The sequence below is a fragment of the Streptomyces sp. CNB091 genome (assembly GCF_000377965.1).
In genome coordinates, this window is sequence record NZ_KB899008.1 from 57,672 (window position 1) to 114,802 (window position 57,131).

Sequence of the window (57,131 nt, forward strand, 5' to 3'; positions counted from 1 at the left end):
GCGCGGACGGCCTCGGGGCCGGCGCAGATGGGGACGAGGTTGGCGCCGGAGTAGCACAGGGAGCGGAGCATCCCGTCGGCGTACCAACCCCACATCTCGCCGCCGAGGCGCCAGGGGTCGAGTCCCGCGACCTGCACGCGGGACGTCACGAAGGCGTTGGCCACGGGCGCGCTCTCCAGGATGGCGAGCGCTGCTTGGAGGTCGCTGGGTTCGAGGACCCGGGTGGTGGTCTGCGTCAACACGAGGGGGCCTCACCATGCGGTCTGCTGATTTCCGCACTTTAACCGACGAGCCTGTCGAACGCCGCTCGAGTCCGGAAGACGGTCTCCGGGCAGGGCGGTGGGGCGGGCGGGGCCGATCCCCGGACGCACCGCCGCCCCACAGGGCGCGGGGCCCGGCGGGGCGGTGATGGCGTGGAAGGGCGCGGGTCAGGCGCCGATGGAGACCTGGGGTTCGCCGGACGCGATGCCGTCCTTCTCCATCTGTTCGGCGATCTTCATGGCCTCTTCGATGAGGGTCTCGACGATCTTCGACTCGGGGACGGTCTTGATGACCTCGCCCTTCACGAAGATCTGGCCCTTGCCGTTGCCGGAGGCGACGCCGAGGTCGGCCTCGCGGGCCTCGCCGGGGCCGTTGACGACGCAGCCCATGACGGCGACGCGGAGCGGGACCTCCATGCCCTCCAGGCCGGCGCTGACCTGGTCGGCGAGCTTGTAGACGTCGACCTGCGCGCGGCCGCAGGACGGGCAGGAGACGATCTCCAGGCGGCGCTGCTTGAGGTTGAGCGCCTCAAGGATCTGGAGGCCGACCTTGACCTCCTCGGCCGGCGGGGCCGAGAGGGAGACGCGGATGGTGTCGCCGATGCCCTCGGAGAGCAGCGCGCCGAACGCGACGGCCGACTTGATGGTGCCCTGGAACGCAGGTCCGGCCTCGGTGACGCCGAGGTGCAGCGGGTAGTCGCTCTGGGCGGCGAGCTGGCGGTAGGCGTTGACCATGACGACCGGGTCGTTGTGCTTGACCGAGATCTTGATGTCGCCGAAGCCGTGCTCCTCGAAGAGGGACGCCTCCCACAGGGCCGACTCGACGAGGGCCTCGGGGGTGGCCTTGCCGTACTTCTTCAGGAGCCGCGCGTCCAGGGAGCCGGCGTTGACGCCGATCCGGATCGGGGTGCGGGTCTCGGCGGCCGCCTTGGCGATCTCCTTGACCTTGTCGTCGAACTGCTTGATGTTGCCCGGGTTGACCCGGACCGCGGCGCAGCCGGCGTCGATCGCGGCGAAGACGTACTTCGGCTGGAAGTGGATGTCGGCGATCACCGGGATCTGCGACTTCCGGGCGATCGTGGCGAGCGCGTCGGCGTCGTCCTGCGTCGGGCACGCGACGCGGACGATCTGGCAGCCGGACGCCGTCAGCTCGGCGATCTGCTGGAGCGTGGCGCCGATGTCGGACGTGCGTGTCGTCGTCATCGACTGCACGGATACGGGCGCGTCGCCGCCGACCGCGACCGTGCCGACCTGGATCTGTCGGCTGACCCTTCGGTCGGCGAGCTTGGTCGGAACGGCCGGCATTCCGAGAGAAATCGCAGTCATGCGCTGAGCATCCCCAAGGTGTGGATCAAGGTCCCGAGATCGGCGGGCTCCAGCCTTCGAGGTTACGGCACCGGAGGCGGGACGGACGCACCCTGTCGACAAGTCCACCCGTTGGTGAGCGGCCGGACACGCGGTGTGTGCCCGGCCGACACCTGGGGGCGGTCCGGCCGCTCAGGAGATCTTGACGGGGTTCACGATGTCGGCCACCAGGACCAGCAGCGTGAAGCAGATGAAGAGTCCGGCGACCACGTAGGCGACCGGCATGAGCCGGGCCACGTCGAACGGGCCGGGGTCGGGGCGGCGGAAGACCTTGGCCAGATTGCGCCGCAGGGACTCCCAGAGCGCGCCCGCGATGTGCCCGCCGTCCAGCGGGAGGAGCGGCAGCATGTTGAAGAGGAACAGGGACAGGTTGAAGCCCGCGAGCAGGAACAGCATCATCGCGACCTGGTTCTGCGCCGGGATGTCGAGGTTCATCACCTCGCCGCCGATCCGGGCCGCGCCCACCACGCCGACCGGCGAGTCGTCGGCCCGTTGGCCGTCGCTGAAGGCCGCGTCCCAGAGGGCCGGGATCTTGGACGGCAGCGCGATGATCGAGTCGACGCCGTTCTCGATCATGTCGCCCATGCGGACGGTGGAGTCGGCGAAGGAGAGCGGCACGATCTCGGTCCGGGCGGCGAAGCCCAGATAGCCCGCCTTGATGAACTGGTCCGGGACGACCTGGCCGTTGCCGTCCTTCTTCGCGACGGCGTTCTCGCGCAGGACGGCGTCGAGGGTCACTTCCCTGCCGTCGCGCTCGACGACGAGGGTGGCGGGGCCGATGGTCTCGCGGATGCGGTCCGAGAGCGTCGCCCAGTCGTCGACCTTCTTCCCGTCGAAGGCGACGATGCGGTCGCCCTCCTGGAGGCCGGCGGCCTTGGCGGGCGAGACCGGGTCGCCGTCCTCGCAGGTCTCGCGCTTGTCGCTCTGCGAGATCACGCACTGCTGGACGCCGGCGACCTCGGTGGTCTGGGTCTGGAAGCCGAAGGTCATCGCGACGCCCATGAAGATGGCGACCGCGAGGATCAGGTTCATGAAGGGGCCGGCGAACATCACGATGACGCGCTTCCACGGCTTGCGCGTGTAGAAGAGCCGCTTCTCGTCGCCCGGCTCCAGCTCCTCGTAGGCGGCGGAGCGGGCGTCCTCGATCATGCCGCGCCAGGGCGAGGTGGAGCGGGCTTCGAGCCGGCCGTCGGGGCCCGGCGGGAACATCCCGATCATGCGGATGTAGCCGCCGGCCGGGATGGCCTTGATGCCGTACTCCGTGTCGCCCTTCTTCTTCGACCAGAGCGTCGGGCCGAAGCCGACCATGTACTGCGGGACCCGGATGCCGAACATCTTGGCCGTGGAGAGGTGGCCCAGCTCGTGCCAGGCGATGGAGAAGAGCAGGCCCACGACGAAGACGGCGATCCCCAGGACCGTCAGCAGGACCGAGGTCAGACTCATGCGCGCGCCTCCGCTGTCGCTTTCGCCGAGAGTTCCCGGGCCCGTGCGCGGGCCCACGTTTCCGCTTCGAGGACGTCCGCGACGCTGAGCGAGGTTCCCGGGGCGGGGGTGCCGTGTTCGGACACCACAGCGGTGACCGTATCCATGATTCCGTTGAAGGGCAGCTGTCCGGCGAGGAAAGCGTCCACGCACTCCTCGTTCGCGGCGTTGAAGACGGCCGGCGCGGTGCCGCCGAGCCCGCCCACGTGCCGGGCGAGGCCGACCGAGGGGAAGGCCTCGGTGTCCAGCGGGAAGAACTCCCAGCTGGAGGCCTTCGTCCAGTCGAAGGCGGGGGCGGCGTCCGGGACGCGCTGGGGCCAGCCGAGGCCGATGGCGATGGGGCCTCCCATGTCCGGCGGGGTGGCCTGGGCGAGCGTGGAGCCGTCGCTGAACTCGACCATGGAGTGCACGTAGGACTGCGGGTGGACCACGACCTCGATCCGGTCGAACGGAATGTCGTAGAGGAGGTGCGCCTCGATGACCTCCAGGCCCTTGTTGACCAGGGTCGCGGAGTTGATCGTGATGACCGGTCCCATCGCCCAGGTCGGGTGGGCGAGCGCCTGCTCCCGGGTGACGTCGGCCAGCTCCTCGCGCGTACGGCCCCGGAAGGGTCCTCCGGAGGCGGTGACGACGAGCTTGCGGACGTCGGCGCGGGTGCCGGCGGCCAGCGCCTGGAAGAGCGCGGCGTGCTCGGAGTCGACCGGGATGATCTGGCCGGGGGCGGCGAGCGCCTTCACCAGCGGGCCGCCGACGATCAGCGACTCCTTGTTGGCGAGGGCGAGCGTGCGGCCCGCCTTGAGCGCGGCCAGGGTGGGGGCGAGCCCGATGGAGCCGGTGATGCCGTTGAGCACGGTGTGGCAGGCGCTCGCGGCGAGGGTGGTGGCGGCGTCGGGTCCGGCCAGGATCTCGGGGAGCGGCTCGCCGGGCCCGTAGCTCTCCCGCAGCGCCGTGCGCAGGGCGGGGACCGCGTCCTCGACGGCGACGGCGACCGTGTCGACCCGGAGCCGGCGGGCCTGCTCGGCCAGCAGGGCGACCCGGCCGCCGGCGGCCGAGAGCGCCGTGACCCGGAAGCGGTCGGGGTTGCGCAGGACCAGGTCGATGGCCTGGGTGCCGATGGACCCGGTGGAGCCGAGGATCACGAGATCCCGGCGGCCGTCCACGGCGTCGAAGACGAGATGCGGGTCGGCGAGGGGGGCGGGGCTGTCGCTCATGCCCCCATTGTTGCCGCTCCGGCTGTGTGCGGGGACAGCGCGTCCCGTGTGGGCCGCGCCGCCCCTCCCGTCAGCGCGCCACCAGGCCGTCCGCGAAGCCCTGGAACACCTCGTGGAAGCGCGGGAACGTCTTGCGTACGCAGCCGGGGTCGTCGTACGTCAGTCCTGGGGTGCGCAGTCCGGCGACGGCGAAGGACATCACGATGCGGTGGTCGCCGTGGGTGGCGATCCGGGTCGGCTTCGGTGTCCCGGGGTGGATCTCGATCCAGTCGGGCCCGGTGTGGACGGTGATGCCCATGGCGCGCAGGTTCCCGGCGCACGCCTCCAGTCGGTCGCACTCCTTGACCCGGGTGTTGGCGACGTCCTCGATCCGCACGGGTCCGTCCGCGTAGGGGGCGATGGCGGCGAGGGTCGGCATGGTGTCGGAGATGTCGCGCATGTTGACGGTGAGGCCGCGGAGCCGGCCGGTGGAGCGGACGGTGGTGGCGTCGGCACCCACCTCCACCTCGGCGCCCATGTCCCGCAGGACGTCGACGAAGCGCAGGTCACCCTGGAGCGCGCCGGTGCCGAGGCCGGGGACGGTGACCTCGCGGCCGGTGAGGGCGGCGGCGGCGAAGAAGTAGCTCGCGGTGGAGGCGTCGGGCTCGACGGCGTACGCGGTGGCCCGGTAGCCGCCGACGGAGCCTCCCCTGTTCGGGCGAAGCCGAGAACTCGGGGAAGGGACGGCGAAGGTGTTCCCCTCCCGCAGTACCTCCACGCCGAAGTCGCGCATCATCGCGAGGGTGATCTCGACGTACGGCGCGGAGACCAGCTCGGTGACCTCGATCCGCAGCCCCTTCGCGGTGAGCGGTCCGAGCATCAGCAGTGCGGTGAGGTACTGGGACGACTCCCCCGCGTCCAGGGCGATCTCGCCGCCCTCGATCCCGGCGGCCCGGACGGTCAGCGGGTGGTGCCCCTCGGCCGCCTCGTGGCGCAGGTCGACGCCGAGGGCGGTGAGGGCGCGGGTGAGCGGGGCGAGCGGGCGGCGGCGCATCTGGGCGGAGGCGTCGAAGCGGTACGTGCCGGAGGCGGCTGCCGCGACGAGGGTGGGCAGGAAGCGGGCGGTGGTCGCGCCGTCGCGGCAGAAGACGTCGGCGTCGGGTACGCCCGGCCCGGCGGGGCGGCCCTCGACGTGCCAGCGGTCGGCCTCCCGGTCGACCCTGTAGCCGAGGCTCTTCAGGCCTTCGGCGAAGCCCTCGGTGTCGTCCGAGCGCAGCGGCCGCAGCAGGGTGGTGGTGCCGTCCGCCGCGGCGGCCAGGAAGAGGGCGCGGGCGGTGACGGACTTGGAGCCGGGGATGTCGATGACGGTCACGGCCCTCATCCTGCCCGGCAGCGGGCGGGGCGTACGGGGTGCGTCCGGTGCGTGGACGGGGTGGACGCACCCCGGTCGGCCTCGGGGCTCAGCGCACCGGTCGGTGCTGGTTCTCCCGGGCGGAGGGCCCCGGGGTGGCGTCCGCGATCCAGGGGCCCTCGCCGCTGGGGTCGACGACACCCTCCTCCAGCCAGGTGTACGTCCCCGCCAGGACGCCGTCGACGACGTGCCGGTCGAGGTCGTCGGTGTTGGACCACAGGCGGGTGAACAGCTCCTCGACCCGGATGCGGGCCTGCCGGCAGAAGGCGTCCGCGAGCTGGTAGGCCTCGCGGCCGTGCTCCCCGGTCCCGCGCAGGTGCTCGGCGCGGACGCAGGCGGCGCTCATCGCGAAGAGTTCGGCCCCGATGTCGACGATCCGGCCGAGGAAGCCCTGCTTGGTCTCCATCCGCCCCTGCCAGCGGGACATGGCGTAGAAGGTGGACCGGGCCAGCTTGCGCGAGGACCGTTCGACGTACCGGAGGTGACCGGAGAGGTCGCGGTGCCCGGCGGGGTGGAACTCGGCGTACGTACGCGGCAGTTGTCCCGGCCCGGCGACGAGTTTGGGCAGCCAGCGGGCATAGAACCCGGCGGCGTTCGCGCCCGCCTTCGCCTTGGCGGAGAGCGGCTTGTCGGGGTCGATGATGTCGCCCGCGACCTTGAGGTGGGCGTCGACGGCCTCGCGGGCGATCAGCAGGTGCATGATCTCGGTGGAGCCCTCGAAGATCCGGTTGATCCGCATGTCCCGGAGCATCTGCTCGGCGGGCACGGCGCGTTCGCCGCGGGCGGCCAGCGACTCGGCGGTCTCGAAACCCCGGCCGCCGCGGATCTGGACCAGTTCGTCGGCGATCAGCCAGCCCATCTCGGAGCCGTACAGCTTGGCGAGGGCGGCCTCGATGCGGATGTCGTTGCGGTCCTCGTCGGCCATCTGCGAGGAGAGGTCGACGATGGCCTCCAGGGCGAAGGTGGTGGCCGCGATGAACGAGATCTTCGCGCCGACCGCCTCGTGCTTGGCGACGGGCCTGCCCCACTGTTCCCGGACGCCCGACCATTCGCGGGCGATTTTCAGGGACCACTTGCCGACGCCCACGCACATCGCGGGCAGCGAGAGGCGGCCGGTGTTGAGGGTGGTCAGGGCGATCTTCAGGCCGGCGCCCTCCGGCCCGATCCGGCAGGCGCCGGGCACCCGGACCCGGTGGAAGCGGGTGACGCCGTTCTCGATGCCGCGCAGCCCCATGAAGGCGTTGCGGTGCTCGACGGTGACGCCCGGGGCGTCGGCCTCGACGACGAACGCGGTGATGCCGCCGGGGTGGCCCTCGGAGGCGGGAACCCTGGCCATGACGACGAGGAGGTCGGCGACGACGCCGTTGGTGGTCCAGAGCTTCACGCCGTCGAGGACGTAGTCCGGCCCGTCGGGCACCGCGGAGGTGGCGAGGCGGGCCGGGTCGGAGCCGACGTCCGGCTCGGTCAGCAGGAAGGCGGAGACGTCGGTGGTGGCCAGCCGGGGCAGGTAGACGTCCTTCTGCTCCTGGGTGCCGAAGATCTTCAGGGGCTGCGGTACGCCGATCGACTGATGCGCGGAGAGCAGCGCGCCGATCGCGGGGCTGGCCGAGCCGGCCAGGGCGAGCGCCTTGTTGTAGTACACCTGGGTGAGGCCGAGCCCGCCGTACTTGGTCTCGATCTTCATCCCGAGCGCGCCGAGCTCCTTGAGACCGGCGATCACCTCGTCGGGGATCTTCGCCTCGCGTTCGATCCGCGCGCTGTCCACACGCGTCTCGCAGAACGTGCGCAGCCGCGCCAGGAACTCCTCGCCGCGCCGGATGTCGTCGGGCGGCGGCAGGGGGTGCGGATGGATCAGATCCAGACGGAAGCGCCCCAGGAACAGCTCCTTGGCGAAGCTGGGCTTGCGCCAGTCCTGCTCCCGGGCGGCCTCGGCGACCCGGCGCGCCTCGCGTTCGGTGACCTTGGGCGCCCTGGGGGCCTGAGGGGTGTCGTGTGGTGCGGACATGAGGGACCTCACCTCGCCGCGCGCCACCGGACGGATGGACCCCTGAACCTGGACGCACGGACTGCTAGTCGCTGCTGCTACTGGGCTGCTCCTGGTCCGTATGTAACCCGTGTACCCGTGGTTCGGCACCCGCACGAGTGCCCGCGCGCGGATAACGCGGACGGCCCGAACCCCCGCACAGTGGGTTCGGGCCGTCCGTTTCGCGCCCCCCGCCCGCACCCGCTGTCCAGGCGGGGGCGCGGGCGGGGTCGTCCGGGGTGTTACAGGGCGAGGCCGGTGAGGACCAGGACGCGCTCGTAGGTGTAGTCGTCCATGGCGTAGCGGACGCCCTCGCGGCCGACGCCGGACTGCTTGGCCCCGCCGTACGGCATCTGGTCGGCGCGGTACGAGGGGACGTCGCCGATGATCACGCCGCCGACCTCCAGGGCGCGGTGGGCGCGGAAGGCGGTCTGGAGGTCGTGGGTGAAGACGCCGGCCTGGAGGCCGTACTCGGAGGAGTTGACGGCGGCGAACGCCTCCGCCTCGCCGTCCACCTTCTGGAGGGACATGACCGGGCCGAAGACCTCTTCGCAGGAGAGCTTCACACCGTCGGGGAGGCCGGCGACGACGGTCGGGGCGTAGGTGGCCCCGTCGCGCTTGCCGCCGGTGAGCAGCTGGGCGCCGCCCTGGACGGCCTCGTCGACCCAGGACTCGACGCGCTTGGCCGCGTCCTCGCTGACGAGGGGGCCGACGTCGGTGGCGGCGTCGGCCGGGTCACCGGTGACCAGGGCCTCGACGGCGGCGACGATCTTGGGGACGAGCCGGTCGTAGACGGCGGCGTCGGCGATGACGCGCTGCACGGAGATGCAGGACTGGCCGCCCTGGTAGTTGGAGAACGTGGCGATCCGGGTGGCGGCCCAGTCGAGGTCGGCCTCGGACGCGTAGTCGCCGAGGACGACGGCCGCGCCGTTGCCGCCGAGCTCCAGGGTGCAGTGCTTGCGGGGCGCCGACTCCATGATCGCGTAGCCGACCGGGCCCGAGCCGGTGAAGGAGATGACCGGCAGCCGCTCGTCCTGGACGACTGCGGGCATCTTGTCGTTGGGGACCGTCAGGACGGACCAGGAGCCGGCCGGCAGGTCGGTCTCGGCGAGCAGCTCGCCCAGGACGAGGGCCGAGATCGGGGTGGCCGGGGCCGGCTTGAGGATGATCGGGGCGCCGACGGCGATGGCCGGGGCGACCTTGTGGGCGCTGAGGTTCAGCGGGAAGTTGAAGGGCGCGATGCCGAGGACGGCCCCGCGCGGGAAGCGCCGGGTCAGCCCGAGCCGGCCGGTGCCGCCGAGGTCGGTGTCGAGCCGCTGGGCCTCGCCACCGTTGAAGCGGCGGGCCTCCTCGGCGGCGAACCGGAACACGGACACGGCCCGGCCGACCTCGCCGCGGGCCCACTTGATCGGCTTGCCGTTCTCCGCCGAGATCAGCTGGGCGATCTCCTCGGTGCGCTCCGTCAGCCGCCGTACGACGTGGTCGAGGGCCGCGGCCCGGACGTGCGCCGGGGTGGCGGCGAACTCGTCGCGCACCGCGTGGGCGGCGGCGACGGCCTCCTCGACCTGGGCGTCGGTCGGCACGCTGACGGTGCCGACGAGGCGTCCGTCGTACGGGTTGGTGACGTCGAAGCTGTCGGCACCGGTGGCCTGGCGGCCGGCCACCCAGAAGGCGTGGGGCGAAGTCATGGAGGTTCCGGCCCTTCGGAGGTCGTGAGCAGTCGTGAGGAGGTCGCGACCGAAGTCGTGACGAAGGTCGTGGGCGCCCGGGAGGCTTCCCGCTGTGGTCCCACGGTAGGGCGGGGAGGGCGCGATCGTGTTTGTCCGGGGTGGAGTGGACTGGGCGTCCGCTGCTCCGATTTGGCCAGAGGATTACGGGTGGGCCGACGCCCGCCGGGAGTAGCCCCCGGGCTACTCCCCGGCGGGCGTCGCCGCCTCGGTCGTCTTGAGGGCGAGCCACAGCTCCATGCGCACGTCCGGGTCGTCCAGCGAGCGCCCCAGGATCTCCTCCACACGGCGCATCCGGTAGCGCAGGGTGTGCCGGTGCACGCCCAGGTCGGCGGCGGCGGCGTCCCACTGGCCGTGGCGGGAGAGCCAGGCGCGCAGGGAGGCCACGAGGTCGCCGCGGCCCTTGGCGTCGTGCTCGTACAGCGCGCGGAGCATGCCGTCGGCGAAGGCCCGTACCGCGTCGTCGGCGAGCAGCGGCAGCACCGAGCCGGTGGCCAGCTCCTCGTGCTCGACCAGCGCCCTGCCGCGCCTACGGGCGACGGAGAGGGCCTGTTCGGCCTGCTTGTACGCGGCGGAGACGGCGATCGGGCCCGAGGGGGCGGAGAGGCCGACCACGACGTCGCTGTCCTCGGCGCCGCCCTCGCGCGGGGCGCGGTCGTCCTGGGCCTCGGCGTAGGCGGCGCAGGCGGCGACGGCGGAGCCGCCGTCCGCGGCGAGCACGACGACGCGCTCGCCCTCGGGGACCAGGAGCAGCGCCTCGCCGGAGCGGGCGGCGGCGGCCTCCATCGTCTCGGTGAGCAGCTCGGACCCGGCGGGGGCGGCGGTCTCGGCGATGAGCAGCCGGAACGGGGCGTCGAGCAGCCCGCCGTAGAGGTCGCCGGCGACCGCCCGCGCATGGTCGGGCTGTCCGGCGAGGAGCATGCGCAGGACGGCGGCGCCCAGGCGCTGTTCGGCGCCCTGGAGGGAGCGGGATCGGGCGGTGGTCAGGGTGAGCAGGGCGACGGCGGAGTGCACGGCGTAGCGCTCGGCGGTCCCGAGCGCCGCTCCCGTGCCGACGGCCAGCGCGCCGCGGGCCCGACGGCCGGAGCCCAGCGACTGGAGCTCGACCCGGTCCTCGCTGTCCCCGACGACGACGCTTGCGGGGGCGGGGCGGTCCCGGAGGCGTTCGACGTCGGGGGTGAGGCGGGCGGCCCGGCGGGCGGCCCAGTCGGGGGCGGCGGCGAGGACCGCGCCCGAGGTGTCGTACAGCGCGGCCCAGCCGTCGATGTGGGCGGCGAGCCGGGCGAGGAGGTCGGCGGGCCCGTCCCCGGCGAGCGCGGCCTTCGTCAGCTCGCGCTGGGCCTCGAAGCCGGCGGTGACCGCGCGGTACTGGTCGGCGGCGATGGCCGCGGAGACGGCCTTGCTGATGGCGAGGAACGGGGTGCGGCGGGGAACTTCGAGGAGCGGCAGCCCGGCCTCCTCGGCGGCCTCCACGAGGGCGGCCGGGATGTCGTCGTAGTTCACCCCGACCGCGAACCCCACCCCGGCGACCCCGGCCCCGGCCAGCCGCCGCACATAGCGCCGCATGGACTCGGGGTCGTCGGCGTCGAGATTGGTGGCGGTCACGAGGAGGAGTTCGCCGCCGTCCATGTACGGGACGGGGTCGGCCAGCTCGCTGGCGTGGGCCCAGCGCACGGGGGTGCCGAGCCGGTCCGCGCCCGCGCGCACCGTGAGCTTGAGCGCCGAGTGCTGGACGAGCGAGGCGAGCGTGGGGGGCATGGGCCGAGAACCCTCAAGGTCGGGGACGAGGTCGCGGCGCCACCCTGCGGACGGCCGGATCGCCGGCCGGATCGGTGACACCGAAGTTCGCCGTCGCGTATGAACGGCTGTCTCCGATTCTGCCAGGGCGGCAGAGTGCCGGTAACCGCTCTCAGCCGCTGCTCCCAGCCGTCTTTCGCGCCACTTCCCGGTACTCGTTCTCCGCTACTCGCTCCCGGCAGGTGTCTCAGCCGTCGAGGTGGACGAGGAGGGGGGGTGCGTGTTCGCCCTGAACGGTGGTGAGCGAGAGGACGGCGTGCCCGGCCGGCACCGCGTACGCCAGCTCCGAGGCGGACCAGCGCTCCCGCTCGACCTGACGTACGGTCACCGCGTCCGTGGTCACGGCCTTGCCGGTGACGAGTTTGCGCAGGGCGTGCAGGGCGCGGGTGAACGGCTGGTCGGCGAAGACGGTGTGCTGGGCGACCTCGCGGGTCTCGACCCATTCCTTGCCCCAGGCCTCGGCGAAGCGTGTGCCTTCCCAGGTGGTGATGCCGGGGAACGTCATCAGGCAGCCGACCGCGCCGAGCAGCGCCGCGTGCAGATGCGGCCCCACGTCGTCGAGGGACCGTACGGCCAGGACCGCCCCGGCGTTCAGCTGCCGCAGACGCTGCACCGCCCGGACGGAGTCGGTGGTCATCGCGCTCGCGGCATCGTCCAGTACGAGCGCGGCGAAGAGAGAGGCGTCCCGACGCGCACCGACGCTGGAGACGAACTGGGCGAAGACCAGACGGGTGAGAATGCGCGAGGCCTCGGGGTGGCTTCGCTCCGGCAGCACGATCTTGACGCGCACCGGATGTTCCAGGGCGCGCAGGGAGAAGGGCCTCGACCGGCCCCGGGTGTCGAAGAAGGTACTGAAGGCGGGCCTGTCGAGAAAGGCGATCCGGTCCGCCAGCACTCCGCTGAGGTCCGCGGACGTACCCAGCTGGCGCTCGCGTGCGTCGACCTCCCGCAGATAGGAACGATGTTCCTCCGGCTGGAGGTCAGCGCGGAGCAGGTCCAGCACCTGACGGCCGCCGTCGAGCAGTTCCCGCAGCTCCGGCAGCGACGGGAAGCGGCCACGGGCGGCGTTGAACGGGCCGATGAGCTGGCCCAGCGTGACGGCGGCCCGACGGCTGTCCACATCCGGCAGATCGCCGGTGAAGGCCTCCGACAGGAGCATCGCGGCCTCGTCCGGGTCGGTGATCCCGCCGTAGAGGTCGAGGTCGTACACCGAGTCGGCGTCGCCGATCTTCACCACGACGTCGTAGGAAGCCTCGGGCCCCAGCTCGGCGCCTTCGGCGGAGACGACGACCACGGCCGCCCGCCCGGCCAGTGCCTGGAGGGAGAGCGACTCCACCACCGGCCTCACCAGGCGTCGCGTCCGGTCGGAGCCGTGGGGGCCGACTGCCAGAAGCGAGGTACCGAGGACGGAAGGGTCGAGAGCCGCTCCCGCCCCCCTCCGGGCGGAGGGATTGCGCGGGTGTTCGGCGTAGGCGCCCATCCGCACCTGCGCGGTCAGCAGATCGTGGGTGGCGGCGCGGACCGGGAGATCGCGGTCGCCCGAGGGATGCAGACAGGCCGCCGCCCCGCGCTTCACCACTCCGTCGACGAAGACGCCGGGCGGAAGAGCCCCGGCCTCCACCCGCGACCACGCGTGGCCGATCCTGGCGCAGTCGACATCGTTCATGCGCCGGGCGGCGACCTCGGCGGCAAGCCGGTCGGCGGCCCCGGGCTGCCCCGCGGCCCTCAGCCGCGGCCACACCGCGGGATCCTCACCCGTCTCGGGCTCGGTTTCCGGAGGGGCGCCGACGGGGCCGGGCTTCCGGAAGAACTCCAGCCATCCGCCGGTCCGGGCGAACGGCCACAGCAGAGCCGCCCCGATCAGGACGTAGACGGCCACCCCCATGACGGCAGCCGTCTCCGGATCGCCGCGGAACACGGACACCGGCACCAGCGCGTGAAGGACGGCGTAGAAGAACGGAAGCAGGCTCGTGCCCAGGACGATCCACACCACCAGGAGACCCGCGAGCGCGGCGGCAAGCGCCCTGGCGGGTTGGGGCCGGTCCATGACCAGCCTCCGGTACAGCGCCGGCCAGTTGCCGAGCCGTCCGCAGAAATAGATCAGGAGGGCGGCGAAGAGACTGTTGTAGACGGCGCTGGCCGTCCGCGCGGACTGCCCTGGTTCGCCGCGCCACCAGTCGGAGGGGGTGAACAGTTTCAGGGGGAGCCGCTGCACGGCGATGTAGTCGGTGCGCCAGACGGCCCACGCGAAGATCCCACAGGCGATCGAGATGAGCACACCCACGACCAGAGCGCGGGTGGGCACCTCGGCCGAGTCTCCCGCCGGCCTCGGCCGGTGCCCGTACCGCCAGAGGCCGGGCTCGGCGTCCGCGCGATGCGCCCGGAGCCACTGCCGAACATCGAGGACCGCGGCGGGCGAACGGGGCGGAAGCGGGGGCAGGGGAGGCGGAGGCGGCGTGGGACGAGGCACCCTGACGGCGCCGGGCCCGCCCCCGTAGGAGCCGCCGAGCCACCGCGCGCCGGGATCGTCCGCACCCTGCCCGCCCTGCTCACGCTGCGAGTCGTACGTGCCCTCGGTGCCCATTGCCACTGCTCCCCTGACGTGCCAAGGCGGTATCTCGGTGCAGTCGCTCAATCTAGTACCCGGAATCAGAACCTCATGGTCATTCCCGGCACCCAGGTCACTTCATCCCACCATCTGTCCGCCGAGGACAAGGACACGTTCCCACCACTCCCGATCGGAGCATGCCCGCACCCCTCCCCCGCCCCTAGCCTGCGAGAAGAAGAGCGTCCGAAACACCCCCCAGGAGCCCCTCATGACCGCAATTCCGCAGGAGCGCCGCGTCGTCACCGCCATCCCCGGCCCGAAGTCGGTGGAGCTGCAGGCTCGCCGTCTCGCCGCCGTCGCCGCAGGTGTGGGCTCCACCCTGCCGGTGTTCACCGCCCGTGCGGGCGGGGGGATCATCGAGGACGTGGACGGCAACCGGCTGATCGACTTCGGGTCCGGGATCGCCGTGACCTCCGTGGGCGCCTCCGCCGAGGCCGTGGTGCGGCGGGCCTCCGCGCAGCTCGCGGAGTTCACCCACACCTGTTTCATGGTCACGCCGTACGAGGGGTACGTCGAGGTCTGCGAGCAGCTCGCCGAGCTGACGCCGGGCGACCACGCGAAGAAGTCCGCGCTGTTCAACTCGGGCGCCGAGGCCGTCGAGAACGCGGTGAAGATCGCCCGCGCATACACCAAGCGCACCGCCGTCGTCGTCTTCGACCACGGCTACCACGGCCGCACCAACCTCACCATGGGCATGACGGCGAAGAACATGCCGTACAAGCAGGGCTTCGGCCCGTTCGCGCCCGAGGTCTACCGCGTCCCGGTCGCCTACGGCTACCGCTGGCCGACCGGGCCCGAGAACGCCGGCGCCGAGGCGTCCGCGCAGGCCATCGACGAGATCACCAAGCAGATCGGCGCGGACAACGTCGCCGCGATCATCATCGAGCCGGTACTCGGCGAGGGCGGCTTCATCGAGCCGGCCAAGGGCTTCCTCCCGGCGATCGCGCGGTTCGCGAAAAACCACGGCATCGTGTTCGTCGCGGACGAGATCCAGTCCGGCTTCTGCCGTACCGGCCAGTGGTTCGCCTGCGAGGACGAGGGCATCGTCCCGGACCTGATCACCACCGCCAAGGGCATCGCCGGCGGTCTGCCGCTGTCCGCCGTGACGGGCCGGGCCGAGATCATGGACGCCGCGCACGCGGGCGGCCTGGGCGGTACGTACGGCGGTAACCCGGTGGCCTGCGCCGGAGCGCTCGGCGCCATCGAGACGATGCGCGAGCTGGACCTGAACGGGAAGGCCAGGCGGATCGAGGAGGTCATGAAGGGCCGCCTCGCCGAGATGCGGGCCAAGCTGCCGAACGGCGACATCATCGGCGACATCCGCGGTCGCGGCGCGATGATCGCGATCGAGCTGGTGAGGTCCGGCTCGAAGGACCCGAACCCGGAGGCGGCCGGCGCGCTCGCGAAGGCCTGTCACGCCGAGGGCGTCCTGGTGCTCACCTGCGGCACGTACGGCAACGTCCTGCGCTTCCTGCCGCCGTTGGTGATCGGCGAGGACCTGCTGAACGAGGGCCTCGACGTGATCGAGCAGGCGTTCGGCACGCTCTGATCCTTCGAACCCGGGGCCGGGCGGGGGCGGCCTTTCACCGCTTCCGTCCGCCATCCGGGTGAGGGCCTGTGAAGAACGTGTGCGGGGGCGATGGCGGGAGGCGGTGTCGACTGTCGGCCGCCCCTCCGCTGCCGTACGGTTTCTGCAGATGAGAGAAACACCTCGGTCGCGGGAAACCGCGGCCGACGCCGGGCCGGGGCTCCCCCCGCGCCGTCCCGGGCGTGCGTTCGCGCACACCGGAGCCTCCGGCTCCGGGACTCCTCACCGATCGGACGGCCGCCCGCCCCACACCCCCCGGGGCGCGCGGCGAACCGATCCCGCCGGCCATCCCGGAACAACCCCCCCTGTTCCCGGGTGGCCGGCCCCTCTCGTTCTCCGCTTCCTCGGCCTCGGTCTGCTCGCGGTTCTCTTCTCGCTGATCACCTGGCAGGTCGCCCTCCAGGGTCCGCTGCTGCGGCTCGACGAGCGCGTGGGCGGGGAGCTGTTCGGTCGCGGCCCGGCTCCGCTGACGCAGGTGCTCTCCGATCTCGGCGGGATGCCGGTGGCGCTTCCGGTGCTGAGCTGCGCGGTCGGGTACGCGCTGTGGCGCGGCGCCCGGCGGCTCGCCGTGTACGCGGCCCTCACCATGGCGGCGGTGCCCGCGCTGGTGATCCCGCTGAAGGTGGCGACGGCCCGGCAGGGGCCGCTGACCGAGGCGGTCAACTACTACCCGTCCGGTCATACGGCGACGGCCGCCGTGGCGTACGGGGCGTCGGCCCTGGTGCTGCTGGCCCTCCCGCGTCCGTCGTGGCTCCGGGAGGCTTCCTGGCCCCGGGCGTGGATGATGCCCGTCGCCGCGATCCTGTTGACCACGGCGACGGGCATCGGTCTGGTGCTGCACGGCTACCACTGGCCTCTGGACGTGCTGGCCAGTTGGTGCCTGGGGCCTGTCGTGCTCGCGCCCCTGTGGTGGGTCAGTTGCCGAAGTAGGCGTCGAAGTTCCGGCTGAACTCCCAGTTGTTGAAGCGGTCCCAGTTGATCGACCAGGTCATCAGGCCGCGCAGGTCGGACCAGGTCCCGTGGGTCTGGTAGGAGCCGCAGTCGGTCTTCTTGGTCAGGCAGTTGAGCGCCTTGTTGACCTCGGCCGGTGAGGTGTGGCCGTTGGCCGCCTGGGTGGAGGCCGGGAGGCCGATGGCGACCTGGTCGGGGCGCAGGCCGGGGAAGACCTTGCCGGTGTCGCCCGCCACGGGGAAGCCCGCGAGCAGCATGTCGGTCATCGCGATGTGGAAGTCCGCGCCGCCCATCGAGTGGTACTGGTTGTCCAGGCCCATGATCGGACCCGAGTTGTAGTCCTGGACGTGCAGCAGGGTCAGGTCGTCGCGCAGTGCGTGGATGACCGGCAGGTAGGAGCCGGCGCGCGGGTCCTGACCGCCCCAGGGGCCGGAACCGTAGAACTGGTAGCCGAGCTGCACGAAGAAGGTCTCGGGCGCCATGGTGAGGACGAAGTCCGGGCCGTACTTCGCCTTGAGGGACTTCACCGCGGAGATCAGGTTGACGATCACCGGTGTGGTGGGGCTGCGGAAGTCGGTGTCGCCGGTGTTGAGGGAGAGGGAGTGCCCCTCGAAGTCGATGTCCAGGCCGTCCAGGCCGTAGGTGTCGATGATCTTCGAGACGGAGGTGACGAAGGCGTCCCGGGCCGCGGTGGAGCCGAGCTGCACCTGTCCGTTCTGGCCGCCGATCGAGATCAGCACCTTCTTGCCCGCGGCCTGCTTGGCCTTGATCGCGGCCTTGAACTCCGCCTCGGACTCGACGTTCGGGCACTCGGCGACCGGGCAGAGCGCGAAGCGGATGTCGCCGGAGGTGACGGAGGTGGGCTCACCGAAGGCGAGGTTGATGACGTCCCAGGAGGCGGGCACGTCCGCCAGCCGGGTGTAGCCGGAGCCGTTGGCGAAGCTGGAGTGCAGGTAGCCGACGAGGGCGCGGGGCGGGAGCTTGGTGTCGCCTCCCCCTCCGCCCGCCGTGGTGGTCGCGGTGATGGCGGCCGACTTCGCGGACTCTCCGGCCGCGTTGGCGGCGGTGACCTGGAAGCTGTACGCGGTGGAGGCGGTCAGGCCGGTCACGGTGGCGGAGGGACCGGTGGCCGTGGCGACCTTCGTACCGCCGCGGTAGACGTGGTAGCCGCTCGCGCCGGAGACGGCGTTCCAGGAGAGCGCGACCGAGGAGGAGGTGATCGCCGTGGTCTTCAGGCCGGCGGGGACGGCCGGGATCACGACGGGCTCGCCGCCGGGGCCGACGAGGGTGAGGTCGTCGGCGTAGTAGGCCGGGGTGCCGTACCAGCCGTGGGTGTAGACGCTCACGGAGGTGGTGGAGGGGCCCGTCTTGAAGGTGGTGGTGAGCTGCTTCCACGCACCGGGGGACTGGGTCCAGGTGGAGACGTCGGTGGTGCCGGTGCCGGTCGCGCCGAGGTAGACGTGGCTGCCCTGCACCCAGGCGCTCAGCGTGTACGAGGAGTTGGGCTTGACCGTGATGCTCTGCGAGCACTTGGCGTGGTCGTTGCCGGCCGGGGTCGCCTTGAGCGCGGAGACGCCGCTGCGGGTGGGCGTGGAGACGGCCGCGCCGCTGGAGGCCGCGCAGTTCCAGCCGTCCAGGCCCGCCTCGAAGCCGCCGTTGCGTGCCAGGTCCACATCGGCGGCGCCTGCCGCCGGGGCCGAGGCGACCAGGGCTCCGGCGGCGAGCAGGCCGGCCGAGCAGACGGCCAGAAGTCTGGAGAATCTGACAGTTGGTCCGGTGCGTTCCACAACAGCCTCCGCGCAGGGGGGAATTCGGGTTGGCGTGCGCACAACATGGTCCAGACCAATCAGGTTGTCAAGACCTCTGGCGGCCCTCCCAGCCCTCCGGACGCTCCCCGCGGGCGTCCCGGGCGGCCGCGCCCGCCGCCTCGTGCATCGCGAGTTCGAGGAGTCCGGCGTCCGTGAGGGTCCCTGAACCGTCCGGCGGGACCAGCCAGCGCACTCCCCCGGTGACCCGCCCCGGGTAGGGGACGACGATCCAGGTGCCCCGGCCGCAGCCCCTGATCCCGGTGCCGATCCAGCGGGAGGCGGTGCCCGGCGGGACGAAGAAGCCCATGCGCGACTCGCCGAAGTCGGCGAGAACGGGGCCCGGACGGTCGATCAGGCGGGTGAGTACGTCGAGCGTCGGGTAGCCCAGTTCGCCCGGGAGGATCAGGACGTCCCAGCGCCTGCCGGCCGGAAGGAGCGCGATCCCCTGCGGATTGCGCTCCCACTCCCACCGGCAGGCGGCCGGGTCCGGTGCCACCGATGTGAGCCACTCGACCGCGGCTTTCGTTTCCGAGCCCGTCATGACCAGCCTCCCGTCGACGTGAGCACCGGCGGGGTTCCGCCGGTGCGTACACATGCGAGAGAGGGTTCGGTGCCGACTATGACGCGGGTTGGTGCTACTGATCAGTAGTGAGCTGGGTCACAGCATCTGACCTGGGCCGGAAGCGGCTCAGCTGTCGAAGCCGAGGCCCAGCCGGTCCATGGCCCTCAGCCAGAGATTGCGGTGCCCGCCGTTGCTGTCGGCGCGGGCCAGGGACCGCTTGGTGATCTCGATCCCGGCCCAGGCGAAGGGCTCCGGCGGGAACGGCATCGGCTTGGAACGGACCATGTCCAGCCGGGTCCGTGCCGTCTCCTCGCCGGAGAGCAGATCGAGCATCACGTCGGCCCCGAAACGGGTCGATCCGACACCGAGACCGGTGTATCCGGCGGCGTACGCGACCCGGCCCTGATGGGCCGTTCCGAAGAACGCCGTAAAGCGGGAACAGGTGTCGATCGCACCGCCCCAGGCGTGCGAGAAATGCAGTCCGGAAAGCTGCGGGAAGCAGGTGAAGAACTGCTCCGCGAGTTTCAGGAACGTCTCCGGCCGCTGGTCGAGATCGGCGCTGAGCCGGCCTCCGTACGGGTAGATCGCGTCGTATCCGCCCCACAGGATCCGGTTGTCCGCGGAAAGCCGGAAGTAGTGGAACTGATGGGCGCTGTCGCCCAGTCCCTGGCGCCCCTTCCAGCCGATGGAGTCGAGCTGCTCCGGGGTGAGCGGGTCGGTCATCAGCGCGTAGTCGTAGACGGGCACGGTGTACGGGCGGATCCGCTTGACGAGCGACGGGAAGATGTTGGTGCCCAGCGCGACGCGGCGCGCGAAGACCCGTCCGTACGGGGTGCGGACCGCCATTCCCGATCCGGAGCGGACCAGGTCCAGGCCCCGGGTGTGCTCGTGAATCCGTACGCCCAGCTCCAGGCAGGCCCGCTTCAGGCCCCAGGCGAGCTTCGCCGGGTGCAGCATCGCGACGCCGCGCCGGTCCCAGAGCCCGCCGAGGAAGGTGGGCGAGTCGACCTCCGCGCGGAGGGCCTCACGGTCCAGGAAGTCCACGCCCGTGATGCCGAGCCCCACGATCTCCTCGTGCCATTCCCGCAGCTCCTGGAGCTGGTGGGGTTCGGTGGCGACGTCGATCTCGCCGGTGCGCTCGAACTCGCAGTCGATGCCGTAGCGGGCGACCGCGGCCTCGATGGCGTCGAGGTTGCGCTCCCCCAGCTCCTCCAGCTTCGCGATCTCGTCCGGCCAGCGCTCCACGCCGTTGGCCAGGCCGTGGGTGAGGGAGGCGGCGCAGAAGCCGCCGTTGCGGCCCGAGGCGGCCCAGCCCACCTCGTGCCCCTCGATGAGGACGACGTCCCGGTCCGGGTCGCGCTCCTTGGCGATGAGCGCGGTCCACAGACCGCTGTAGCCGCCGCCGACGACCAGCAGGTCGGTGTGCTCGTCGCCGGTGAGGGCGGGCAGCGGATCGGGCTTGGCCGGGTCGTCCAGCCAGTAGGAGACCGGCTTGGCGCCGGAGAGTGATCGTGCGGCAGTACGCATGGCAGCTGGGGCCATGGTTTCCAACTCCTTCGGGACTTTCAGGGTCGAGCGTTGTTCTTCCGCCGGGCGGCTATGACCTGGCCGACGAGAACCACCGATATCGCCATGATGAACATGGCGGTGCCGATGACGTTGATCTGCACGGGCGTGCCGCGCTGTGCCGATCCCCAGACGAACATGGGGAACGTGACGGTGGAGCCCGCGTTGAAATTCGTGATGATGAAATCGTCGAACGAGAGCGCGAAGGCGAGCAGCGCTCCCGCCGCGATCCCTGGGGCGGCGATGGGGAGGGTCACCCGCACGAAGGTCTGCACGGGGCCCGCGTACAGGTCGCGGGCGGCTTCCTCCAGTCTCGAGTCCATCGACATGACACGCGCCTTGACGGCCGTGACGACGAAGCTGAGGCAGAACATGATGTGGGCGATGAGCACGGTCCAGAAGCCGAGCTGGGCGCCCATGTTCAGGAACAGCGTGAGCAGGGACGCGGCCATGACGACCTCGGGCATCGCCATCGGCAGGAAGATCAGCGAGTTGATCGCGCCGCGCGCCCGGAAGCGGTAGCGGACCAGCGCGAACGCGATCATCGTGCCGAGCGCGGTCGCCCCGAGCGTCGCCCAGAAGGCGATCTGGAGCGAGAGGGAGAGCGAGCCGCACAGGTCGGCGACGCCGCAGGGGTCCTTCCAGGCGTCCAGCGAGAACCGCTGCCAGGCGTAGTTGAAGCGCCCGTTGGGCTTGTTGAACGAGAACACCATCACGACGATGTTCGGAACGATCATGTACGCGAGGGTCAGCAGACCGGCGATGACGACCAGGTTCCGGCGTATCCAGCGCAGTACGGGCATCAGACCAGGTCCTCCGTACCGGAGCGGCGGATGTAGAAGGTGACCGCCAGCAGGACGATCGCCATGAGGATGAACGAGAGCGCGGCGGCCGTCGGATAGTCCAGGACCCGCAGGAACTGGCTCTGGATGACGCTGCCGACCATCTTGGTGTCCGTGGAGCCCAGCAGCTCGGCGTTGACGTAGTCGCCGCTGGCCGGGATGAAGGTGAGCAGGGTGCCGGAGACGACGCCGGGCATGGAGAGCGGGAACGTCACCTTGCGGAAGGTGGTGGTGGGGGTGGCGTAGAGGTCGCCCGCCGCCTCGTGCAGCCGGCCGTCGATCCGCTCCAGTGAGGTGTAGAGCGGCAGGATCATGAACGGCAGGAAGTTGTACGTGAGGCCGCAGACGACGGCCATCGGGGTGGCGAGGACCCGGTTGGACTCGGTCCAGCCGAGCCAGCTGGTGACGTCCAGGACGTGCAGGGTGTTCAGCACGTCCACGACCGCGCCGCCGTCGGCGAGGATCGTCTTCCAGGCCAGCGTACGGATGAGGAAGCTGGTGAAGAACGGGGCGATGACCAGGACGAGCACCAGGTTGCGCCAGCGGCCCGCCTTGAAGGCGATGAGGTAGGCGAGCGGGTAGCCCAGCAGCAGGCACAGGATCGTGGCGGTGCCCGCGTACAGCAGGGACCGGATGAACTGCGGGTAGTACTCGCGCAGCGCGTCCACGTACGTCTGGAAGTGCCAGGTGATCTCGAAGCCCTGCTCCAGCGAGCCGGTCTGTACGGAGGTGGAGGCCTGGTAGACGAGCGGCAGGGCGAAGAAGACGACCAGCCAGAGGATGCCGGGGAGCAGCAGCCAGTAGGGGACGAGCCGTTTGCGGGTGGAGGGCTTGCGGAGCACCGGTTCCCTGGGCTCCTCCGGCTGGGAGGGGGGCGCGGGCGGCGCCTCGGTGAGGCTCACGCCGCGTCCTCCACGCTCTCCACGCCGGCGTCGATGTCTTGGTCGGCGTCGAGTCCGAAGGTGTGGGCGGGGTTCCAGTGCAGGACCACCTCGGCGCCGGGAAGGAGTCCCGTGCGCCGGTCGACGTTCTGCTCGTACACCTGGAGCGCCTTGCCCGCCGGGCTCTCGACCACGTACTGGGTGGAGACGCCGATGAAGCTGGAGTCGACGACGCGGCCGGTGACGCGGTTGCGGCCGACGGCTATGGAGTCCGCGTCGTCCGCGTGGGCCAGGGATATCTTCTCGGGCCGGATCCCGAGGAGGAGCCGGCCGCCGCTCGTCGTGGGGGCGGAACATCGCTCGCGGGGCAGGGTGAGCTTGCCGCCGCCCGCGGCCACCACCAGATCGTCGCCCGTGGAGAGGACCTCGCCCTCGATGAGGTTGGACGTGCCGAGGAAGTTGGCGACGAAGGTGGTGCGCGGGTTCTCGTAGAGGTCGGCGGGCGCGCCGAGTTGCTCGACCCGGCCCCCGTTCATCACCGCGACGGTGTCGGCCATGGTCATGGCCTCCTCCTGGTCGTGGGTGACGTGCACGAAGGTGATGCCGACCTCGGTCTGGATCCGTTTGAGCTCCAGTTGCATCTGGCGCCGGAGCTTGAGGTCGAGGGCGCCGAGCGGTTCGTCGAGCAGCAGGACCTGCGGGTGGTTGATGAGCGCGCGGGCGACGGCGACGCGCTGCTGCTGGCCGCCGGAGAGCTGGTGCGGTTTACGCCGGGCGAAGTCGCCGAGCTCGACGAGCTCCAGCATGTCGTCGACCTGCTTCTTCACCGACTTGATGCCGCGACGGCGCAGCCCGAAGGCGACGTTCTCGGTGATGTCCAGGTGCGGGAAGAGCGCGTAGCTCTGGAAGACGGTGTTGACGGGCCGCTTGTACGGGGGCAGGTCGGTGATGTCCTTCTCCCCGAGGAAGACCGTGCCGGTGGTGGCCTCCTCCAGGCCCGCGATCATCCGCAGGGTGGTGGTCTTGCCGCAGCCGGACGCGCCGAGCAGGGCGAAGAAGGAGCCCTGGGGGACGGTCAGGTCGAGCGGCTGCACGGCGGTGAAGGAGCCGTAGGTCTTGCTGATCCCGGCGAGGCGGACATCGCCGCCCGCGGTCTGCTGCTGTGTCATGGGTCGCAGTCCCAGTGTGTTCGGGGGGAGTTCGGGGAAAGGGGTGGCGGGTGACCTCGGAGGGGCCGGGCCGGGCGGGTTGTCCCGGACGGTGCGGCCGGCGGCGGGTCCGGTGGTCAGGCGCCGATGAGCTTGGCGAACTTCTCCTCGTACGCCGTCTCTTCCTTCGAGGACAGGGAGCGGAAGGAGCGGGACTTCGCCGCCATCTCCCTGTCGGGAAGGATCAGCGTGTTGGAGGCCATCGACGCGTCGATCTTCGCGAGTTCGTCGCGTACGCCGTCGACCGGGCAGACGTAGTTGATGTACGCGGCGAGCTGGGCGGCGACCGGCGGTTCGTAGTAGTAGTCGATGAGCTTCTCGGCGTTGGTCTTGTGCCGGGCCTGCGCGGGGACCAGGAGGTTGTCGCTGGAGGTGATGTATCCGGCGGCCGGGATCGCGAACCTGATGTCCGGGTTGTCGGCCTGGAGCTGGATGACGTCCCCGGCCCAGCCGACGCAGGCGGCGATGTCGCCCTTGCTGAGGTCGGCGGTGTAGTCGTTGCCGGTGAAGCGGCGGATCTGCTTCTTGTCGACGGCCTTCTGGAGGCGGCCGATCGCGCCGTCGAAGTCGGTGTCGGTGAACTTCCCCGGGTCCTTGCCCTGGTCGAGGAGGGTCATGCCGATGGTGTCGCGCATCTCGGAGAGGAAGGAGACGCGGCCCTTGAGCTTCGGGTCGTCGAGCAGCTGGGTGACGGAGTCGACCTTGCGGCCGCCGGTCGCCTTCACGTTGTACGCGATGACGGTCGGGATGCCGGTCCAGGGATAGGAGTAGGCGCGGCCCGGGTCCCAGTCGGGGGTGCGGAACTGGGCGGAGACGTTCGCGAAGGCGTGCGGGAGGTTCGAGGGGTCGAGCTTCTGCGCCCAGCCGAGCCGGATGATGCGGGCGGCGAGCCAGTCGGTGACGCATATGAGGTCGCGCCCGGTGTTCTGGCCGGCCGCGAGCTGCGGTTTGATCTTCCCGAAGAACTCGACGTTGTCGTTGATGTCCTCGGTGTACTTGACCCTGATCCCGGTGCGCTGGGTGAAGGCCTCCAGGGTGGGGCGGCCCTTCTCGTCCTCGCTGACGTCCATGTACTCGGTCCAGTTGGAGAAGGTGACTTCCTTCTCCTCGGCCGAGTGGTCGTCGGAGGCCGTTCCGGCGTCGGCGCGTTTGGCGGGCGGGATGCCGCACGCGCCGAGGGTGGCCATGCCGCCCAGTGCGAGCGCGCCCATGCCGGAGGCGCGCAGCAGGGAGCGGCGGGTGAGGGCGCCCCTGCCGCTGGTCAGGGAACGCCTCATGGCCGCCAGTTGGGCGGACGAGAGGCGTTCGGGCTCGTAACTCTCCATACGCGTTGCCCTTTCGGGTGGGAGGCCGCTCGGGCCCGTGGGCCCCGGTCGCGCGGCAGCTGCTATCGGTCCCCGAAGATCGTGCGGTGCCAGTCCTTGCGGGCCACCGCGGTGTTGTCGTACATGACGTGCTTGACCTGCGTGTACTCCTCGAAGGAGTACGCCGACATGTCCTTGCCGAAACCGCTGGCCTTGTATCCGCCGTGCGGCATCTCGGACAGGATCGGGATGTGGTCGTTCACCCACACACAGCCCGCCTGGATCTCGCGGGTGGTGCGGTTCGCGCGGTACAGGTCGCGGGTCCAGGCGGAGGCGGCCAGTCCGTACGGGGTGTCGTTGGCGAGGGCGATGCCCTCGTCGTCGGTGTCGAAGGGCAGCACCACGAGGACGGGCCCGAAGATCTCCGACTGGACGATCTCGCTGTCCTGGTCGGCGTCCGCGACGAGGGTGGGCCGGTAGTACGCGCCGTCGGCGAGGTCGCCGCCGGGGGCCTCGCCGCCGGTGACGACCCGGGCGTAGCCGCGGGCCCGCTCGACGAAGGCGGCGACGCGGTCGCGCTGGGCGTGGCTGATCAGGGGGCCCAGGTCGGTGGCGGCGTCGAAGGGGTCGCCGAGCCGGACGGTCTCCATGAGCGCGGCGACGTCCCGGACGAAGGCGTCGTAGAGCGGGCGCTGGACGTAGGCGCGGGTGGCGGCGGTGCAGTCCTGGCCGGTGTTGATGAGGGAGCCGGCGACCGCGCCGTGGACGGCTGCCTCCAGGTCGGCGTCGTCGAAGACCAGGAAGGGGGCCTTGCCGCCGAGCTCCAGGTGGAGGCGCTTGACGGTGGCGGTGGCGATCTCCGCGACCCGTTTGCCGACGGCGGTGGAGCCGGTGAAGGAGGTCATCACGACGTCGGGGTGGCCGACGAGGTGTTCGCCGGCGTCCTTGCCCGCGCCGGTGACGATGTTGATCACGCCGTCGGGGATACCGGCCTCGGTGGCGGCCTGAGCGAACATCAGCGAGGTGAGCGGGGTCAGTTCGGCGGGCTTGAGGACGATGGTGTTGCCCGCGGCGACGGCCGGGAGGACCTTCCAGGCTGCCATCTGGAGGGGGTAGTTCCAGGGGGCGATGGAGCCGACGACGCCGATCGCCTCGCGGCGTACGTAGGAGGTGTGGTCGCCGTCGTACTCGGCGGCGGCCTTGCCCTCCAGATGGCGTGCCGCGCCCGCGAAAAAGGCGGCGTTGTCGACGGTGCCGGGGACGTCGAACTCGGTGGAGAGCTTGATCGGCTTGCCGCACTGGAGGGACTCGGCGTACGCGAAGTCGTCCGCCTGCTCGGCGAGGACCGCGGCGAAGCGGTGCATCGCCTCGGAGCGTTCCCCGGGGGTGGCGCCGGACCAGCCGGGGAAGGCGGCGCGGGCGGCGGCGACGGCCGCGTCCACGTCATCGGCGCCCGCCAGCTCGTAGCGGAGCACGCATCTGCCGGTCGCGGGGTTCACCACCTCGTGGTGATGGCCGGACGTACCGGGGAGCAGCTTGCCGCCGATGTACTGCGCACCTTCCGCGAAGCGGTCCTGAACCTGGAAGCCGTTGCTCATGACGCTCTCCTCCGCCGCTGTACCCGCTGGGCGGGGTCGGCGTAGCTTCTTCGTGAATTGAGTGCCGATCCTGACAGAGGGGTTCAAGCCCAACAAGTGATTCCGTTGTTGCCTTTTGGTTACGCGACGGAATCTGTCGACCATGTGTCGTGTCGGTGCGGAAATCCCCGTACGGAGTGTCAGTGGCGGATGCCACACTCACATGCCATGGGACCGATCGATAAGCTTCTGGCGGACGTGGCGGGGGCCAAGCGGGTGAAGTACCTGCCGTTCTGGGGGCACCGCCCGCGCCCGGACGGCCGGCTGGGGAGCAGCTGCCTCAGCCAGTGGTGGCCGTCGCCGTTCACGGTGGACGGGGTGACCTACGCGAGTGCCGAGCACTGGATGATGGCCGGCAAGGCGCGGCTCTTCGGCGATCCGGAGGCGGAGCGGGCGGCGGTCTCGGCGAAGAGCCCCGCGGCGGCGAAGAAGGCGGGGCGCCTGGTCCGCGGTTTCGACGAGGACGTGTGGATACGGGAGCGGTTCGCCCTGGTGGCGGAGGGCAGCACGCACAAGTTCGGGCAGGACCCGGAGTTGGGCGGCTTCCTCCTGGGCACCGGGAACCGGGTGCTGGTGGAGGCGTCCCCGCTGGACCGGATCTGGGGCATCGGACTCGCGGCGGACGACGAGCGGGTGGAGCGGCCGCAGCAGTGGCGGGGGCTGAATCTGCTGGGCTTCGCGCTGATGGAGGCGCGGGAGAGGCTGCGGGCGGGCGCGGAGGCCTGAGGCGGTTTCCGTACGGGGGGCGACTGGGGCGGTTCCGGTACGCAGATGCCTGGGGCGGTTCCCGTACGCAAGGACCTGGGGCGGGTTCCCGTACGCAGGTGCCTGGGGCGGGTCCCGTACGCAGGTGTCCTGGCGGTTCTCGTACGGGGGCGCGGCGGGTGGCGGCCACCGAAGCCCGGCCGGGCGGGGAGCGGTCCCTGCCCGGCCGAGGTGTACGGCGTTGGCGCCGGCGGTGCCAGGACCTAGCGGCGGTCCTCGACGACCAGCGATGTGGCGAACGGGTCGTCGTAGCTGTCGTTGCTGTCCCTGTCACTGTCGCTGTCGGAGCTCGTCGCGGCCCAGATGGCCAGGCCGAGGAACGCGGCGCCGATGACGATGCCGACGGGGCCGAGGATGACCCCGGCGAGCACCATGCCCCGGTTGGTGGCCTCGCCCCGCTTGGCACGGCCGAGGCCGATGATGCCGAAGATGAGCGCGAGGATGCCGAGGATGATGTTGACGCCGTACATGCAGAAGCCGACGACCGAGATGATGCCGATCACCATCGCGGCCGTGCCCAGTCCGTTGTTGGGCGCGGGGGCCCAGCCGGCCGGACCTGCTCCGTAGGCGCCGTAGCCCGGGTAGCCGCCGTACGGCTGCGGGGGCGGAGCCGGGTAGCCGTAGTGCGCGGCGGGCGGCGGGGCCGCGTGGCCGGGGCCGTTCGGGCCGATCGGCGGCGGCGGTACTTCCGAGGGTGCGGGACCGAAGCCTCCGGCCTGGGGTATCGGCCCGGTGCCGTCCCCCGCGGCCGGTCCGGCGCTCGGCATCGACGTCACGGTCGGCTGGGCGTGGACCGGGGCGGGCGGCGGCGTGGGCGCAGCCGGCTTGCCCAGTTCCACCCTGCTGTCCGGCGGCGCCCACGGATCGCGTGGCGCGGCCCCGCCCCCGGGCTGCTCTGTGTTGTCTGACATGGGCCTCCCCCATCGTGGTCCCGTCATGCTACGGCCAGACCTCAACGCCCCGGACCCCGCCTGCGATGATCGGTGGGGCCGGTACGCCCGGCCGACGTCACGCCGAACGGGAGATTTCCGATGACCGATCCGCATCCCTTCATCGCCGGGCTGCCCAAGGCCGAGCTCCATGTCCACCATGTCGGGTCGGCCTCGCCCCGGATCGTCGCGGAGCTGGCCGCCCGGCATCCGGACTCCAAGGTCCCCACGGACCCGGAGGCGCTGGTCGACTTCTTCACCTTCACTGACTTCGCGCACTTCATCGAGGTCTATCTCTCGGTGGTGGACCTGGTCCGCACCCCCGAGGACGTCCGGCTGCTCACCTTCGAGGTGGCGCGGGACATGGCCCGGCAGAACATCCGGTACGCGGAGCTGACCGTGACGCCGTACAGCTCGACCCGCCGGGGCATCCCCGAGGTCGGGTTCATGGAGGCCATCGAGGACGCGCGCAGGGCGGCCGAGGCCGAGCTGGGCACCGTGCTGCGCTGGTGCTTCGACATTCCGGGCGAGGCCGGTCTCCAGTCGGCCGAGGAGACCGTCCGGCTCGCGGTGGAGCACCGGCCCGAGGGGCTCGTCTCCTTCGGCCTCGGCGGACCGGAGATCGGGGTGGACCGTCCGCAGTTCAAGCCGTACTTCGACCGGGCCATCGCCGCGGGCCTGCACTCGGTGCCGCACGCCGGGGAGACCACCGGGCCGCAGACGGTCTGGGACGCCCTGACCGCGCTGCGCGCCGAGCGCATCGGGCACGGCACCAGCTCCGTCCAGGACCCCCGGCTGCTGGAGCACCTCGCCGAGCACCGCATCGCGCTGGAGGTCTGCCCGACCTCGAACATCGCCACCCGCGCGGTCACGGACATCGAGCTGCACCCGATCCGGGAGATGGTGGCGGCGGGCGTGCTGGTGACCGTCAACAGCGACGACCCGCCGATGTTCGGCACGGACCTCAACAACGAGTACGCGGTGGCCGCCCGGCTGCTGGAGCTCGACGAGCGCGGCATCGCGGAGCTCGCGAAGAACGCCGTGGAGGCCTCGTTCCTCGACCCGGCGGGCAAGCGGAAGTTGGCCGAGGAGATCGACACGTACACGACGAACTGGCTCCGGGCTCCCGGCCGCTGAACCGGTCGTCGACAATGGCCCCATGGCCAACACCGTCACCAACGTCACCGCCGTGGGACATCGCGGCGATCCGTATCTCGCGCGCGAGAACACTCTGCCCTCGATCCGCTCCGCCTTCGAACGGGGGGCGGACGCGGTCGAGATCGATGTTCGGGTGACCCGCGACGGGGTGCCCGTCCTGCTGCACGACGCGACGCTGGAGCGGCTGTGGGGCCACGACCGGAGGCTGGACCGGCTGGACCACGCGGAGCTGAGGGAGCTGACGGGCGGCGGGGTGCCCACGCTCCGCGAGGCGCTGCTCGCCGTCGGGGCGCACCGGGTGATGGTGGACCTGCCCGGCTCCACGGACACCTCGGTGAAGAACATCGTAGGAACGGTCCGGGAGTGCGGGGCCGGCGAGCGGGCGTACTACTGCGCGAGCGCGGACGCGATGCTGCGGGTGCGCGCCGCCGATCCGTCCGCCGAGATCGCCCTGACCTGGACCACGCTTGCCCCGCCGCGTCCGGAGCTGCTGGCCGCGGTGAGGCCGCGCTGGCTGAACTACCGCTTCGGCCTGGTGAGCCGGGAGCTGACGGACCGGGCGCACCGCGACGGGCTGCTCGTCTCCGCGTGGACGGCCGACACGAAGCGCACGATGCGCCGGCTGATCGAGCGGGGCGTCGACTCGATCACCACCAACCGGATCGACACGCTTCATCGGCTGCTGGCCAACTCGCCCGGTCGCGGCGGTTCTTGATCGGTCCGGCATGATGGGAACCCCGCACCGCCCGCCGCCGCTCCGGGGCGCCGGGCCCCTGGCCATCGAGGAGCAGCTGTGATGGACCCCCGACCGCAGGCGGCCACCGCCCGGATACGTTCCGACGTCGCGCACAACGCCCGGGTGTGGAACTACTGGCTGGGCGGCAAGGACAACTACCCGGTGGACCGGGCGGTGGGCGACCGGGTGACCGGGATGTACCCGAGCATCGGTGAAGTGGCGCGCGCGGACCGGGCGTTCCTCGGCCGTGTGGTGCGTCATCTGGCCGGCGACGTGGGCATCGACCAGTTCCTCGACATCGGCACCGGTCTGCCGACCGTGAACAACACCCACGAGATCGCCCAGCACACCGCGCCGCACGCGCGCATCGTCTACGTGGACAACGATCCGATCGTGCTGGCCCACGCCCGGGCCCTGCTGACCAGCTCTCTGGAGGGCGCGACCGAGTACGTCGACGCGGACGCGCACCGCCCCGAACAGATCCTGCGGGCCGCCGAGCCCACCCTGGACCTGGGGCGGCCGGTCGCGGTGATGATGCTCGGCATCCTGAACTTCGTGCTGGACACGGACGAGGCGCGGTCCATCGTGCGGACGCTGATGGCGGCCGTGCCGTCGGGCAGCCACCTGGTGCTGACCCACCCGACGCAGGAGCTGGGCGGCGAGGGCAACGAGGCGGCGATGCGCTTCTGGAACGAGAACGCCACACCGCCCATCACCGCCCGCAGCAGGGAGGAGTTCGCCGGCTTCCTGGACGGTCTGGAGATCCTGGAGCCGGGGATCGTCTCCTGCTCCCGCTGGCGTACGAACCCGCGGGAGCGTGAGGTCGCACAGTTCGGTGTGGTGGCCCGGAAGCCCTGAGCCCGGGTCGTTCCTGGCTCAGGCGCTCGCCGGGACGGGTGCCGGGGCCGTGGTGGCCGCCTGCTCCAGTGCCTCCAGGCGCTTGATCATGCGGCGGACGACCAGCAGCGGGGTGCCGTACAGCGGGAAGGGTTGCTCGCCATCGACGGTGTCGAGCCTTTCGCGGATCCCGGTGATCCACTCCTCGGAGCTTCACAAGCCGACGATGGAGTTCCACTTCTTGGCGAAGTCCATCCGTTCCTCGGAGGTGATGTCGCGGGCGATGGCGAGCCGCTCGCGCATCGCGCCGTCGGGGAAGATCAGCGGATCCTCGGCGAGTGCGGCCGTCTCCGCGTCCTTCGAGGAGGCCAGGACGGACCGGGCGGCGGGCACGGGGCAGACGTAGTTGACCCAGGCGGCGAGTTCGGCGGCGACCTCGGGCTCGTAGTAGTGGTCGATCAGCCGCTCGGCGTTGCGCTTGTGTCGGGCGAGGTTGGGGATCATCAGGGACTCCGCCCACAGTTCGGCGCCCTCCTCGGGGACGACGAACTCGATGTCGGGGTTGTCGGCCTGGAGCTGGATGACGTCGCCGGAGTACGCCTGGCAGGCGAGCACGTCGCCGGTGGCGAGGTCCTTGATGTAGTCGTTGCCGGTGAAGCGGCGGATGTGCTTCGAGCGGACCCGTTTCTCCGTCTGTTCGCAGATCTCGTGGAAGTCGTCGGCCGTCCAGCGGGTGATGTCGACCCCGTTGCCCTGCATGAGCAGCGCGAACGACTCGTCGAGCCCGGAGAGCAGAGTGACCCGGCCCCGGAGGTCGTCGGCCCACAGGTCGCCGGTGGACCTGATCTCACGGCCGAGCTTCTTGCGGTTGTAGGCGATGCCGGTGATCCCGGACTGCCAGGGGACGCTGTGGCGCCGCCCCTCGTCGAAGGCGGGCTCACGCAGCAGCGGGTCGAGGTACTTGGCGACGTTGGGCTGCCTGGCCCGGTCCATCTCCTGGACCCAGCCGAGCCGGACGAAGCGGGCGGCCATCCAGTCGCTGATGACGATCAGGTCCCGGCCGGTCTCCTGGTGGTTCATCAGCGCGGGGCTGATCTTCCCGAAGAACTCGTCGTTGTCGTTGATCTCCTCGGTGTACGTGACGGAGATCCCGGTCCGCCGCGAGAAGGCGTCCAGGGTGGGCCGCTTCGACTCGTTGTCGTCGTCGGTGTCGATGTAGAGCGGCCAGTTGGCGAAGTGCAGGGTGGGGTCGGTGGCGGAGCTGTCGCGGCCGGCCCGGTCGCCGGGCTCGACGTAGGCCGCGGGCACCCCGCAGCCGGCCAGGGTGGCGCCGGCCGCTCCCGCCCCGAGGGCGCGCAGCAGGGAACGGCGGGACATGGGGTTCTTCCTGATCGCTCGCACCCGCGCAGAATGCCGGTCGCCGGTCGCGCGGACAATGGACCAAGCGTCCAGCGGGGCGGGCCCGCCCCGCACACCTTGTACAGCCTGTCCCGCGCACCCTTGCGCGGAGGCGGCGCGTGCACGGCCCCGGACCGAAGCCCGGGGCCGTGCACGGTCGGAGAGGAGCCGTCAGTCCTCGATGGACGTCATGACGTGCTTGATGCGGGTGTAGTCCTCGAAGCCGTACGCGGAGAGGTCCTTGCCGTAGCCGGACTTCTTGAATCCGCCGTGCGGCATCTCGGCGACCAGCGGGATGTGGGTGTTGATCCACACGCAGCCGAAGTCGAGGTTCTTGGACATGCGCATGGCGCGGGAGTGGTTCGTCGTCCACACCGAGGAGGCGAGCGCGTACTCGACGCCGTTGGCGTAGTCGACGGCCTGCTGCTCGTCGGTGAAGGACTGGACGGTGATGACGGGTCCGAAGACCTCGTTCTGGATGATCTCGTCGTCCTGCTTCAGGCCGGAGACGACGGTCGGGGCGTAGAAGTAGCCCTTGTCGCCGACCCGGTGGCCGCCCGCCTCGACCTTGGCGTGGGCGGGGAGCCGCTCGATGAAGCCGCTCACCTGCTTGAGCTGGTTGGCGTTGTTGAGCGGGCCGTACGCCACGTCCTCGTCGTCCGGCTGCCCGGTCTTCGTGTCGGCGGCGGCCTTGGCGAGCGCGGTGACGAACGCGTCGTGGATCGACTCGTGGACCAGGACGCGGGTGGCGGCCGTGCAGTCCTGGCCCGCGTTGAAGAAGCCCGCCTCGGAGACGCCCGCGACGGTCTTGGCGATGTCGGCGTCGTCGAAGACCACGACGGGCGCCTTGCCGCCGAGCTCCAGGTGGACCCGCTTGACGTCCTTGGCCGCGGACTCGGCGACCTGCGTGCCGGCCCGTACCGAACCGGTGATGGACGCCATCGCCGGGGTCGGGTGCTCGACCATGGCCCGGCCGGTGTCCCGGTCGCCGCACAGGACGTTGAAGACGCCCTTGGGCAGGATCTGCCCCATGATCTCGGCCATCAGCACGGTCGACGCCGGGGTGGTGTCGGACGGCTTGATGACGACCGTGTTGCCCGCGGCGAGCGCCGGGGCGAACTTCCAGACGGCCATCATCATCGGGTAGTTCCACGGCGCGACCTGGGCGCAGACGCCGACCGGCTCACGGCGGACGATGGAGGTCAGGCCCTCCATGTACTCGCCGGCCGAGCGGCCTTCGAGGAGTCGTGCGGCCCCCGCGAAGAAGCGGATCTGGTCCACCATCGGCGGGATCTCTTCGGTGCGGGTCAGACCGAGCGGCTTGCCGGTGTTCTCCGACTCGGCGGCGATCAGGTCCTCTGCCCGCTCCTCGAACGCGTCCGCGATCTTCAGCAGGGCCTTCTGGCGCTCGGCGGGCGTGGTGTCGCGCCAGGCGGGGAAGGCCGCCGCGGCGGCCTCCATGGCGGCATCGACGTCGGCCTGACCGGAGAGCGGCGAGGTCGCGTAGACCTCTTCCGTCACCGGGCTGACCACATCGATGGTCCGCCCGTCCGCGGCGTCCCGGAACTCTCCGTTGATGTAGTTGCGCAGACGGCGCACCTCGGTGGTCACAACCACCCCTCCTGTCGGCTGTCCGATGGGTGAGACGTCCACCCTAATCGTTTCGGTGACGCTTTCGACATACCCACTCACCTTGAACTTCGGATTCAGTCAGATCTGGGCACCCAGACAACGAATTTCATCGATCTGGGGTTGCAAGACAGACGAGGAGCGGTGCATGGTGGGTGCGTGGCCAGTCGCAGCGCAGACTCCAGGACCGGGAACGGATCACCGCCAGCGGTCGATGCCGTCTCCCTCGCAATCATCGAGCAGCTCCAGGAGGACGGACGGCGTCCGTACGCCGCGATCGGCAAGGCCGTCGGCCTCTCCGAAGCGGCTGTGCGCCAGCGCGTCCAGAAGCTGCTCGACCAGGGCGTGATGCAGATCGTCGCCGTCACGGACCCGCTCACCGTGGGGTTCCGGCGCCAGGCGATGGTCGGCATCAACGTCGAGGGCGACCTCGACCCGGTGGCCGAGGCCCTGTCGGCCATGGCCGAGTGCGAGTACGTGGTGATGACCGCGGGCTCCTTCGACCTGATGGTGGAGATCGTCTGCGAGGACGACGACCACCTGCTGGAGATGATCAACAAACGCATCCGGACCCTTCCCGGAGTGCGCTCCACCGAGAGCTTCGTCTACCTCAAGCTCAAGAAGCAGACCTATATGTGGGGAACCCGATAGCCGTGAGCAAGGACCTCAGCCGAACCGCGTACGACCACCTGTGGATGCACTTCACCCGCATGTCGGACTACGAGAACGCGCCCGTTCCCACCATCGTGCGTGGCGAGGGAACGTATATCTTCGACGACAAGGGCAAGCGCTACCTGGACGGTCTCTCCGGCCTGTTCGTGGTCAACGCCGGTCACGGTCGTCACGAGCTCGCCGAGACGGCGTACAAGCAGGCCCAGGAGCTCGCCTTCTTCCCGGTGTGGTCCTACGCCCACCCCAAGGCCGTCGAGCTGGCCGAGCGGCTCGCCGACTACGCCCCGGGCGACCTCAACAAGGTCTTCTTCACCACCGGTGGCGGCGAGGCCGTCGAGACCGCCTGGAAGCTGGCCAAGCAGTACTTCAAGCTCCAGGGCAAGCCGACCAAGTACAAGGTCATCTCGCGTGCCGTCGCCTATCACGGCACCCCGCAGGGCGCGCTGTCCATCACCGGCCTCCCGGCCCTGAAGGCCCCCTTCGAGCCGCTGGTCCCCGGCGCGCACAAGGTGCCGAACACCAACATCTACCGCGCCCCGCTCTTCGGCGACGATCCGGTGGCCTTCGGCCGCTGGGCCGCCGACCAGATCGAGCAGGAGATCCTCTTCGAGGGCCCCGAGACCGTCGCGGCCGTCTTCCTGGAGCCCGTGCAGAACGCGGGCGGCTGCTTTCCGCCGCCGCCCGGCTACTTCCAGCGGGTCCGCGAGATCTGCGACAAGTACGACGTGCTGCTCGTCTCCGACGAGGTCATCTGCGCCTTCGGCCGGCTCGGCACCATCTTCGCGTGCGACAAGTTCGGCTACGTGCCGGACATGATCACCTGCGCGAAGGGCATGACCTCGGGCTACTCCCCGATCGGCGCCTGCATCGTCTCGGACCGGATCGCGGAGCCGTTCTACGAGGGCGGCAACACCTTCCTGCACGGCTACACCTTCGGCGGCCACCCGGTCTCCGCCGCGGTGGGCATCGCCAACCTCGACATCTTCGAGCGCGAGAACCTCACCCAGCACGTCCTCGACAACGAGAACGCCTTCCTGACGACGCTGCAGAAGCTCCACGACCTGCCGATCGTCGGCGACGTCCGCGGCAACGGGTTCTTCTACGGCATCGAGCTGGTGAAGGACAAGGCCACCAAGGAGACGTTCACCGACGAGGAGACCGAGCGCGTCCTGTACGGCTTCCTCTCCAAGGCGCTGTACGACAACGGCCTGTACTGCCGGGCCGACGACCGCGGCGACCCGGTCATCCAGCTCGCCCCGCCGCTGATCTCCGACCAGTCGACGTTCGACGAGATCGAGGGCATCCTGCGGGCCGTGCTCACGGAGGCCTGGACGAAGCTCTGACCGACGCCAGGTCCTGCGGCTGATCGCCCACCGGCGGTCATTTCATACGGTTCTCCGGCCCGGATACGCCCCTTCGAGTGACAAGGGGCGTATCCGGGCCGCGTGCCGTGCGCCCACACCGGTCCGACTATCTACGGTGCCGAGTGACCGATCGGCCGCGTCTTCGTTCCCCCGTACGGGGGAATCGGGAAATCTGACCTGAACCGAGGTGTACGCCATGGTGGCCCCGCCGGACAACGACGTGATCTGGGCGCGTTCCCTGCACCACTCCCACAACGGATCGCCCGGTCTCGGCGGTGTCTCCCTCGGTGTCCGGGACGCCGAGATCCTCGCTGTGACCGGGCCGCGCGGCAGCGGGAAGACCACGCTGCTGCACTGTCTCTCCGGCCGGCTGGTGCCCCAGCAGGGCGAGGTGTGGTTCAACAGCGTCCCCGTCCACACCATGGCCCCCCGGGTCCGCGAACAGCTGCGCCGGGAGCGCTTCGGCTGGATCGCCTCCGATCCGGAGCTGGTCCCGGAGCTGACCCTCTGGGAGAACACCGCGCTGCCCCTGCTGCTGCGCGGCGTCTCGCACCGGGCCGCCCGGAAGACCGCCACCGAATGGCTGGAGCGCCTGGACATCGCCGCCTTCGCGAAGAAGCGGCCGCACGCGCTCCTCCAGGCGCAGCGCCAGCGGGTCTCGGTGGCCCGCGCCCTCTGCGGCGCACCGACCGTGGTCTTCGCCGACGAGCCCACCGCGACCCTCCACCGCGCGGAGCGCGCCCAGGTGCTGCGCACCCTCACCACGGCGGCCCGCTCGCACGGCATCACCGTCGTGCTGGCCACGCACGACGCCGAGGTCGCCGCGCTCGCCGACCGGGCCGTCCCGTTGCTGGACGGCCGGTGTGTCGCCACCGGTACCGTGGCCGCGAAACCGGAAGCGGAGGGCCGCGCGGCGTGCTCGCTCTCCGTCTAGCCCGCGGGTCCCATCCCCTCGTCCTGGTCCGGCGGCTGCTGGTGGCCGCCGCCTCGGCCGGCGTCGGGTTCCTCCTCCTGTGCGCCCTCGGGTACGCCGCCGCGCACCCGGCGTCCGCCGGTTCGGTGCTGCGGCTGCTGTGGTGCTTCGTCCCGCTGGCCGCCACCGTGCAGTTCGCCGTGGCGGTGGCCCGGACCGACCCGAGCACCCGGCCCCGGCCGGGCCTCTCCTCCGTGGGCCTCGGCCCGGTCAGGCTGTCCGCGCTGGCCGCGGTATCCACCGCCGTCTCCACCACGCTCGGCTCGATGGTGGCCCTGCTCTTCTTCCTGCATCTGCGTGGCGATCTCACCGGGATGCCGTTCGACGGGGGCGCCGCGGAGTTCCTCGGCGCGGGCAGCCCGCTGCCACTGGCCGCCGCGCTGATGCTGCTGGCGCTCGTACCGGTGGCCGCGTCGACGGCGAGCGCGCTGGCCCTGCGGTCCCGGCCCGACCCGGCCCGGGACACCTTCGGCTCCGAGGAGCTGCCGGAGCCCGCACCGGCCCCGGCCGGGCTCCCCTGGGGCGTGGCGCTGACGGCCGCCGGACTCGCGGTCGAGGCGATCGCGTCACGGGGTGCCGCGGGGAGCGCGTTCCCGCTGCCCGGACGGTACGACTCCACCCCGGTGGCGGTACTGATCGGGTGGACGCTCACGGCGGTCGGCCTGGCGATGGCGGGGCCGAGCCTGACCTATCTGTGCGGGCGGGCGCTGCAGGCCGTGCGCCCCGGTGCCGTACGGCTGCTGGCGGGGCGGGTCCTGATGGACGAGGCGCGCCGGATCGGCCGCCCGCTCGGGGTCGTCTGCGCGGTGCTGTCCGCGGCGATCGCCGCTTCGGCGCTGTACGGGGGCGACGAGCGCCCGTACGGCCCGCTCACCGCGCTCGGCGCGGTACTGGTCCTCGGCTGTACGGCGGCGACGCTGCTGACCTCGGCCCTGGAGGCCAAGCACGCCCGCGCCCACACGGTCGAGGCGCTGCTCAGGATGGGCGCTCCGGCCGCCGTGCTGCGCCGGGCGACGGCGCTGCGGGCGGGCGCGCTGCTGGCCCTGTTCGCCCCGCTGACGTGGGTGATCGCGCAGTTGGCGGCGCTTCCGCTGACGAAGTGAACCGTCGGCGGCTCCCTCCCGGAGGTCCGGGGACGGGAGCCCCGGCCGGCTCAGGGATGGGTGGCGAGGCGGGCGGCCAGGGCGTCGAAGAAGGCCTCCCAGCCGTCCTCCGCCGCCGCGTACTGCTCGGGGGTGAGGTTGCCGCCGCGCTGCTGGAAGGCCAGCTCGGTGGTCCCGTCGCCGAGGTCGCTGAAGGTGACGGTGACGATCTCGCCCTCGGCGTCCTCGGGCGCCGAGGCGTCTTTCAGCGTGAGGACGAGACCGTCGGGCTCGCTCACCTCGCGGTAGATCCCGTGGAAGGGCATCTCCACGCCCGGCATCACGATGACCAGGCTCCACGCGCCGCCGGGCCGTACGTCCATCGCCACCCGGTCCAGGGGGACGTCCGCCTCTCCCCCGTACCAGGCGGCGAAGTCCTCCGGTGAGGTCCAGGCGGCGAAGACGCGCTGCTGAGGGGCGTGCAGGACGCGGGTGAGGTCGATGCCCTCGCGGGTGCCACCGGTCATGATCACGGTCCTTGTCCGATCCGGCCGTCCCGCGCCGCCGGAACGCCGGGCGCGGGCTGTCCGCCTCCAGCTTGCCCGGCCCGCCGCCCCTCTGCCACGCCGGTCAGGGGGTCAGCAGCCCCGGGTCACGGGGTCAGCAGTCCCGCGAGGGTGTCGTACGCCCCCTCCCACCCCCACGCCTCGCGGACCCACGCCCGGCCCTTCTCCCCCATCGCCCGGGCCCCCTCCCTGTCCCGCAGCAGCGCCACGAGCCGGTCCGCCACGGCGGCGACGTCGCGCCCGTCGACCACATGTCCCGTCTCCCCGTCCCGTACGGTGTCCGGCGCGCCGCCCGAGTCGCCGACGAGGACCGGCAGCCCGGCTGCGGCGGCCTCCAGAAAGACGATGCCCAGCCCCTCCACCTCCAGACCCCGTCTGCGAGTGCGGCACGGCATGGCGAAGACGTCGCAGGCCGCGTAGTGCTCCGGCATCGCCGCGTGCGGCTGCCCGCCCGCGAGGACCACCGCGTCCGCGACCCCGCTGTCCGTGGCGAGCCGGCGCAGGGTCCGGGCGTAAGGTCCGTCGCCGGTCAGCAGGAGTACGGCGTCGGGTATGGCGCGCCGCACGGCGGGCAGGGCGCGGATCAGGGTGTCCTGGCCCTTGCGCGGGACGAGCCGCGCCGCGCAGAGGATCACGGGCCGCCCGCCCAGGCCGTACCGCTCGCGGACGCCGCCCGCCGGAGGGCGTACGCCGTCCCACTCCCCGGCGCGTGTGGCGTCGCGCGGCCACTCCCGTACGGCTTCGCGCACCGCTTCCCGTACGTGGAACGCCTCCGCGTCCACCCCCGGCGCCAGGCGCACCATGCGGCGGGCGGCGGCCGGGCCGAGTGCGGCGGCGATGGGCGCGCGGGTCGCCTCGCCCAGATAGGTCACGGTGTCGGCGCGGTCGCCGATCCGGCGGAGCAGCGTCCGCGCCCCGGGCGTGCGGGCCCACCACACCTCGTGCCCGTGCGTCGTCGCCACGGCCCGCCGCACCCCGCTCTCCCGGCGCAGCCGGTCCGCCAGCAGCCTGAGCGGGGCGGCGGCCCCGAACCAGACGCTGTCGCAGCCGTGGCGACGGGCGATCTCCACCGCACGGGCGGCGACGCGCGGGACCGGGAGAAGCGACCAAGGCGCTGATGCTGACGACGTTCGGCCTGGACGAGTACGTGTACGACGCCCTCACCGCCGGAGCCAGCGGATTCCTGCTCAAGGACGCGACCTTCCCCGAACTACTGCACGCGGTACGGGTGGTGGCGGACGGCCACGCCCTGCTGGCTCCCGAGATCACCGGGCGGCTCATCGCCGAGTTCACCCGCCAGCGGGTCAGCGCTCCCCCGCCGCGCTCGATCGACGGACTGACCGTGCGCGAGGCGGAGGTGCTCGTGTTGATCGCGCGGGGCCTGTCCAACGCGGCCATCGCCGACCGGCTGACCATCACCGACCACACGGTGAAGACCCACATCAACCGGCTGTTCGCGAAGATGGGGCTGCGGGACCGGGCGCAGGCGGTCATCCTGGCGTACGAACTGGGGCTGGTGGTGGCGGGGACACAGGTTCCCTGAGCCCTGAGCCCTGAGCCCTCAGGAGGCGTCCGCCTCGGGAGCGTCCGCCCCGGCCGCCAGCACCACCGTCTCCGCCGCGTCGAAGCGGACGCCCACGACCGCGCCCTCGTCCGGGGTGTCCCGCAGGGCGCACTCGGCCTCCAGCACCGGCGCGTTCTCGGGCGCCAGGCGTACGGTCACGTGGTTCCCCCGGAAGGTGCGGACGCCGACCGTGCAGCGCAGACCGTCCTCGGGAGCGCCGATCAGGACCCCGGCGGGCCGGACCAGCAGATCCACCTCGCCCTGCGGGGAGCCCTCGGGCACCGGGACCTTGCCCCAGGCGGTGGCGGCGGCCCGACCGGTCACGGTCGCCCCGGTGACGTTGTCGAAGCCGAGGAAGCGGGCGACGAACGCCGAGGCGGGGCGCTGCCAGACGTCCAGCGGGCCGCCCTCCTGCGCGATCCGGCCGTCCCGCATCACGACGACCCGGTCGGCGAGCGCGAACGCCTCGCCCTGGTCGTGCGTGACGGCCAGCACGGTGGTGCCCAGCTCCTGGAAGAGGGTGCGCAGTTCGACGACGAGTCGTTCGCGGAGGCTGCGGTCGAGCTGGCCGAGCGGCTCGTCCAGCATCAGGAGCTTCGGGCGCGGGGCGAGCGCGCGGGCCAGGGCGACGCGCTGCTGCTCACCGCCGGACAGAGCGGCGACCGCGCGGCGCTCGGCCCCGGGCAGACCGACGAGATCCAGCAGCTCGCGGACGCGGTGCTCGGCCTCGGCCCGCCCGACGCCGTGCATCCGGAGCCCGAAGGCGACGTTGGCGCCGACGTCCCGGTGCGGGAAGAGCTGGTGGTCCTGGAACATCAGGCCGAGGCCGCGCCGGTGCACCGGGACGCCGCTCTGGTCCTGTCCGGCCAGCAGGACCCGGCCACCGTCCATGGGCTGGAGCCCGGCCACGGCCCGGAGCAGGGTGGACTTCCCGCTGCCGCTGGGACCGAGCAGGCAGACGATCCGGTGGTCGGCGACCTCCAGGTCGACCGCGTCCAGCGCGGTCCGCTTCCCGAACCGCACGGTGGCTGACTGCAAGCTGAGCATGTCGTTCAGAACTCCCCGGATCGGTCGGTGCGGATACGTTCGAGGAGCAGCAGCGACACCGCGCACACCAGCATCAGGATCGTGCTGAGGGCCATCGCCTGCCCGTAGTTGAGCTCCCCGGACCGGCCCAGCAGCCGGGCGACGGCGACCGGCAGGGTCGGGTTGTCGGGCCGCGCGATGAAGACCGTCGCGCCGAACTCGCCGAGGGAGACGGCGAAGGCGAAGCCGGCGGCCACCAGCACCGCGCGCCGCACCAGCGGCAGATCGACCTCCCGCCAGGCCCGCAGCGGGGAGGCCCCCAGCACGGCGGCTGCCTCCCGCAGCCGGTCGTCCACCGCGCGCAGTACGGGCAGCATGGTCCGTACGACGAAGGGGACGCCGACCAGCGCCTGGGCCAGCGGGACCAGGATCCAGGAGGTGCGCAGGTCGAGCGGCGGCTCGTCCAGGGTGATCAGGAAGCCGAAGCCGACGGTGACGGCGGACACCCCGAGCGGCAGCATCAGCAGCGCGTCGAAGCCGCGGACCAGCCGCCCGGCCCGCCGGGTCAGGGCCGCCGCCGCGAGCCCGCCGACGACGAGCGCGATGAGCGTCGCGACGAGCGCGTACCGCAGGGAGTTGCCGACGGCCTCCAGCGGCGGGACCAGGAAGGTGGAGGAGCCGCCGGACCCGGCCGACTGGAGGGCCCGGTAGTAGCCGAAGCCGTACCCGCCGGCCCCAGCAGCTCCGTCGAAGGAGCGCTCCACCAGGACCCCGAGCGGCAGCAGGATCAGCAGCAGCGCGGTGAGCAGGACGCCGCCGAGCAGTGCCCACTGTCCGGGACCGCGCGGCCTGCGGGAGGTCCGGGCCGGGTCGACCAGCTTCAGCGCCCGCTCCCGGCGGCGTACGGTCACGGCGTGCACGGCGAGGATCGCGCCGACCGCGGCGAACTGCACCAGGGTCAGCACGGCGGCCGTCGGCAGGTCCAGCAGCTGCGCGGTCTGCCGGTAGATCTCCACCTCCAGGGTGGAGTAGGCGGGCCCGCCGAGGATCTGCACGACGCCGAAGGAGGTGAAGGTGAAGAGGAAGACCATCAGCGCGGCGGCGGCGACGGCCGGGGCGAGCGCGGGCAGCGTCACCCGGCGGAAGGCGGCGAACCGTCCGGCGCCGAGCACCCGGGCGGCCTCCTCCTGCCGGGGGTCCAGCTGGGACCAGAGCCCGCCCACCGTCCGTACGACCACGGCGTAGTTGAAGAAGACGTGGGCCAGCAGAATCGCCCACACGGTGGTGTCCAGGCGGACGCCCCACAGCTCGTCGAGAAGCCCGCCCCGCCCCAGGAGCGCCAGGAACGCGGTGCCGACGACGACGGTGGGCAGCACGAACGGCACCGTGACGACCGCCCGCAGCAGCTGCTTGCCGGGGAAGTCGAACCGGGCGAAGACGTACGCCCCGGGCAGGGCGATCAGCAGGGTGAGCGCGGTCGAGGCGAGGGCCTGCCAGGTGGTGAACCAGAGGACGTCGAGGATGTCCGGGCGGGCCAGCACCTCGCCGATCCGCCCGAACTGCCAGTCGCCCCCCGCCTTGAGCCCGCGGCCGACGATCGCGGTCACGGGATAGGCGAAGAACACCACGAAGAACGCCACGGGCACGGCCATCAGGCCGAGCCGCAGCGCGGCCCCGCGCCGCCCGGTCCTGTGCCGTTCCCGGGCGGCCCCGGCGGTCTTCGCCCCGGGCTCTACTTCAGGACCAGCGACTGCCACGACTGGATCCACTGCTCACGGTTGGCGGTGATCTTCTCGGGTGCGACGGTGGGAGGCGTGTCGATCTTCTCGCCGAACTTCGTGAACAGCTCGGGGAGGGCCACGTCCTTCACGACCGGGTTCACGAACATGTTCAACGGCATGTCCTCCTGGAACGTCTTGCTGATCATGAAGTCCAGCAGTGCCTTGCCGCCCGCCTCGTTCTCCGCCCCGGTCAGCAGTCCCGCGTACTCGGTCTGGCGGAAGCAGGTGCCGGTGGCGACCCCGGTGGGGGCCTCCTTGGGCTGCGGGTCGGCGTAGAGCACCTCGACGGGCGGGCTGGAGGCGTAGCTGACGACGAGCGGCCGGTCGGCGTTGGCCTTCTTGCCGCCCGCGGAGCCGGAGAACTCCTCGTTGTAGGCCTGCTCCCAGCCGTCGACGACCTTGACGCCGTTGGCCTTCAGCTTCTTCCAGTACGCCTCGTAGCCGTCCTCGCCCTGGGCTGCGATGGTGCCGAGGAGGAAGCCGAGGCCGGGCGAGGAGCTCGCGGCGTTCTCGGTGACGAGGAGGTTCTTGTACGCGGGCTTCAGCAGGTCATCGAAGGTCTTCGGCGGGGCGAGCTTCTTGTCGGCGAAGTACTTCTTGTCGTAGTTGACGCAGATGTCGCCGGTGTCGACGGGCGTGACCCGCCTCTTCTCGTCCGTCTGCGTGTCCGCCGCGACCGTGTCCAGGCCCTTGGCCTCGTACGCGGTGAACAGACCGTTGTCGAGGGCGCGGGAGAGCAGGGTGTTGTCGACGCCGAAGAAGACGTCGCCGCGCGGGGAGCCCTTGGTGAGGATCTCCTGGTTGAGCGCGGCTCCGGCGTCGCCGCTCTTGAGGATCTCGACCTTGTAGCCGGTCTCCTTCGTGAACGCCTTCAGCACCTTGTCCGAGACGTTGAAGGAGTCGTGGCTCACCAGGGTCACGGTCTTGGAGCCGGGGCCCTTGGACTCCCCGGAGCCGGCGGAACCGTCGTCGCCGCAGCCCGCGAGCACGGTGACGCCGAGAGCGGCGGCGAGCGCTGTCGCCACGTACTTCGTGGTGGTGTTCATGTGATTCCTCCTGGAGATGACCAGGAAGAGACGCGGCCCCGCCCGCCGTCCGGCGAACCGGAAGCGGGCAGGGCGCAACAGCTTGAGTAAGGTCCGAACTTCCTACCCGGAATGACCCGGGCGAGGTTCAGAGGGTCTGCGGCCAACCTGTCCTTGGTGCCGCACTCTCAGCGCTGTGGCGCTCCCCTGTCGGAATATGAAGTTGATTTCGGGCCCAGGCTACACCGGCGGATTTCGGCCGCCCGGGCGGGAGAGGCCAAGGGCTACGGAACAGCCCTCAGCGCTCGGAGGCCGCGAGCTGCCCGCAGGCACCGTCGATCTCCTGGCCGCGGGTGTCCCGGACGGTGACGGGCACGCCGTGGGCGGCGATGGCCTCGACGAAGGCCTTCTCGTCCTCGGGCCGCGAGGCGGTCCACTTCGAGCCGGGCGTGGGGTTCAGCGGGATCAGGTTGACGTGCACCCGCTTGCCCTTGAGCAGCCGGCCGAGCCGGTCGCCCCGCCAAGCCTGGTCGTTGATGTCCCGGATCAGGGCGTACTCGATGGAGATCCGGCGGCCGGACTTCTCCGCGTACTCCCAGGCGGCGTCCAGCACCTCGCGGACGTTCCACCGGGTGTTGACGGGGACCAGGGTGTCGCGCAGCTCGTCGTCCGGGGCGTGCAGCGAGACGGCGAGGCGGCACTTGAAGCCCTCGTCGGCGAAGCGCAGCATGGCCGGGACGAGTCCCACGGTGGAGACGGTGATCCCGCGCTGCGACAGGCCGAGGCCGTCCGGCTCCGGGTCGGTGAGACGGCGGATCGCGCCGACCACCCGGTTGTAGTTGGCAAGCGGCTCGCCCATGCCCATGAAGACGATGTTGGACAGCCGCGCGGGCCCGCCGGGCACCTCGCCGTCGCGCAGGGCGCGCATGCCGTCGACGATCTGGTGCACGATCTCGGCGGTCGACAGGTTGCGGTCGAGGCCGGCCTGCCCGGTGGCGCAGAAGGGGCAGTTCATACCGCAGCCGGCCTGCGAGGAGATGCACATCGTGACGCGGTCGGGGTAGCGCATCAGGACGGACTCGACGAGCGTCCCGTCGTGCAGCTTCCACAGGGTCTTGCGCGTGGTGTCGTCGTCGCAGCTGATGTGCCGCATCACGGACATCAGGTCGGGGAACAGAGCCTCGGCGAGCTTCTCCCGCGATCCGGCCGGGATGTTCGTCCACTCGGCCGGGTCGGCCGCGTACCGCGCGAAGTAGTGCTGCGAGAGCTGCTGGGCGCGGAACGGCTTCTCACCGGTCGCGGCGACCGCTTCCTTGCGCTCGGCGGGCGTGAGGTCGGCGATGTGCCGCGGCGGCTTCTTGGATCCGCGGGGCGCGACGAAAGTGAGTTCTCCGGGCTTAGGCATGGTTCATCCAGTGTCGCAGACACGACGAGGTGCCCCGGGTCATCACCCGGCTCAGCGGTCATCACCCAGCTCAGCGACGCCCCGGGCCCGGACAGTGCCGGTCGTGGATGGTGGTTGTGGGGCGTCGTCGGCGCCCTCCGACGGCCCGCGGACGGCCCGGTCCCATGGCCCCGTCCACAGGTCAGGGCCGTCGGTCGGCGCTGCGGGCGGGAACCGTACCGACGGCCAGGAGGTGCGAGCTGGCGGCGAGGAGTTCCGGGTACGGCTCTGCCATGCGGGCCGCGTCCATGGCTGAGGCGATCAGCTCATCCGTGGGGCCTTCGCCCGGCTGCTGTTCCGCCGCCTTCACCAGCGACCAGGCGGGGCCCTCGACGCCGAAGACCTGCACGTTCTCCAGCCCGGAGGCGACCAGCTCCGCCACCAGCTCTTCGGCTCGGTGGAAGTACGACAGGGTGAACCCCCGCGATCCGTCGTAGACCGCCGTCTCCAGGATCTTGGAGACGGAGTCGTGAATCCGCTCGGTGTGCAGGTGGGCGTACGTGACGTGCTCGAAGAGCGACGCATAGCGATTGATCGCGGCAGCGGCGACCAGCCCGCCGGGCTTGGCCACACGGGAGGCTTCCGCGAGCGCCCGTTGCCGGTCCGCCGGGTCGGGCAGGTGGTAGAGCGGCCCGAGCAGCTGCACGACGTCGAAGGTGTCGTCCGGCTCGGGCAGGTCGCGCGCGTCCCCGACGACCGCCGGGCACACCGCCGACGCGGCCTCGACGTGACGGGGCACCGGGTCCACCAGGGCGACGTCGTAACCGTCCTTCACCAGCCATTCAGCGTGGATCCCCGTCCCCCCGCCCACGTCGAGCACACGCGCCGGCGCGGGGGGCAGGAAGCGCCGGAGGAGTTCCTGGGTCCTGATCAGTTCCATCCGGCCGTCTGCCGAGGTGCGCAGACGGCTGTCCTCGTCGGCCGTCTCGCCGTAGAACCGCATGACGGAGGGTGCTAATTCGGAATGCAGCATGCTCGCAGTTTCCTGGATACCGGTGGACGGGTCCAGTGCGTTAATGGGGGAAAGCCAAGGGGTCCTGAAGTACGAGGAGACCACCGGGACCGGTACGCGCGCATGGCCCGACGGTGACTTCCACGCGGGCCTGCCGGGTCGCCGGACCCGGGCATGGTTCACCCGGTGTCGCGGACAGACGGGCGAGGGCCCGCCGCCCTGTGGACGACGGACCCTCACTCGTAGAACGTGCAGGTGGGACAGGGTGCCGGGGTGCCGGAGTGCCGAAGCAGTCAGCCGGAGCCGACGAACAGCACCAGCAGCAGCCAGACGACCGGCGCGGTCGGCAGGAGCGAGTCCAGCCGGTCCATGATGCCGCCGTGACCGGGGAGCAGGGTGCCCATGTCCTTGATCCCGAGGTCCCGCTTGATCATGGACTCGCCCAGGTCGCCGAGGGTCGCGCTGGCCGCGACCGCGAGGCCGAGCAGCAGGCCCTGCCACCAGGCGCCGTCGTCGATCAGGAACTCCATGCACAGCGCGCCGGCGACCATCGCGAAGGCGACCGCTCCGAACAGGCCCTCGCGGGTCTTCCCGGGGCTGATGCGCGGGGCGAGCTTGTGCGTGCCGAAGCGCCAGCCGACCGCGTACGCCCCCGTGTCGCTGACCACGGTGAGGGTCAGGAAGGTCAGCACCCGCCACGACCCGTCGTCCGCCGTCAGCATCAGGGCGACGAAGGTGGCCAGGAAGGGTACGTAGAAAGCCGCGAAGACCCCGGCCGTGACGTCCTTGAGATACCCGTCCGGCGGCTCGGTCATCCGCCAGACCAGCACCGCGAGGGCGGTCAGGGCCATCGCGATCCAGGCGCCCTCGGGTCCTCGCGCGTAACCCGCGACGACCATCGCGGCTCCGCCGACGGCCAACGGCACCAGGGGCGCCTTGATGCCCTTGCGTTCCTGGAGGCGGGAGGTCAGCTCCCAGAGGCCGACGACGACCGCGGCCACTATCACGCCGATGAAAGCGGCCTTCACGATGAACAGCGAGACGCCGATGACGGCGCCGAGACCCACGCCCACCCCTATGGCGGCGCGCAGATCGCGCCCCGCACGCTTCTTCTGCGGCGGGGGCGGCAGCGGGGTGGACATGGGCTCCTGCGGCTTCTCGTCACGGAACAGGGGGCCGCTGACGTGAGCGGCTTCCCGGTCCCGGTCGTCGCGGCTCTGCGCGTCTCTACCTGCGTCGGGAACGTCCGGCACGTTGGGCATGGGCCGAGTCTGCTGGGCGCCATGCACATCGTGGGCAGGACCCGCCGGGGCAGCCCTCATCTCGGGCGTGCCCCAGCGACCGGCTCCTTGCGGGGCACCCCAGGAAGAGTCGTTCATCAGACTTCGAGCAGCTCGGCTTCCTTGTGCTTGAGCAGCTCGTCCACCTGCGCGACGTACTTCGCGGTGGTGTCGTCAAGCTCCTTCTCGGCGCGGCGCACCTCGTCCTCGCCGGACTCCTTGTCCTTGACGAGCTTGTCGAGGGTCTCCTTGGCCTTGCGGCGGATGGAGCGGATCGAGATCTTGGAGTCCTCGGCCTTGGTCTTGGCGACCTTGATGTACTCCTTGCGGCGGTCCTGGGTGAGCTCGGGGAACGTCACCCGGATGATATTGCCGTCGTTGCTCGGGTTGACGCCGAGGTCGGAGTCGCGGATCGCCTGCTCGATGTTGCGCAGCGCCGTCTTGTCGAACGGCGTCACGACGGCCATCCGCGCCTCGGGAACCGAGAACGAGGCCAGCTGGTTGATCGGGGTCAGCGCGCCGTAGTAGTCGGCGACGATCTTGTTGAACATCGCCGGGTGCGCGCGGCCGGTACGGATCGCGGCGAAGTCCTCTTTCGCGACGACAACGGCCTTCTCCATCTTCTCCTCGGCCTCGAGGAGGATTTCTTCGATCACCACGTGCTCCTGCGTGTCTTGGGTGGGCCCGGCGTCGTCATCGCCTGGCCCTGCGGGTCCTGCGTCGCGTCCTCACCTGCACGGTGTCCGACCGGCAGGCCGTTGTCCATCCTGGGGGGCTGTCAGGCCCGGGTGCTCTCGTCGCTCACGAGCGTGCCGATCTTCTCACCCTTGACCGCGCGAGCGATATTGCCCTCGGTGGTCAGCTCGAAGACGAGGATCGGGAGCTGGTTGTCACGGCAGAGCGTGATGGCGGTGGCGTCCGCGATCTTCAGATTGCGGGTGATCACCTCGCCGTACTCCAGTGCGTCGAACTTCACCGCGTCGGGGTTGCTCTTGGGGTCGGAGTCGTAGACCCCGTCCACGCCGTTCTTCCCCATGAGCAGCGCCTCGGCGTCGATCTCCAGGGCACGCTGGGCGGCGGTGGTGTCGGTGGAGAAGTACGGCATGCCCATACCGGCGCCGAAGATCACCACGCGCCCCTTCTCCAGGTGCCTCACGGCGCGGAGCGGGATGTACGGCTCGGCGACCTGGCCCATGGTGATGGCGGTCTGGACGCGCGAGTCGATGCCCTCCTTCTCCAGGAAGTCCTGGAGCGCCAGGCAGTTCATGACGGTGCCGAGCATGCCCATGTAGTCGGACCGGGCCCGGTCCATGCCGCGCTGCTGGAGCTCGGCGCCGCGGAAGAAGTTGCCTCCTCCGATGACCACCGCGATCTGGGCGCCGTCGCGTACGACGGCGGCGATCTCGCGGGCGATGGTGTGCACGACGTCGGGGTCCACGCCGAGACCGCCGCCGCCGGCGAATGCCTCACCGGAGAGCTTCAGCATGAAGCGCCCGGAACCCTTGTCGTCGTCGCGCTGGTCGTCGGCCTGAATGGCGTCCGCGCCCTTGTCCATGGAAATTCTCCTCGTGCACATACGAAGAAGGCCATTGCCGGTGGGTCTGGTGTCCCTACAGCGGCAATGGCCTCCTCGTCAGATCTGCGGTCGTCCGGCGTGGGTGCGGCCGTCGACTGCACCAGACCCTATCGGGTCCGGTGCTGTTCGCCCGGACGGACTCAGATGCCGACCTTGATGCGCGAGAAGCGCTTCAGGGTGACACCGGCCTCGTCCAGGACCTTCTGGACCGACTTCTTGGCGTCCAGCGCGTACGGCTGGCCCAGGAGGGTGGCCTCCTTGAAGAAGCCGTTGACCCGACCCTCGACGATCTTCGGGAGCGCGGCCTCGGGCTTGCCCTCGGCGCGCGTGGTCTCCTCGGCGACGCGACGCTCGGCCTCGACGACCTCGGCCGGGACGTCCTCGCGGGACAGGTACTTCGGGGCGAAGGCGGCGATGTGCTGCGCGATGCCCTTGGCCAGCTCGGCGTCGGCCTTGTCCAGCTCGACCAGAACACCGATCTGCGGGGGCAGGTCGGGCATGGTGCGGTGCATGTACACACCGACGTAGGCGCCGGTGAACTGCGCGAAGCGGTCCAGGACGATCTTCTCGCCGAGGTTGGCGTTGGCCTCGTCGACGTACGCCTGGACGGTCTTGCCGGCCTCGATCTCGGAGGCGAGGAGCGCCTCGATGTCGGCCGGGGAGGTCGCGGCGACGTGAGCGGCGAGGGTGTTGGCGACGGCCTGGAACTTCTCGCCCTTGGCGACGAAGTCCGTCTCGCACTTCAGCTCAAGAAGGACGCCGGACGTCTGGTCCTCGGAGATGAGGGAGACGACGGCACCGTTCTCGGCAGAGCGGCCCTCGCGCTTGGCGACGCCCTTCTGACCCTTGATACGGAGCGCCTCGACGGCCTTGTCGACGTTGCCGTCGGCCTCGTCGAGCGCCTTCTTGCAGTCCATCATGCCGGCGCCGGTGAGCTCGCGGAGCTTCTTGACGTCAGCGGCGGTGTAGTTCGCCATGAGTCTGTATGTCTCTCTCGAAGTCTGAAAGATCTACGGGTGAACGGCGGGGGCGACGCTTGTGGCGTCGGCCCCCGCCGTCAGCAGCCGTGACGGGTGTCAGGCCTGCTCGGCGTCCGCGTCGGCGGCCGGGGCCTCGGCGGCGGCCGGAGCCTCGACAGCGGCCTCGGCCTCGGCGACGGCCTGGGCCGGCGTCTCGGCGTCGGCTTCGGCGTCCTTCTCGGTCTCGACGGAGGACTGGACCTCGGCGGCAGCCGCGGTCTCGTCCTTCTTGTCGCCCTCGAGCAGGTCGCGCTCCCACTCGGCGAGGGGCTCGCCGGCGGCCTTCTCGCCCGGCTTCGAGTCACCGGTGGCGGCACCGGAGCGGGCGATGAGGCCCTCGGCGACGGCGTCGGCGATCACGCGGGTGAGCAGGGTGACGGAGCGGATCGCGTCGTCGTTGCCCGGGATCTTGTAGTCGACCTCGTCGGGGTCGCAGTTGGTGTCGAGGATCGCGACGACCGGGATGTGGAGCTTGCGCGCCTCACCGACGGCGATGTGCTCCTTCTTGGTGTCGACGATCCAGACGGCGCTGGGCACCTTCTGCATCTCGCGGATACCACCGAGGGTCTTCTCCAGCTTGGCCTTCTCGCGCGAGAGGACCAGGAGCTCCTTCTTGGTGAGGCCGGAGGCGGCCACGTCCTCGAAGTCGATGAGCTCAAGCTCCTTCAGACGCTGAAGGCGCTTGTAGACGGTGGAGAAGTTGGTGAGCATGCCACCGAGCCAACGCTGGTTGACGTACGGCATGCCGACGCGCGTCGCCTGCTCGGCGATGGCCTCCTGGGCCTGCTTCTTCGTACCCACGAACATGATGGAGCCGCCGTGGGCGACGGTCTCCTTGACGAACTCGTAGGCGCGGTCGATGTACGACAGCGACTGGAGCAGGTCGATGATGTAGATGCCGTTGCGCTCGGTGAAGATGAAGCGCTTCATCTTCGGGTTCCAGCGACGGGTCTGGTGACCGAAGTGGACGCCGCTTTCCAGCAGCTCCCGCATCGTGACGACGGCCATGGCCGTACTCCTTGAGGTGCTCGGTTATCGCGACCGCAGGATTGCGCTCGCGCCTGACGCCCCGACGCGCCGTGCCACGAGGGACCGAGGAGCGCGGCCACCTCCGGGAAGGGGGAGGTGGCGGGGCGTGCGAAGTCGACCCGGTGACCCGGATCGCCGTAAGAAGTGTACGGGACCGGTCGGGTGCCTGGTGACGGCGATGTCCACAACCGGGCGACGGTGACGTCCACGGCTGGGTGGCCGCGATATCCACAACCGGTGAGTAGTCCACAGGAACGGTCCTTGATCCCCGGAATCCACGCCTCCGGGCCATCGTGGCGTCATGCCCCTTCAGCCCGGCCCACACCGCTCCCCCGCCCGCCGCTCCCCCGCCCGCCGCACCGCGCTCCTGCCGCTCCTGGTGCTCCTGGTGGTCCTTGTGCTCCCGCTGTGCGTGCCGCTTCCGGCCGGCCCCTGGGCCCCGGGTGGGTCCGTCGTCCCGGCCGGAGCCCTGGCGTCCTCGCCGGGAACGGACACCGACGCGTCCGTCCGTGCGGGCGCCGGCACGGCAGGCGGCACGGGGGATGGCACGGACCGCGGCACGGCAGGCGGCACGGGGGATGGCACGGGCGGCGGCGCCCGGAGCTGGCCGGTTGCGGGGAGGCCCGCGGTGTTACGGGGGTGGGAGCCGCCCGCCGGTCCGTACGGGCCCGGCCATCGCGGCGTGGACCTCGCGGCGGGGCCGGGCGCCCGGGTGCTGGCGGCCACCGACGGCCGGGTGTCGTTCGCGGGCCGGGTGGCGGGGCGGGGCGTGGTCACCGTCGAGGTGGCCGGCAGCGGTTCGCCGCCGCTGCGCACGACGTACGAGCCGGTGCGGGCGCTGGTCGAGGAGGGCGCGAGCGTCCGGACCGGGCAGCCGGTCGGGGTGCTGGAGGAAGGGCCCTTCCACTGCGACGAGGGCTGTCTGCACTGGGGGCTGCGGCGCGGGGACGCCTATCTGGACCCGCTCTCGCTGCTGCCGCCCTCACTGCTGCGGAAGGGCCCCTCGCGGCTGCTGCCGGTGTTCGGGGTGCCGGAGCCGGACGCCGTCCGGGTCAGCCGCTCACGCCGCGCAGGACCATCGCGACGACGGTGTCCGCGATGACGCCCGGCTCCTCCGCGACACCCAGTTCGATACGGCGCACGGCGGCGTCGACCGAACCCTGCATGAGCATGGCGGCCAGTCTCGGCTGTGTGTGGCCGAGGTCGCCCAGCGCTTCGACGATCATGGCGATCAGTCCGCCGTGCGCGGCCCGGATCTTCTCCCGGGCGCCCGCGTCCAGCTCACTCGCCGAGATCGCGACGACCGCACGGTGGCGACGGTCCCCGACGAGGTCGAGCTGCCGGCGCACATAGGCCTCGATCTTCGCCTCGGGCGTCTCGGCGCCCTGCATGGCGTTCTCGACCTCGGCCGCCCAGACGGGGAAGTCGACGGCGCACAGCTCCTCGACGACAGCGGCACGGGAGCGGAAGTACTCGTACACGGAGGAGCGCGCGAGGCCCGTGCGCTCGGCGAGCGCGGGGAAGGTCAGCGCCTCCGTACCGCCCTCGGACAGCAGGGAGCGCGCGGCGTCCAGGAGGGCGCCGCGCTGCATGGTCCGGTGCTCGGCCACCGAGGCCGCTCGAATCCTGGGCACGCCTCCACTCTACGGCGGCAGGGGTGCGGGGGAAGGGCACGGCCGCCGATCGGATGGCCGGAGAGTGCCCGGAAGGGGGGTGTCAGCGGCCCGCGTCGGCCAGCTTCGCCCGGAGCTGGAGCACGGACTTGGTGTGGATCTGGCTGACCCTGCTCTCGGTCACCCCGAGGACGTTGCCGATCTCCGCGAGGGTGAGCCCCTCGTAGTAGTAGAGGGTCACCACGGTCTTCTCGCGGTCGGGGAGAGTGTTGATGGCCCGCGCGAGCAGTCTTCTCAGCTCACGGTCCTCGGCGACCTCCACCGGATTGTCCGCGGCGGTGTCCTCCAGGGTGTCCATCAGGCTCAGCCGGTCGCCGCCCTCGCCGCCGACGTGCAGCAGCTCCTCCAGAGCGACCACGTTGGCCAGCGACAACTGGCTGAAAACAGCGTGCAGTTCCTCCAGCGCGATGCCCATCTCCGAGGCGACCTCGGCCTCCGACGGCGTACGCCGGAACTGCGCCTCCAGCGTGGCGTACGCGCGCTCCACGTTCCGCGCCTTCTGGCGGACGGACCGCGGGATCCAGTCCAGGGCCCGGAGTTCGTCGATCATCGCGCCGCGGATCCTGGTGATCGCGTACGTCTCGAACTTGATGGCCCGTTCGATGTCGAACTTCTCGATGGCGTCGATCAGCCCGAAGACCCCGGAGGAGACGAAGTCGGCCTGCTCGACGTTGGACGGCAGCCCCACGCTCACCCGGCCCGCGACGTACTTCACGAGCGGCGAGTAGTGCAGGATCAGCTGCTCCCGCAGTCGCTCGTCGCCCGTGGTCTTGTACGAGCGCCACAACTCGTCGAGGGAGGAGGGGGCGGGAGGGCGCACAGTGCCACGCGCAACCGGTGGTACTGCCGCGCGGTCAGACCCGGAGGTGTGCTGGGGCATGTGGTGCCTTGAGCCGTTCTGCCGTGAAGTGCTGGGGGACTTTTGTCTGGGGCGGAATCCTTGTGAGCGTAGCGTGACTGCGACGTCGCGGTCCGCGCAGGACGGGAGATCCCTGCCGCCTGGTTGCGTTGCGCCCCTCACGCCGTCCGCGCCCGCCGGAGGCCGGGGCCGCCGCCGTGGGCACGGGCCCTGAACAGGTCACCGATCGATCGTGCGAGGTCATCGGCCTTACCTTTTCACCCGAATGCTCCAGGTCAAGTACCGCCTCGCCGCGCGTCGTCGTTGCGTGCCGACGGAAGCGTCAATCGCCAGCCGTCGCCTTCGCGTTCGACGAACCCCAGTGAGTGCAGTTCGTACAGTCGACCGAGCGTTTCGTCGGCGGACGTCCCCGCGGTGCGGGCGAGGTCACGAGGGTGGGCGACGCCGTGGTAAGGGAGTGCGTCGAGGACCCGCGCGGTGACCCCGTCCAGGTGGTCCCTGGGCAGCACCGACCCCCGGCGGACCGGTGGGAGGTCGCCGATGTCCCCGACCAGCTCGACGACTTCGTCCGCGTCGGTGACGAGCAGGCCCTCACCGCGCAACAGCTCGTGGACCCCTGCCGACAGTCCGCTGGTGGCGGGGCCGGGGACCCCCATCGCGAAGCGGCCGAGCCGTTGCGCCTGGCGGGCGGTGACCAGCGAACCGCTGCGGTATTCGGCCTCCACCACGACCGTCCCCCTGGTCAGCGCGGCGATGACACGGTTGCGCAGGATGAATCGGCTGCGGGTGGGGTGGGACGACGGGGGCAACTCGGCTACGATGAGGCCCTGTTGTGCCAGCCGCCCGAGCAACTCGGCGTGCCCGCGCGGGTAGGCGACGTCGACCCCGCAGGCCAGCACCGCCGTCGTCGCTCCGCCCGCGGCCAGCGCGCCGCGGTGGGCGGCCCCGTCCACCCCGAACGCCGCGCCCGACACCACCACCCAGCCCCGCTCGGCGAGCCCGGAGGCGAGGGCCGCCGCCATGTGCGCCCCGTACGGGGTGCAGGCCCGCGCGCCGACCACCGCGACCGAGCGCAGGGACCACAGGCGCAGATCGGGCCGCCCCCGCACCCAGAGCCCGACGGGCCGCGCGTCGCCCAGGTCGTCCAGTTGGCTCGGCCACTCCCGGTCCCCCGGGCAGACGAAGCGCCCGCCCACCGCGGCGACCGCGGCCAGGTCCCGCCCCGGCTCCGCTCCGGCGGCCCGCAGCCGGTAGCCCCCGAGCCGTGCGGCCGTCATCCCCGGCAGCCTCTCGGCGGAGCCGTCCTCGACGGTGAGCCTGCGCATCAGCTCGACGGGGCCGGTCCGCCGGAGCCAGCGCCCCGCGCGCTCGTCCCCCGGCTCCAGCACCCGGGTCAGCGCGGCCCTGGCCAGCCGCTCCGCCTCCCTGTGCCGCACGGGATCCCGGACACTGTCCCGGACCGGCTCCGGCCCGAGCCCCCGGCCACCGGACCGCGCGGCGCACTCCCGGTCCGGCTCCGCCCCATGGTCCATGTCACCGTCCCGGACCGGCTCCGCCCCGAGCCCCCGGGCGCCGGACCGCACGGCGCACTCCCGGCCAGGCTCCGCCCCGTACTCCTGATCCGACTCCACGCCACCCTCCCGGACCGCCCCCGCCCCGCACTGCCGGTCCGGCCCGCGCCCTCGGCTCTCGCCCGGGCCGCCGTCCCGGACCGGCTCCCGGCCAGGCCCCGGCGGGCACCCCGGACCCGGTAGCCCCTCCCCCGTCAGCCCGGTCATCGCTCCCCCACCCCCATCGGCACCCCGCGCTGGATGCCCGTACGCAGTTCCAGGGCGACCGCCACGTCGGAGGCGTCCGGGCGGGCGGCTCCCCGCAGGTCCGCCACGGTCCACGCCACCCTCAGCACCCGGTCCAGTCCCCGGGCCGTAAGGGTCCCGCGCTCCAGATCCCGCTCCGCGGCCGCCAGCGCTCCCGGGGCGGCGAGCAGCCGGGTCCGCAGCTCGTGGCCCGGCACCTCGCTGTTCGTGGTCCACGGGGTGCCGGCCAGCCGCTCGGCCGCCCGCGCCCTCGCGTCCCGCACCCGTGCGGCGACGACGGCCGTCGACTCGCCCCGGCCGCCCTGCCCCAGGAGGTCCGCGCGGTCGACCGGCTCCACCTCGACCCGCAGGTCCACCCGGTCCAGGAGGGGCCCGGACAGCCGCGCCTGATAGCGGCGGACGACCGAGGGCGGGCACTCGCAGCCCGCGCCGGTGAGCGAGTGCCGGCCGCAGGGGCACGGATTGGCGGCCAGCACCATCAGGAAACGGGCCGGCAGCCGCACCACCCCCGCGGATCGCGCGACCACCACATGCCCCGACTCCAGCGGCTGCCGCAGCGCGTCGAGGACCTTGCCCGAGAACTCGGGGGCCTCGTCCAGAAAGAGCACCCCGCGGTGGGCCAGGGACACCGCCCCGGGCCTCGGCATCCCGTTGCCCCCGCCGACCAGGGACTGCATGGTCGCCGAGTGGTGCGGGGCGCAGTAGGGCGCCCGGGAGACGAGCGGTTCACCCGGGGGGAGGATGCCCGCCACGGAGTGGACCGCCGTCACTTCGAGGGATTCCTGCCGGGTCAACGGCGGCAGGACCGACGACAGCCGCTCGGCCAGCATGGTCTTGCCGGCGCCTGGCGGGCCCGAGAACAGCAGATGGTGTCCCCCGGCTGCGGCCACCTCCAGGGCCTGGCGCGGGCGCGGCTGCCCCGCGACGTCCGCCAGGTCGGGCCGGTGCCCGTCGCCCCGCCCGGCGGCCGGCACGAGCCCCGTACCGAGGCCCGTGCCCGGGATCAGGAGCCCGGCCAGCATGGCGTCGGGGCGTCCCTGGCCGTCGACCGGCTCCTCGGGCACCGGTTCGTCGCACAGGACGGCGATGAGCTGGCGCAGGCTCCGGACGCCGAGGACCGAGACCCCCGGCACCAGGGCCGCCTCCCCGGCCGTCTGCTCGGGGACGACGACCTGCTCGTACCCCGCCTCGGCCGCCGCGAGGACGGCGGGTAACACGCCCCGCACCGGACGGACCCGGCCGTCCAGACCCAGCTCGCCGATCATCACCACATCGGCGATCGCGGCGGGGTCGATCCGCTCCGCCGCGCCGAGGACCGCACACGCGACGGCGAGGTCGAAACCCGAACCGCTCTTCGGCACGGAGGCCGGGGAGAGGCCGACCGTGAGCTTCTTCTGCGGCCACTCGGCACCGGAGTTGACCACGGCGGCCCGCACCCGGTCCCGGCTCTCGACCAGGCTCTTGTCCGGCAGTCCGACCAGGGTGAAGGCCGCCACGCCCGGCTCCAGGTCCGCCTGGACCTCCACCACCACGCCCTCGACGCCGACCAGTGCCACGGAACACGCTCGTGCGAAGCCCATCAGGACACCCCCCGGGCGTGCTCCGCGACCGGGGCTCCGCGCCGGGGCACGGTCACCCCGATCAGATCGATGCGGACCCCGCCGGGCGGTGGCCCGCCGTGCCGGTCGAGCCAGATCTCGGCGAGCCGTCGCAGCCGGTCCGCCTTGACCGGACCGACCGCCGCCATGGGGTGTTCGAACCCTTGTG

47 protein-coding genes and 2 pseudogenes (2 of these 49 cut by a window edge) are annotated in these 57,131 nt (G+C 71.5%); 12 read left to right on the forward strand and 37 right to left on the reverse strand.

Features of this window, described 5'->3' with window-relative positions; all coding sequences use genetic code 11:
• From D581_RS0129165 to D581_RS0129205, 9 genes are all read right to left on the reverse strand, one after another.
• Positions 1-242, reverse strand: the 5' portion of a protein-coding gene (locus D581_RS0129165; protein WP_018960680.1) for a GNAT family N-acetyltransferase. It extends 604 nt beyond the left edge of the window; the window shows 242 of its 846 coding nt (coding positions 1-242); the start codon lies at positions 240-242; its stop codon lies beyond the left edge, outside the window.
• Between the two features lie 186 nt (positions 243-428).
• Positions 429-1,586 carry a flavodoxin-dependent (E)-4-hydroxy-3-methylbut-2-enyl-diphosphate synthase gene (gene ispG, locus D581_RS0129170; RefSeq protein ID WP_026291012.1) on the reverse strand — a complete coding sequence of 386 codons (1,158 nt, stop codon included), beginning with the start codon at positions 1,584-1,586 and terminating at the stop codon, positions 429-431.
• A 171-nt stretch (positions 1,587-1,757) separates the two neighbouring features.
• Positions 1,758-3,068 carry a M50 family metallopeptidase gene (locus D581_RS0129175; RefSeq protein ID WP_018960682.1) on the reverse strand — a complete coding sequence of 437 codons (1,311 nt, stop codon included), beginning with the start codon at positions 3,066-3,068 and terminating at the stop codon, positions 1,758-1,760.
• Positions 3,065-4,318, reverse strand: a complete 1,254-nt coding sequence (dxr, locus tag D581_RS0129180) for a 1-deoxy-D-xylulose-5-phosphate reductoisomerase (RefSeq protein WP_018960683.1) — start codon at positions 4,316-4,318, stop codon at positions 3,065-3,067. Before dxr ends, D581_RS0129175 begins: the two co-directional genes overlap by 4 nt.
• 70 nt (positions 4,319-4,388) lie before the next feature.
• Positions 4,389-5,669, reverse strand: a complete 1,281-nt coding sequence (gene aroA, locus D581_RS0129185) for a 3-phosphoshikimate 1-carboxyvinyltransferase (RefSeq protein ID WP_018960684.1) — start codon at positions 5,667-5,669, stop codon at positions 4,389-4,391.
• 88 nt (positions 5,670-5,757) lie between these two features.
• Complete coding sequence (locus tag D581_RS0129190) at positions 5,758-7,713, reverse strand: acyl-CoA dehydrogenase family protein (RefSeq protein ID WP_018960685.1); 1,956 nt, start codon at positions 7,711-7,713, stop codon at positions 5,758-5,760.
• A 260-nt stretch (positions 7,714-7,973) separates the two neighbouring features.
• Positions 7,974-9,419 (reverse strand): aldehyde dehydrogenase family protein, encoded by a 1,446-nt coding sequence (locus D581_RS0129195; protein ID WP_018960686.1) that lies wholly within the window; start codon positions 9,417-9,419, stop codon positions 7,974-7,976.
• 222 nt (positions 9,420-9,641) lie between these two features.
• Positions 9,642-11,216 carry a PucR family transcriptional regulator gene (locus D581_RS0129200; RefSeq protein WP_018960687.1) on the reverse strand — a complete coding sequence of 525 codons (1,575 nt, stop codon included), beginning with the start codon at positions 11,214-11,216 and terminating at the stop codon, positions 9,642-9,644.
• Between the two features lie 226 nt (positions 11,217-11,442).
• Positions 11,443-13,839 (reverse strand): hypothetical protein, encoded by a 2,397-nt coding sequence (locus D581_RS0129205; RefSeq protein ID WP_018960688.1) that lies wholly within the window; start codon positions 13,837-13,839, stop codon positions 11,443-11,445.
• A gap of 232 nt (positions 13,840-14,071) precedes the next feature.
• Here D581_RS0129205 and gabT point away from each other — a divergent pair, with 232 nt between their 5' ends.
• Both gabT and D581_RS0129215 read left to right on the forward strand, forming a co-directional pair.
• The gene (gene gabT, locus D581_RS0129210) at positions 14,072-15,412 is read left to right on the forward strand and encodes a 4-aminobutyrate--2-oxoglutarate transaminase (protein WP_018960689.1); all 1,341 of its coding nucleotides are present in this window, start codon (positions 14,072-14,074) and stop codon (positions 15,410-15,412) included.
• 148 nt (positions 15,413-15,560) lie between these two features.
• Complete coding sequence (locus D581_RS0129215; protein ID WP_026291013.1) at positions 15,561-16,400, forward strand: phosphatase PAP2 family protein; 840 nt, start codon at positions 15,561-15,563, stop codon at positions 16,398-16,400.
• Here the strand turns inward: D581_RS0129215 and D581_RS0129220 are convergent.
• The 8 genes from D581_RS0129220 to D581_RS0129255 all read right to left on the reverse strand — a co-directional run bounded on the left by D581_RS0129220 (position 16,366) and on the right by D581_RS0129255 (position 26,171).
• On the reverse strand, positions 16,366-18,189 hold the full coding sequence (locus D581_RS0129220) for a glycoside hydrolase family 18 protein (protein ID WP_018960691.1): 1,824 nt from the start codon (positions 18,187-18,189) through the stop codon (positions 16,366-16,368). The genes D581_RS0129215 and D581_RS0129220 overlap by 35 nt on opposite strands.
• A gap of 67 nt (positions 18,190-18,256) precedes the next feature.
• A complete protein-coding gene (locus tag D581_RS0129225) occupies positions 18,257-18,751 on the reverse strand; it encodes a bifunctional DNA primase/polymerase (protein ID WP_018960692.1) in 495 nt (164 codons plus the stop codon).
• Between the two features lie 147 nt (positions 18,752-18,898).
• Complete coding sequence (locus tag D581_RS0129230) at positions 18,899-20,314, reverse strand: NAD(P)/FAD-dependent oxidoreductase (RefSeq protein ID WP_026291014.1); 1,416 nt, start codon at positions 20,312-20,314, stop codon at positions 18,899-18,901.
• A 23-nt stretch (positions 20,315-20,337) separates the two neighbouring features.
• Positions 20,338-21,141, reverse strand: coding sequence for an ABC transporter permease (locus tag D581_RS0129235; RefSeq protein WP_018960694.1), 804 nt, complete (start codon positions 21,139-21,141; stop codon positions 20,338-20,340).
• A complete protein-coding gene (locus tag D581_RS0129240) occupies positions 21,141-22,082 on the reverse strand; it encodes an ABC transporter permease (RefSeq protein WP_018960695.1) in 942 nt (313 codons plus the stop codon). The genes D581_RS0129235 and D581_RS0129240 overlap by 1 nt, the downstream gene beginning before the upstream one ends.
• Positions 22,079-23,230, reverse strand: coding sequence for an ABC transporter ATP-binding protein (locus tag D581_RS0129245; RefSeq protein ID WP_018960696.1), 1,152 nt, complete (start codon positions 23,228-23,230; stop codon positions 22,079-22,081). Before D581_RS0129245 ends, D581_RS0129240 begins: the two co-directional genes overlap by 4 nt.
• Before the next feature lie 116 nt (positions 23,231-23,346).
• Positions 23,347-24,594: an ABC transporter substrate-binding protein gene (locus tag D581_RS0129250; protein ID WP_018960697.1), complete on the reverse strand. Its 1,248-nt coding sequence runs from the start codon at positions 24,592-24,594 to the stop codon at positions 23,347-23,349.
• 62 nt (positions 24,595-24,656) lie between these two features.
• Complete coding sequence (locus D581_RS0129255) at positions 24,657-26,171, reverse strand: gamma-aminobutyraldehyde dehydrogenase (RefSeq protein ID WP_018960698.1); 1,515 nt, start codon at positions 26,169-26,171, stop codon at positions 24,657-24,659.
• A 207-nt stretch (positions 26,172-26,378) separates the two neighbouring features.
• Between D581_RS0129255 and ybiA the strand changes: the two genes are divergently transcribed.
• On the forward strand, positions 26,379-26,936 hold the full coding sequence (gene ybiA / locus D581_RS0129260) for a riboflavin biosynthesis intermediates N-glycosidase (RefSeq protein ID WP_018960699.1): 558 nt from the start codon (positions 26,379-26,381) through the stop codon (positions 26,934-26,936).
• Positions 26,937-27,178: 242 nt separating this feature from the next.
• On the opposite strand, the gene D581_RS0129265 is transcribed toward ybiA, so the two are convergent.
• Positions 27,179-27,886 (reverse strand): DUF4190 domain-containing protein, encoded by a 708-nt coding sequence (locus tag D581_RS0129265; protein WP_078625960.1) that lies wholly within the window; start codon positions 27,884-27,886, stop codon positions 27,179-27,181.
• A 120-nt stretch (positions 27,887-28,006) separates the two neighbouring features.
• Here D581_RS0129265 and D581_RS0129270 point away from each other — a divergent pair, with 120 nt between their 5' ends.
• The 3 genes from D581_RS0129270 (at position 28,007) to D581_RS0129280 (ending at position 30,656) form a co-directional block, all read left to right on the forward strand.
• The gene (locus tag D581_RS0129270) at positions 28,007-29,041 is read left to right on the forward strand and encodes an adenosine deaminase (RefSeq protein ID WP_018960701.1); all 1,035 of its coding nucleotides are present in this window, start codon (positions 28,007-28,009) and stop codon (positions 29,039-29,041) included.
• Between the two features lie 22 nt (positions 29,042-29,063).
• On the forward strand, positions 29,064-29,777 hold the full coding sequence (locus D581_RS0129275; RefSeq protein ID WP_018960702.1) for a glycerophosphodiester phosphodiesterase: 714 nt from the start codon (positions 29,064-29,066) through the stop codon (positions 29,775-29,777).
• 81 nt (positions 29,778-29,858) lie between these two features.
• Positions 29,859-30,656 carry an SAM-dependent methyltransferase gene (locus D581_RS0129280; protein ID WP_018960703.1) on the forward strand — a complete coding sequence of 266 codons (798 nt, stop codon included), beginning with the start codon at positions 29,859-29,861 and terminating at the stop codon, positions 30,654-30,656.
• 192 nt (positions 30,657-30,848) lie between these two features.
• On the opposite strand, the gene D581_RS0129285 is transcribed toward D581_RS0129280, so the two are convergent.
• Entirely contained in the window at positions 30,849-32,012 is a 1,164-nt protein-coding gene (locus D581_RS0129285) for a polyamine ABC transporter substrate-binding protein (RefSeq protein WP_018960704.1), read from the reverse strand.
• A 192-nt stretch (positions 32,013-32,204) separates the two neighbouring features.
• Positions 32,205-33,644 (reverse strand): gamma-aminobutyraldehyde dehydrogenase, encoded by a 1,440-nt coding sequence (locus tag D581_RS0129290; RefSeq protein WP_018960705.1) that lies wholly within the window; start codon positions 33,642-33,644, stop codon positions 32,205-32,207.
• A 177-nt stretch (positions 33,645-33,821) separates the two neighbouring features.
• On the opposite strand from D581_RS0129290, the gene D581_RS0129295 reads away from it, so the two are divergent.
• The 4 genes from D581_RS0129295 (at position 33,822) to D581_RS0129310 (ending at position 37,774) form a co-directional block, all read left to right on the forward strand.
• On the forward strand, positions 33,822-34,313 hold the full coding sequence (locus D581_RS0129295; protein ID WP_007452460.1) for an Lrp/AsnC family transcriptional regulator: 492 nt from the start codon (positions 33,822-33,824) through the stop codon (positions 34,311-34,313).
• On the forward strand, positions 34,298-35,677 hold the full coding sequence (locus D581_RS0129300) for an aspartate aminotransferase family protein (protein ID WP_032753246.1): 1,380 nt from the start codon (positions 34,298-34,300) through the stop codon (positions 35,675-35,677). Before D581_RS0129295 ends, D581_RS0129300 begins: the two co-directional genes overlap by 16 nt.
• Before the next feature lie 217 nt (positions 35,678-35,894).
• Complete coding sequence (locus D581_RS0129305; RefSeq protein ID WP_026291016.1) at positions 35,895-36,632, forward strand: ATP-binding cassette domain-containing protein; 738 nt, start codon at positions 35,895-35,897, stop codon at positions 36,630-36,632.
• Positions 36,614-37,774 carry a hypothetical protein gene (locus D581_RS0129310; RefSeq protein WP_018960708.1) on the forward strand — a complete coding sequence of 387 codons (1,161 nt, stop codon included), beginning with the start codon at positions 36,614-36,616 and terminating at the stop codon, positions 37,772-37,774. The genes D581_RS0129305 and D581_RS0129310 overlap by 19 nt, the downstream gene beginning before the upstream one ends.
• 50 nt (positions 37,775-37,824) lie before the next feature.
• Here the strand turns inward: D581_RS0129310 and D581_RS0129315 are convergent, their stop codons facing one another.
• Positions 37,825-38,280 (reverse strand): SRPBCC family protein, encoded by a 456-nt coding sequence (locus D581_RS0129315; protein ID WP_018960709.1) that lies wholly within the window; start codon positions 38,278-38,280, stop codon positions 37,825-37,827.
• Positions 38,281-38,405: 125 nt separating this feature from the next.
• Positions 38,406-39,425: pseudogene (locus D581_RS01000000137850) on the reverse strand (glycosyltransferase family 4 protein); the annotation flags it as partial.
• Here D581_RS01000000137850 and D581_RS01000000137855 point away from each other — a divergent pair.
• Positions 39,407-39,862 (forward strand): annotated as a pseudogene (locus D581_RS01000000137855) (LuxR C-terminal-related transcriptional regulator); the annotation flags it as partial. The pseudogenes D581_RS01000000137850 and D581_RS01000000137855 overlap by 19 nt on opposite strands.
• Positions 39,863-39,880: 18 nt before the next feature.
• On the opposite strand, the gene D581_RS0129330 reads toward D581_RS01000000137855, so the two are convergent.
• The 10 genes from D581_RS0129330 to rpsB all read right to left on the reverse strand — a co-directional run bounded on the left by D581_RS0129330 (position 39,881) and on the right by rpsB (position 50,994).
• Positions 39,881-40,930 (reverse strand): ABC transporter ATP-binding protein, encoded by a 1,050-nt coding sequence (locus D581_RS0129330; protein WP_018960712.1) that lies wholly within the window; start codon positions 40,928-40,930, stop codon positions 39,881-39,883.
• A gap of 5 nt (positions 40,931-40,935) precedes the next feature.
• Entirely contained in the window at positions 40,936-42,561 is a 1,626-nt protein-coding gene (locus D581_RS0129335; protein WP_018960713.1) for an ABC transporter permease, read from the reverse strand.
• Positions 42,562-42,641: 80 nt separating this feature from the next.
• Positions 42,642-43,736 (reverse strand): thiamine ABC transporter substrate-binding protein, encoded by a 1,095-nt coding sequence (locus D581_RS0129340; RefSeq protein WP_018960714.1) that lies wholly within the window; start codon positions 43,734-43,736, stop codon positions 42,642-42,644.
• Between the two features lie 277 nt (positions 43,737-44,013).
• Positions 44,014-45,120, reverse strand: coding sequence for a dual-specificity RNA methyltransferase RlmN (rlmN, locus tag D581_RS0129345; protein ID WP_018960715.1), 1,107 nt, complete (start codon positions 45,118-45,120; stop codon positions 44,014-44,016).
• Between the two features lie 181 nt (positions 45,121-45,301).
• The gene (locus D581_RS0129350; protein ID WP_018960716.1) at positions 45,302-46,132 is read right to left on the reverse strand and encodes a class I SAM-dependent methyltransferase; all 831 of its coding nucleotides are present in this window, start codon (positions 46,130-46,132) and stop codon (positions 45,302-45,304) included.
• Positions 46,133-46,404: 272 nt separating this feature from the next.
• Positions 46,405-47,490 (reverse strand): phosphatidate cytidylyltransferase, encoded by a 1,086-nt coding sequence (locus tag D581_RS0129355; protein WP_026291018.1) that lies wholly within the window; start codon positions 47,488-47,490, stop codon positions 46,405-46,407.
• The gene (gene frr / locus D581_RS0129360) at positions 47,490-48,047 is read right to left on the reverse strand and encodes a ribosome recycling factor (protein WP_018960718.1); all 558 of its coding nucleotides are present in this window, start codon (positions 48,045-48,047) and stop codon (positions 47,490-47,492) included. The genes D581_RS0129355 and frr overlap by 1 nt, the downstream gene beginning before the upstream one ends.
• A gap of 122 nt (positions 48,048-48,169) precedes the next feature.
• Positions 48,170-48,946, reverse strand: coding sequence for a UMP kinase (gene pyrH / locus D581_RS0129365; protein WP_018960719.1), 777 nt, complete (start codon positions 48,944-48,946; stop codon positions 48,170-48,172).
• A gap of 161 nt (positions 48,947-49,107) precedes the next feature.
• Positions 49,108-49,944: a translation elongation factor Ts gene (gene tsf, locus D581_RS0129370; protein ID WP_018960720.1), complete on the reverse strand. Its 837-nt coding sequence runs from the start codon at positions 49,942-49,944 to the stop codon at positions 49,108-49,110.
• Between the two features lie 99 nt (positions 49,945-50,043).
• On the reverse strand, positions 50,044-50,994 hold the full coding sequence (gene rpsB, locus D581_RS0129375) for a 30S ribosomal protein S2 (RefSeq protein ID WP_018960721.1): 951 nt from the start codon (positions 50,992-50,994) through the stop codon (positions 50,044-50,046).
• Between the two features lie 322 nt (positions 50,995-51,316).
• Here rpsB and D581_RS0129380 point away from each other — a divergent pair, with 322 nt between their 5' ends.
• Entirely contained in the window at positions 51,317-52,117 is an 801-nt protein-coding gene (locus D581_RS0129380; protein WP_018960722.1) for a M23 family metallopeptidase, read from the forward strand.
• Here D581_RS0129380 and D581_RS0129385 read toward each other — a convergent pair.
• From D581_RS0129385 to D581_RS0129405, 5 genes are all read right to left on the reverse strand, one after another.
• Entirely contained in the window at positions 52,068-52,625 is a 558-nt protein-coding gene (locus D581_RS0129385; protein ID WP_018960723.1) for a TetR/AcrR family transcriptional regulator, read from the reverse strand. The genes D581_RS0129380 and D581_RS0129385 overlap by 50 nt on opposite strands.
• Before the next feature lie 106 nt (positions 52,626-52,731).
• Complete coding sequence (gene whiG, locus D581_RS0129390; protein ID WP_003965944.1) at positions 52,732-53,568, reverse strand: RNA polymerase sigma factor WhiG; 837 nt, start codon at positions 53,566-53,568, stop codon at positions 52,732-52,734.
• 254 nt (positions 53,569-53,822) lie between these two features.
• Positions 53,823-54,935, reverse strand: a complete 1,113-nt coding sequence (dprA, locus tag D581_RS0129395) for a DNA-processing protein DprA (protein WP_026291019.1) — start codon at positions 54,933-54,935, stop codon at positions 53,823-53,825.
• Between the two features lie 386 nt (positions 54,936-55,321).
• Positions 55,322-56,944, reverse strand: a complete 1,623-nt coding sequence (locus D581_RS0129400; protein ID WP_026291020.1) for a YifB family Mg chelatase-like AAA ATPase — start codon at positions 56,942-56,944, stop codon at positions 55,322-55,324.
• Positions 56,944-57,131: the 3' portion of a YraN family protein gene (locus tag D581_RS0129405; RefSeq protein ID WP_018960726.1), read on the reverse strand. The gene runs 172 nt beyond the window's last position; only the last 188 of its 360 coding nucleotides appear in the window; its start codon lies beyond the right edge, outside the window; its stop codon occupies positions 56,944-56,946. The genes D581_RS0129400 and D581_RS0129405 overlap by 1 nt, the downstream gene beginning before the upstream one ends.

Coding starts and splice junctions, on each gene's coding strand:
- ispG (WP_026291012.1), bottom strand. CDS start 1,586: ATGACTGCGATTTCTCTCGGAATGCCGGCCGTTCCGACCAAGCTCGCC.
- D581_RS0129175 (WP_018960682.1), bottom strand. CDS start 3,068: ATGAGTCTGACCTCGGTCCTGCTGACGGTCCTGGGGATCGCCGTCTTC.
- dxr (WP_018960683.1), bottom strand. CDS start 4,318: ATGAGCGACAGCCCCGCCCCCCTCGCCGACCCGCATCTCGTCTTCGAC.
- D581_RS0129190 (WP_018960685.1), bottom strand. CDS start 7,713: ATGTCCGCACCACACGACACCCCTCAGGCCCCCAGGGCGCCCAAGGTC.
- D581_RS0129195 (WP_018960686.1), bottom strand. CDS start 9,419: ATGACTTCGCCCCACGCCTTCTGGGTGGCCGGCCGCCAGGCCACCGGT.
- D581_RS0129200 (WP_018960687.1), bottom strand. CDS start 11,216: ATGCCCCCCACGCTCGCCTCGCTCGTCCAGCACTCGGCGCTCAAGCTC.
- D581_RS0129205 (WP_018960688.1), bottom strand. CDS start 13,839: ATGGGCACCGAGGGCACGTACGACTCGCAGCGTGAGCAGGGCGGGCAG.
- gabT (WP_018960689.1), top strand. CDS start 14,072: ATGACCGCAATTCCGCAGGAGCGCCGCGTCGTCACCGCCATCCCCGGC.
- D581_RS0129215 (WP_026291013.1), top strand. CDS start 15,561: ATGAGAGAAACACCTCGGTCGCGGGAAACCGCGGCCGACGCCGGGCCG.
- D581_RS0129225 (WP_018960692.1), bottom strand. CDS start 18,751: ATGACGGGCTCGGAAACGAAAGCCGCGGTCGAGTGGCTCACATCGGTG.
- D581_RS0129230 (WP_026291014.1), bottom strand. CDS start 20,314: ATGGCCCCAGCTGCCATGCGTACTGCCGCACGATCACTCTCCGGCGCC.
- D581_RS0129235 (WP_018960694.1), bottom strand. CDS start 21,141: ATGCCCGTACTGCGCTGGATACGCCGGAACCTGGTCGTCATCGCCGGT.
- D581_RS0129245 (WP_018960696.1), bottom strand. CDS start 23,230: ATGACACAGCAGCAGACCGCGGGCGGCGATGTCCGCCTCGCCGGGATC.
- D581_RS0129250 (WP_018960697.1), bottom strand. CDS start 24,594: ATGGAGAGTTACGAGCCCGAACGCCTCTCGTCCGCCCAACTGGCGGCC.
- D581_RS0129255 (WP_018960698.1), bottom strand. CDS start 26,171: ATGAGCAACGGCTTCCAGGTTCAGGACCGCTTCGCGGAAGGTGCGCAG.
- ybiA (WP_018960699.1), top strand. CDS start 26,379: ATGGGACCGATCGATAAGCTTCTGGCGGACGTGGCGGGGGCCAAGCGG.
- D581_RS0129265 (WP_078625960.1), bottom strand. CDS start 27,886: ATGTCAGACAACACAGAGCAGCCCGGGGGCGGGGCCGCGCCACGCGAT.
- D581_RS0129270 (WP_018960701.1), top strand. CDS start 28,007: ATGACCGATCCGCATCCCTTCATCGCCGGGCTGCCCAAGGCCGAGCTC.
- D581_RS0129275 (WP_018960702.1), top strand. CDS start 29,064: ATGGCCAACACCGTCACCAACGTCACCGCCGTGGGACATCGCGGCGAT.
- D581_RS0129280 (WP_018960703.1), top strand. CDS start 29,859: ATGGACCCCCGACCGCAGGCGGCCACCGCCCGGATACGTTCCGACGTC.
- D581_RS0129285 (WP_018960704.1), bottom strand. CDS start 32,012: ATGTCCCGCCGTTCCCTGCTGCGCGCCCTCGGGGCGGGAGCGGCCGGC.
- D581_RS0129305 (WP_026291016.1), top strand. CDS start 35,895: ATGGTGGCCCCGCCGGACAACGACGTGATCTGGGCGCGTTCCCTGCAC.
- D581_RS0129315 (WP_018960709.1), bottom strand. CDS start 38,280: ATGACCGGTGGCACCCGCGAGGGCATCGACCTCACCCGCGTCCTGCAC.
- D581_RS0129330 (WP_018960712.1), bottom strand. CDS start 40,930: ATGCTCAGCTTGCAGTCAGCCACCGTGCGGTTCGGGAAGCGGACCGCG.
- D581_RS0129335 (WP_018960713.1), bottom strand. CDS start 42,561: ATGGCCGTGCCCGTGGCGTTCTTCGTGGTGTTCTTCGCCTATCCCGTG.
- D581_RS0129340 (WP_018960714.1), bottom strand. CDS start 43,736: ATGAACACCACCACGAAGTACGTGGCGACAGCGCTCGCCGCCGCTCTC.
- rlmN (WP_018960715.1), bottom strand. CDS start 45,120: ATGCCTAAGCCCGGAGAACTCACTTTCGTCGCGCCCCGCGGATCCAAG.
- D581_RS0129350 (WP_018960716.1), bottom strand. CDS start 46,132: ATGCTGCATTCCGAATTAGCACCCTCCGTCATGCGGTTCTACGGCGAG.
- D581_RS0129355 (WP_026291018.1), bottom strand. CDS start 47,490: ATGAACGACTCTTCCTGGGGTGCCCCGCAAGGAGCCGGTCGCTGGGGC.
- pyrH (WP_018960719.1), bottom strand. CDS start 48,946: ATGGACAAGGGCGCGGACGCCATTCAGGCCGACGACCAGCGCGACGAC.
- tsf (WP_018960720.1), bottom strand. CDS start 49,944: ATGGCGAACTACACCGCCGCTGACGTCAAGAAGCTCCGCGAGCTCACC.
- rpsB (WP_018960721.1), bottom strand. CDS start 50,994: ATGGCCGTCGTCACGATGCGGGAGCTGCTGGAAAGCGGCGTCCACTTC.
- D581_RS0129380 (WP_018960722.1), top strand. CDS start 51,317: ATGCCCCTTCAGCCCGGCCCACACCGCTCCCCCGCCCGCCGCTCCCCC.
- whiG (WP_003965944.1), bottom strand. CDS start 53,568: ATGCCCCAGCACACCTCCGGGTCTGACCGCGCGGCAGTACCACCGGTT.
- D581_RS0129400 (WP_026291020.1), bottom strand. CDS start 56,944: ATGGGCTTCGCACGAGCGTGTTCCGTGGCACTGGTCGGCGTCGAGGGC.